General features: G+C 69.0%; 51 protein-coding genes and 1 pseudogene (1 of these 52 only partly in view). 25 read left to right on the top strand and 27 right to left on the bottom strand.

Features of this window, described 5'->3' with window-relative positions; translation table 11 throughout:
- On the top strand, positions 1-219 hold the final stretch of the coding sequence (locus NCO8_RS17515; RefSeq protein ID WP_067640972.1) for a hypothetical protein. Its footprint begins 357 nt before the window's first position; only the last 219 of its 576 coding nucleotides appear in the window; the start codon falls outside the window, past its left edge; it ends in the stop codon at positions 217-219.
- A 73-nt stretch (positions 220-292) separates the two neighbouring features.
- Here the strand turns inward: NCO8_RS17515 and NCO8_RS17510 are convergent, their stop codons facing one another.
- A complete protein-coding gene (locus tag NCO8_RS17510; protein ID WP_067492449.1) occupies positions 293-946 on the bottom strand; it encodes a DUF8020 domain-containing protein in 654 nt (217 codons plus the stop codon).
- A 238-nt stretch (positions 947-1,184) separates the two neighbouring features.
- Between NCO8_RS17510 and NCO8_RS17505 the strand changes: the two genes are divergently transcribed.
- Entirely contained in the window at positions 1,185-2,345 is a 1,161-nt protein-coding gene (locus tag NCO8_RS17505; RefSeq protein ID WP_067640970.1) for a YhgE/Pip domain-containing protein, read from the top strand.
- Positions 2,346-2,412: 67 nt separating this feature from the next.
- Here NCO8_RS17505 and NCO8_RS17500 read toward each other — a convergent pair whose 3' ends face one another.
- Entirely contained in the window at positions 2,413-3,036 is a 624-nt protein-coding gene (locus tag NCO8_RS17500) for a DUF8020 domain-containing protein (protein ID WP_067640969.1), read from the bottom strand.
- Between the two features lie 204 nt (positions 3,037-3,240).
- Here NCO8_RS17500 and NCO8_RS17495 point away from each other — a divergent pair, with 204 nt between their 5' ends.
- Entirely contained in the window at positions 3,241-3,813 is a 573-nt protein-coding gene (locus NCO8_RS17495; protein ID WP_067640967.1) for a hypothetical protein, read from the top strand.
- Between the two features lie 54 nt (positions 3,814-3,867).
- Here NCO8_RS17495 and NCO8_RS17490 read toward each other — a convergent pair whose 3' ends face one another.
- The 4 genes from NCO8_RS17490 to pdxH all read right to left on the bottom strand — a co-directional run bounded on the left by NCO8_RS17490 (position 3,868) and on the right by pdxH (position 7,985).
- A complete protein-coding gene (locus NCO8_RS17490) occupies positions 3,868-4,227 on the bottom strand; it encodes an FKBP-type peptidyl-prolyl cis-trans isomerase (protein ID WP_067492438.1) in 360 nt (119 codons plus the stop codon).
- Positions 4,228-4,267: 40 nt separating this feature from the next.
- Positions 4,268-5,581 carry a citrate synthase gene (locus NCO8_RS17485; RefSeq protein ID WP_084457266.1) on the bottom strand — a complete coding sequence of 438 codons (1,314 nt, stop codon included), beginning with the start codon at positions 5,579-5,581 and terminating at the stop codon, positions 4,268-4,270.
- 294 nt (positions 5,582-5,875) lie between these two features.
- On the bottom strand, positions 5,876-7,159 hold the full coding sequence (locus NCO8_RS17480; protein ID WP_174550340.1) for an MFS transporter: 1,284 nt from the start codon (positions 7,157-7,159) through the stop codon (positions 5,876-5,878).
- Between the two features lie 64 nt (positions 7,160-7,223).
- Entirely contained in the window at positions 7,224-7,985 is a 762-nt protein-coding gene (gene pdxH / locus NCO8_RS17475; RefSeq protein ID WP_067640965.1) for a pyridoxamine 5'-phosphate oxidase, read from the bottom strand.
- Between the two features lie 76 nt (positions 7,986-8,061).
- Here pdxH and NCO8_RS17470 point away from each other — a divergent pair, with 76 nt between their 5' ends.
- Positions 8,062-9,183 carry a citrate synthase 2 gene (locus NCO8_RS17470; RefSeq protein WP_067640963.1) on the top strand — a complete coding sequence of 374 codons (1,122 nt, stop codon included), beginning with the start codon at positions 8,062-8,064 and terminating at the stop codon, positions 9,181-9,183.
- 428 nt (positions 9,184-9,611) lie between these two features.
- Here NCO8_RS17470 and NCO8_RS17465 read toward each other — a convergent pair whose 3' ends face one another.
- Together NCO8_RS17465 and NCO8_RS17460 are read right to left on the bottom strand one after the other, a co-directional pair.
- Positions 9,612-9,824, bottom strand: coding sequence for a hypothetical protein (locus NCO8_RS17465; RefSeq protein ID WP_157104955.1), 213 nt, complete (start codon positions 9,822-9,824; stop codon positions 9,612-9,614).
- 177 nt (positions 9,825-10,001) lie between these two features.
- Complete coding sequence (locus NCO8_RS17460; protein WP_067640959.1) at positions 10,002-10,637, bottom strand: hypothetical protein; 636 nt, start codon at positions 10,635-10,637, stop codon at positions 10,002-10,004.
- A 292-nt stretch (positions 10,638-10,929) separates the two neighbouring features.
- Here NCO8_RS17460 and serC point away from each other — a divergent pair, with 292 nt between their 5' ends.
- From serC to NCO8_RS17445, 3 genes are all read left to right on the top strand, one after another.
- Positions 10,930-12,051, top strand: coding sequence for a phosphoserine transaminase (serC, locus tag NCO8_RS17455; protein ID WP_067492426.1), 1,122 nt, complete (start codon positions 10,930-10,932; stop codon positions 12,049-12,051).
- 407 nt (positions 12,052-12,458) lie between these two features.
- Positions 12,459-13,532 (top strand): septation protein SepH, encoded by a 1,074-nt coding sequence (sepH, locus tag NCO8_RS17450; protein WP_067640957.1) that lies wholly within the window; start codon positions 12,459-12,461, stop codon positions 13,530-13,532.
- A 128-nt stretch (positions 13,533-13,660) separates the two neighbouring features.
- A complete protein-coding gene (locus tag NCO8_RS17445) occupies positions 13,661-14,377 on the top strand; it encodes a DUF6928 family protein (protein ID WP_067640954.1) in 717 nt (238 codons plus the stop codon).
- Here NCO8_RS17445 and NCO8_RS17440 read toward each other — a convergent pair.
- Together NCO8_RS17440 and NCO8_RS17435 are read right to left on the bottom strand one after the other, a co-directional pair.
- The gene (locus NCO8_RS17440; RefSeq protein ID WP_067640952.1) at positions 14,351-14,647 is read right to left on the bottom strand and encodes a DUF2537 domain-containing protein; all 297 of its coding nucleotides are present in this window, start codon (positions 14,645-14,647) and stop codon (positions 14,351-14,353) included. The two genes, NCO8_RS17445 and NCO8_RS17440, sit on opposite strands and share 27 nt — an antisense overlap.
- Positions 14,644-15,474, bottom strand: coding sequence for a TrmH family RNA methyltransferase (locus NCO8_RS17435; RefSeq protein ID WP_067640951.1), 831 nt, complete (start codon positions 15,472-15,474; stop codon positions 14,644-14,646). Before NCO8_RS17435 ends, NCO8_RS17440 begins: the two co-directional genes overlap by 4 nt.
- Here NCO8_RS17435 and NCO8_RS17430 point away from each other — a divergent pair.
- Complete coding sequence (locus NCO8_RS17430) at positions 15,473-15,859, top strand: YccF domain-containing protein (protein WP_067492416.1); 387 nt, start codon at positions 15,473-15,475, stop codon at positions 15,857-15,859. The genes NCO8_RS17435 and NCO8_RS17430 overlap by 2 nt on opposite strands.
- Here NCO8_RS17430 and NCO8_RS17425 read toward each other — a convergent pair whose 3' ends face one another.
- Entirely contained in the window at positions 15,860-16,291 is a 432-nt protein-coding gene (locus NCO8_RS17425; RefSeq protein WP_067492414.1) for a MarR family winged helix-turn-helix transcriptional regulator, read from the bottom strand.
- Between the two features lie 68 nt (positions 16,292-16,359).
- On the opposite strand from NCO8_RS17425, the gene NCO8_RS17420 reads away from it, so the two are divergent.
- Positions 16,360-16,620 carry a DUF2530 domain-containing protein gene (locus NCO8_RS17420; RefSeq protein ID WP_067640949.1) on the top strand — a complete coding sequence of 87 codons (261 nt, stop codon included), beginning with the start codon at positions 16,360-16,362 and terminating at the stop codon, positions 16,618-16,620.
- Here the strand turns inward: NCO8_RS17420 and NCO8_RS17415 are convergent.
- Positions 16,617-18,650 carry a neutral/alkaline non-lysosomal ceramidase N-terminal domain-containing protein gene (locus tag NCO8_RS17415; protein WP_067640947.1) on the bottom strand — a complete coding sequence of 678 codons (2,034 nt, stop codon included), beginning with the start codon at positions 18,648-18,650 and terminating at the stop codon, positions 16,617-16,619. The genes NCO8_RS17420 and NCO8_RS17415 overlap by 4 nt on opposite strands.
- Positions 18,651-18,769: 119 nt before the next feature.
- Between NCO8_RS17415 and NCO8_RS17410 the strand changes: the two genes are divergently transcribed.
- Positions 18,770-19,396 carry a TetR/AcrR family transcriptional regulator gene (locus NCO8_RS17410; protein ID WP_084457265.1) on the top strand — a complete coding sequence of 209 codons (627 nt, stop codon included), beginning with the start codon at positions 18,770-18,772 and terminating at the stop codon, positions 19,394-19,396.
- On the opposite strand, the gene NCO8_RS17405 is transcribed toward NCO8_RS17410, so the two are convergent.
- Together NCO8_RS17405 and NCO8_RS32180 are read right to left on the bottom strand one after the other, a co-directional pair.
- Entirely contained in the window at positions 19,393-22,494 is a 3,102-nt protein-coding gene (locus NCO8_RS17405) for a sacsin N-terminal ATP-binding-like domain-containing protein (protein WP_067640945.1), read from the bottom strand. The two genes, NCO8_RS17410 and NCO8_RS17405, sit on opposite strands and share 4 nt — an antisense overlap.
- Before the next feature lie 944 nt (positions 22,495-23,438).
- Positions 23,439-24,287 (bottom strand): annotated as a pseudogene (locus tag NCO8_RS32180) (DUF3027 domain-containing protein); the annotation flags it as partial.
- 8 nt (positions 24,288-24,295) lie between these two features.
- Between NCO8_RS32180 and NCO8_RS17395 the strand changes: the two are divergent.
- From NCO8_RS17395 to NCO8_RS17385, 3 genes are all read left to right on the top strand, one after another.
- Positions 24,296-25,072, top strand: coding sequence for a glutaminyl-peptide cyclotransferase (locus NCO8_RS17395; RefSeq protein ID WP_067640943.1), 777 nt, complete (start codon positions 24,296-24,298; stop codon positions 25,070-25,072).
- A gap of 67 nt (positions 25,073-25,139) precedes the next feature.
- Positions 25,140-26,960: an MFS transporter gene (locus tag NCO8_RS17390; protein ID WP_067640941.1), complete on the top strand. Its 1,821-nt coding sequence runs from the start codon at positions 25,140-25,142 to the stop codon at positions 26,958-26,960.
- Positions 26,957-27,475 (top strand): DUF2771 family protein, encoded by a 519-nt coding sequence (locus NCO8_RS17385; RefSeq protein WP_067640939.1) that lies wholly within the window; start codon positions 26,957-26,959, stop codon positions 27,473-27,475. Before NCO8_RS17390 ends, NCO8_RS17385 begins: the two co-directional genes overlap by 4 nt.
- A 34-nt stretch (positions 27,476-27,509) precedes the next feature.
- On the opposite strand, the gene NCO8_RS17380 is transcribed toward NCO8_RS17385, so the two are convergent.
- On the bottom strand, positions 27,510-27,932 hold the full coding sequence (locus NCO8_RS17380; protein WP_174550347.1) for a cold-shock protein: 423 nt from the start codon (positions 27,930-27,932) through the stop codon (positions 27,510-27,512).
- Positions 27,933-28,094: 162 nt separating this feature from the next.
- Here NCO8_RS17380 and NCO8_RS17375 point away from each other — a divergent pair, with 162 nt between their 5' ends.
- On the top strand, positions 28,095-28,322 hold the full coding sequence (locus NCO8_RS17375) for a hypothetical protein (protein ID WP_067640937.1): 228 nt from the start codon (positions 28,095-28,097) through the stop codon (positions 28,320-28,322).
- A gap of 368 nt (positions 28,323-28,690) precedes the next feature.
- Complete coding sequence (locus NCO8_RS17370; RefSeq protein ID WP_067492397.1) at positions 28,691-29,299, top strand: transglycosylase family protein; 609 nt, start codon at positions 28,691-28,693, stop codon at positions 29,297-29,299.
- 64 nt (positions 29,300-29,363) lie between these two features.
- On the opposite strand, the gene NCO8_RS17365 is transcribed toward NCO8_RS17370, so the two are convergent.
- Positions 29,364-29,555 (bottom strand): hypothetical protein, encoded by a 192-nt coding sequence (locus NCO8_RS17365; protein ID WP_067492396.1) that lies wholly within the window; start codon positions 29,553-29,555, stop codon positions 29,364-29,366.
- Positions 29,556-29,594: 39 nt separating this feature from the next.
- Between NCO8_RS17365 and NCO8_RS17360 the strand changes: the two genes are divergently transcribed.
- The gene (locus tag NCO8_RS17360) at positions 29,595-31,895 is read left to right on the top strand and encodes a helicase-associated domain-containing protein (protein WP_067640935.1); all 2,301 of its coding nucleotides are present in this window, start codon (positions 29,595-29,597) and stop codon (positions 31,893-31,895) included.
- A 4-nt stretch (positions 31,896-31,899) separates the two neighbouring features.
- Here the strand turns inward: NCO8_RS17360 and NCO8_RS17355 are convergent, their stop codons facing one another.
- Positions 31,900-32,406: an LppU/SCO3897 family protein gene (locus NCO8_RS17355; RefSeq protein WP_133733952.1), complete on the bottom strand. Its 507-nt coding sequence runs from the start codon at positions 32,404-32,406 to the stop codon at positions 31,900-31,902.
- A gap of 99 nt (positions 32,407-32,505) precedes the next feature.
- Here NCO8_RS17355 and NCO8_RS17350 point away from each other — a divergent pair, with 99 nt between their 5' ends.
- Positions 32,506-33,357 carry a hypothetical protein gene (locus NCO8_RS17350; protein WP_067640933.1) on the top strand — a complete coding sequence of 284 codons (852 nt, stop codon included), beginning with the start codon at positions 32,506-32,508 and terminating at the stop codon, positions 33,355-33,357.
- 2 nt (positions 33,358-33,359) lie between these two features.
- On the opposite strand, the gene NCO8_RS17345 is transcribed toward NCO8_RS17350, so the two are convergent.
- From NCO8_RS17345 to NCO8_RS17335, 3 genes are all read right to left on the bottom strand, one after another.
- Positions 33,360-34,751, bottom strand: coding sequence for a M1 family metallopeptidase (locus NCO8_RS17345; protein ID WP_067640931.1), 1,392 nt, complete (start codon positions 34,749-34,751; stop codon positions 33,360-33,362).
- A gap of 58 nt (positions 34,752-34,809) precedes the next feature.
- Positions 34,810-35,475, bottom strand: a complete 666-nt coding sequence (locus tag NCO8_RS17340; RefSeq protein ID WP_067492389.1) for a DUF3239 domain-containing protein — start codon at positions 35,473-35,475, stop codon at positions 34,810-34,812.
- A gap of 96 nt (positions 35,476-35,571) precedes the next feature.
- Positions 35,572-37,242 carry a DNA repair helicase XPB gene (locus NCO8_RS17335; RefSeq protein ID WP_067640929.1) on the bottom strand — a complete coding sequence of 557 codons (1,671 nt, stop codon included), beginning with the start codon at positions 37,240-37,242 and terminating at the stop codon, positions 35,572-35,574.
- A 408-nt stretch (positions 37,243-37,650) separates the two neighbouring features.
- On the opposite strand from NCO8_RS17335, the gene NCO8_RS17330 reads away from it, so the two are divergent.
- Both NCO8_RS17330 and NCO8_RS17325 read left to right on the top strand, forming a co-directional pair.
- A complete protein-coding gene (locus NCO8_RS17330; protein ID WP_067640927.1) occupies positions 37,651-38,295 on the top strand; it encodes a LysE family translocator in 645 nt (214 codons plus the stop codon).
- 129 nt (positions 38,296-38,424) lie between these two features.
- Positions 38,425-39,084 carry a trimeric intracellular cation channel family protein gene (locus NCO8_RS17325; RefSeq protein WP_067492568.1) on the top strand — a complete coding sequence of 220 codons (660 nt, stop codon included), beginning with the start codon at positions 38,425-38,427 and terminating at the stop codon, positions 39,082-39,084.
- A 16-nt stretch (positions 39,085-39,100) separates the two neighbouring features.
- Here NCO8_RS17325 and NCO8_RS17320 read toward each other — a convergent pair whose 3' ends face one another.
- A complete protein-coding gene (locus tag NCO8_RS17320; protein WP_067641569.1) occupies positions 39,101-40,279 on the bottom strand; it encodes a pyridoxal phosphate-dependent aminotransferase in 1,179 nt (392 codons plus the stop codon).
- Between the two features lie 173 nt (positions 40,280-40,452).
- On the opposite strand from NCO8_RS17320, the gene NCO8_RS17315 reads away from it, so the two are divergent.
- Positions 40,453-40,668, top strand: coding sequence for a hypothetical protein (locus NCO8_RS17315; protein WP_067492380.1), 216 nt, complete (start codon positions 40,453-40,455; stop codon positions 40,666-40,668).
- Between the two features lie 40 nt (positions 40,669-40,708).
- Here NCO8_RS17315 and NCO8_RS17310 read toward each other — a convergent pair whose 3' ends face one another.
- Entirely contained in the window at positions 40,709-41,605 is an 897-nt protein-coding gene (locus NCO8_RS17310; protein WP_067640925.1) for a sigma-70 family RNA polymerase sigma factor, read from the bottom strand.
- A gap of 112 nt (positions 41,606-41,717) precedes the next feature.
- Between NCO8_RS17310 and NCO8_RS17305 the strand changes: the two genes are divergently transcribed.
- Together NCO8_RS17305 and NCO8_RS17300 are read left to right on the top strand one after the other, a co-directional pair.
- A complete protein-coding gene (locus tag NCO8_RS17305) occupies positions 41,718-42,302 on the top strand; it encodes a GNAT family N-acetyltransferase (RefSeq protein WP_067641567.1) in 585 nt (194 codons plus the stop codon).
- A 48-nt stretch (positions 42,303-42,350) separates the two neighbouring features.
- Entirely contained in the window at positions 42,351-42,893 is a 543-nt protein-coding gene (locus tag NCO8_RS17300) for a class I SAM-dependent methyltransferase (RefSeq protein ID WP_084457262.1), read from the top strand.
- A 473-nt stretch (positions 42,894-43,366) separates the two neighbouring features.
- Here NCO8_RS17300 and NCO8_RS17295 read toward each other — a convergent pair whose 3' ends face one another.
- Complete coding sequence (locus NCO8_RS17295; protein ID WP_067641565.1) at positions 43,367-46,330, bottom strand: ATP-dependent RNA helicase; 2,964 nt, start codon at positions 46,328-46,330, stop codon at positions 43,367-43,369.
- 87 nt (positions 46,331-46,417) lie between these two features.
- Here NCO8_RS17295 and NCO8_RS17290 point away from each other — a divergent pair, with 87 nt between their 5' ends.
- Positions 46,418-47,035 (top strand): LysE family translocator, encoded by a 618-nt coding sequence (locus NCO8_RS17290; RefSeq protein ID WP_067492373.1) that lies wholly within the window; start codon positions 46,418-46,420, stop codon positions 47,033-47,035.
- Between the two features lie 47 nt (positions 47,036-47,082).
- Here NCO8_RS17290 and NCO8_RS17285 read toward each other — a convergent pair whose 3' ends face one another.
- Positions 47,083-48,171 (bottom strand): 3-deoxy-7-phosphoheptulonate synthase, encoded by a 1,089-nt coding sequence (locus NCO8_RS17285; RefSeq protein WP_067640921.1) that lies wholly within the window; start codon positions 48,169-48,171, stop codon positions 47,083-47,085.
- A 297-nt stretch (positions 48,172-48,468) separates the two neighbouring features.
- Between NCO8_RS17285 and NCO8_RS17280 the strand changes: the two genes are divergently transcribed.
- Entirely contained in the window at positions 48,469-49,272 is an 804-nt protein-coding gene (locus NCO8_RS17280; RefSeq protein ID WP_067640919.1) for an NmrA family NAD(P)-binding protein, read from the top strand.
- 12 nt (positions 49,273-49,284) lie between these two features.
- Here NCO8_RS17280 and NCO8_RS17275 read toward each other — a convergent pair whose 3' ends face one another.
- The 3 genes from NCO8_RS17275 to NCO8_RS17265 form a co-directional block, all read right to left on the bottom strand.
- Positions 49,285-49,755 carry a carboxymuconolactone decarboxylase family protein gene (locus NCO8_RS17275; RefSeq protein ID WP_067492565.1) on the bottom strand — a complete coding sequence of 157 codons (471 nt, stop codon included), beginning with the start codon at positions 49,753-49,755 and terminating at the stop codon, positions 49,285-49,287.
- Positions 49,756-49,834: 79 nt separating this feature from the next.
- On the bottom strand, positions 49,835-50,698 hold the full coding sequence (locus NCO8_RS17270) for an oxidoreductase (protein WP_067640917.1): 864 nt from the start codon (positions 50,696-50,698) through the stop codon (positions 49,835-49,837).
- A 54-nt stretch (positions 50,699-50,752) separates the two neighbouring features.
- Positions 50,753-54,469 (bottom strand): non-ribosomal peptide synthetase, encoded by a 3,717-nt coding sequence (locus NCO8_RS17265; RefSeq protein WP_067640915.1) that lies wholly within the window; start codon positions 54,467-54,469, stop codon positions 50,753-50,755.
- Between the two features lie 151 nt (positions 54,470-54,620).
- Here NCO8_RS17265 and NCO8_RS17260 point away from each other — a divergent pair, with 151 nt between their 5' ends.
- Entirely contained in the window at positions 54,621-56,228 is a 1,608-nt protein-coding gene (locus NCO8_RS17260) for a (2,3-dihydroxybenzoyl)adenylate synthase (RefSeq protein ID WP_067640913.1), read from the top strand.
- Positions 56,229-56,319 lie beyond the last annotated feature (91 nt).

Raw genomic sequence — 56,319 nt, 5'->3', positions numbered from 1 at the left:
GGGGTCCGATCGGCCACCGCCCGGCTCTCGGGCACAAAGCTGGCACCCGATCTGCATCTGCTGGTCGAGACCGACCCCGACGCCGATCTGACCGCATTGCGCAAACGGATACTCGGTCACGCCGTTCCCCGGTTGCGAACGGCCTTGGAGCTCAGTGCGATTCCGGTGAGCGTCGAGTTCCGGATCGCCGATCGCGGCAGAACCAAGCGCGCCAGGTAGCCGAAAGCCCCGCACGGCGAGTGCGGGGCTTTCGTGTGCCGAGCCGAGGGCTACCGCCCGCGGGTGCGGATCATCAGGGCAGGACCTGGGGGACGGCTTCCGGGATGACCAGGCCGATGACGGCGCCGATCACCGCGCCGGTGATGGCGGTGGAGATCACGCCGGGGATGGCGCAGAAGACGTAGCCGATGATGAACGCGGCCAGGGCCGGGACGCACAGGATGGCGGCGGCGATCGCACCGATCGTCGCGCCCGCGGCGGCACCGTTCTGGACCGGGTCGTGGTTGGCGGCGGCCGGGTCGGTGGCGATGTTCTTCAGCTCGGTGCTGGTGTCGGCCGACAGCGCGGGGGCCATCGACACGCTCTTGCCGTCGGCCGAGACCACGGAGGCGACCGCGATGGCGTTGCCGTCGACGGTGTTCAGCTTCAGCGGCACCTCACCGACGGTGACGCCCTCGGCGGAGACCACGGTCAGCGCGTCGGGGGTGAGCACGAAGCGGCCGTTCTCGACGGTCGCGGAGATGGTGCGCAGGTCGGGCGAGACGGCGCTGCGGAAGTCGACACCACCCTCGGACACGACGCTGGACAGGCCCGTGGCGATCTGCGCCTGACGCTCGGTCACGTCGGCGGCAGCGGTGCCCGCGGTGACCAGCGAGGTGGCGACGGCCAGCGGCAGCGCGGCGACGAACGCGCGGCGACCCGCACGGGTGATGGTGTGGCGGAACATGAAAATGTCTCCCTCCCGATGCCTCCGGCGACCCCCGAACCCCCGGACGAATCGAAAAAATCTCGATGTCGATTGACTCGAGAGTTGTACCGAACAGAACAGCTGCGAAACCGGAACTGTGACACAGCACATAGCATTCGGGGGTTAACAGTCTCGATGAGTGGGAAATGGTGTTCCTCAACGAACTCTCAGACAACCCCCACGACCCGCACCGAACTGTCCCGATACCGTCGCGGCTGTGATCCACACACGCGCCCGCCTGCTCTGCCTGCTCACCGCCGTCCTGTTCACCGGTGCCACCGTCGCCGCTTGCGCCACAACGGATTCCGCGCCTACCGGGATCGCGCTTGTCAACGCCGACACCGGACCGACCGGTGAACGGGTCGCCAAGGCGGTGCAGGACGCGGGCGGCTACGAGTGGACGCTCGCGAAGCCCGGTGAGGTCGACCCCGGCGACTACGCCGCGGTGATCACGCTGCCCGCCGATCTCACCTCGGCCATGGCCACCCTCGCGACGCCGACACCGCAGCGCGCCAAGGTCACCGTCACCACTCACGAAGGCGCCGACCAGCGCACGGTCAACGGCGCGGTCGACGTGGTGACTCATCGGATCGGCGCGTCCGGCGTGGATGCGGCGTTGGCGGCGGTGTCGCAGGCGCGCAATCAGATGACCTCGGTGCAGTTCACCGCCCAGCTTCTGAGCGCGGGCGTGAACGCGGCCGCCGATGGGGCCGACCAGTTCAGCGGTGGGGCGGAGCAGTTGCTCGGCTTCCTCGACTTCGCCAAACAAGGGGCGGGACAGCTCACTTCGGCGATCGAGTTGCTGAACCAGACCGTCGACGGCGCGGCACTGCAGGCCACCCAGCTCGCCGATGCCCTCAGCTCCACCGGCGTGACCATCGCGGGCGTGCAGAACAGCGCGGCCGCCCTCGGCTCCGGTCTCGACCAGATCCTGCCGCCACTGAAGGCACTCCCCTTCGCCGCCGACCCCCAGCTGGCCGGCATCATCACCAAACTCGAAGCGCTCCAGGCGGTCTCGAACCAGGCGGGCACCCAGTTGGCCGGTCTGAGCGAATTGACGGGCGCCGCAGTAGATCCCGATACCGACCTCGGCACGCTCCTGCGCACGGTCGTCGCCCGCCTCAACAGCGCCCGCGACCAGCTCACCCAGGGTGCCGCCCTCGCCAAAGACCTCCCCACCCTCGCCGAACAGGGTGGCGCCCAACTGGTCTCGGCCATCGAACAACTCACCGGCGGCGTAGGCGCCCTGCAGAACATCGTCGGCAACCTCAACACCCAAACCAGCAAGGCACTCGAAGCCCTCCCCCCACGTGGTCAATCCCAGCAATCCGCCTTGGCCCTCGCCCTCACCGACCCTGTCGAGGTCGTCCACGAGTAGCCCGCGGTATCTGCGCTGGAAATGCCTGCGGCCCGGTCGAAGTAGACCGGGCCGCAGGGTTTCGGGGTCAGGGCAGGATCTGAGGGATGACGTCCGGGGCGGCTACGCCGACGATGGCGCCGATCAGGGCGCCTACCAGGGCGTTGGGGAGGCCGACGAGGCCGACGCAGGGCAGGTAGAGGATCATCGTGGTGATCATCGGGATGCAGACGACGGCGGCGGCGATCAGGCCGATGCCCGCGCCGATGGCTGCGGCGTTCTGGACCGGGTCGGGGAACTGGGCGGCGGGGTTGGTGGCGATGGTGCGCAGTTCGGCCGTCGCGGCGGGGGTGGGCTGCGGAGTCACCGTGAGGCTGTGGCCGTCGGCGGCGATCTCGGTGGCGAGGGAGATGAGGTTTCCGCCCGCCGTGGTGAACGAGGTGGGGATCTGCCCGGTCTGCTCGCCCGCGGCCGATTCGACGACCACACCCTGCGGGCCGAGCACGAAACGACCTTCGGACAGCGAGGCCGACACGGTGCGCAGATCCGGGGCGACAGTCGTGCTGAACCCTTCGCCGGTGCTGGCCAGCCCCTGCGCGAAGCGCACCTGATCGGATTCAGCCGAAGCCGTCCCGGCACCGACCACGCTCACCGCGACGGCGACGGGCAGCACGGCGGCCAGCGCGTGACGGACAACCTTGTGGTGGAACATGATCGAGAATCTCCCTCCCGAATCACCCGAGCAGCCGGGCCTCGGGCGAATCGAACAAGTCACTGTCATGGACAACGCATTGGAAACGAGACACACGGGGAGCTATGGCTCCGGTCACACTCGCCGCACATTACCCCGATGCCCGACCGCGCCGCGCCACGGGGCGCCGCAGCCCGTAAGCTGACGCGCGGGAAGGGGGGCAGGATGATCGAAACCGGCTCTGGTACACACAATGTCGCACCCACCGGACCGGTGCGCCCGCCGGGCGGCTCGCCCGGTGTCGGCTGGATCGTCGTCGGCCTCCTGGTGCTCGTCGCGGCCCTGATCGGCGGCTCGGCAGGCGCGGTGGCCGTGTTTCGCGAACCCGCCGCTCCCGTGGCGCTGCCGGGCGAGCCCACCGTGCTGCCCCAGGAGGCGGCCCGACTCGCGGCCTGCGCGTTCGCGCGGTTGATGGTGACTTATCACCACAGCGACTTGGACGGCTACTTCGAGCAGATGCGGGCCGGTTCCACCGGCGAATTCCACGACCAGTTCGTGGAGGGCGCCGCCGGGCTGCGGGCGGCGATGGAGACCGCTCAGGTGTCCTCGACGGTCGAGGGCGAGCCGGAGTGTCTGTCCAGGTCCGGCGCGGGCACCGAGTACGTCGTCGTCGCCATCGTCGGTCAGCGGCTGACCAACGGCACCGCACCCGACGGTCGGTCGCAGCGCACCACCTTCGCACTGACCATGCGCAAGGTCGACGACCGTTGGCTGGCCGCCGCGATCGACAAGGTGTGAAACGCCGGCGGCCCGTGTCTCCCTGAGGGAAACACGGGCCGCCGGTAGCTCAGCTCAGTTGGCGTCGAGCAGGTCGATCACGAAGACCAGGGTCTTGCCCGACAGGTGGTGACCCGCACCGACCGGACCGTAGGCCAGCTCCGGCGGGATGGTCAGCTGGCGACGGCCGCCGACCTTCATCCCCGGGATACCGTCCTGCCAGCCCTGGATCAGGCCGCGCAGCGGGAAGGTGATGGATTCACCACGGTCCCAGGAGGAATCGAACTGCTCGCCGGTCTCGAACTCGACGCCGACGTAGTGGACCTCCACGGTGCCGCCGGGCACAGCTTCGGCGCCTTCGCCTTCGATGATGTCCTTGATGACGAGCTGAGAGGGCGGCGGGCCCTCCTGGAATTCGATTTCCGGCTTGGTCATTGCGGGCTATCCCCTTCGATAGTGTGCGTTGTCCAGATGACTAGCGGTTGTCGATAGCGCGGTAGTCACGCTCACCGTAGCCGGTGTAGATCTGGCGCGGGCGGCCGATCTTGAGCGGCTCGGAGTGCATTTCGCGCCAGTGCGCGATCCAGCCGGGCAGACGGCCCATCGCGAACAGCACGGTGAACATGCGGGTCGGGAAGCCCATCGCGCGGTAGATGACGCCGGTGTAGAAGTCGACGTTCGGGTACAGGCGACGCGAGACGAAGTAGTCGTCGGTGAGGGCGGCCTCTTCGAGCTGCTTGGCGATGTCGAGCAGCTGGTCGTCGCCGCCGATCTTCGACAGGATCTTGTCGGCGGCCTGCTTGACCAGGGTGGCGCGCGGGTCGTAGTTGCGGTAGACGCGGTGCCCGAAGCCCATGAGCTTCACGCCGTCTTCCTTGTTCTTGACCTTGCGGATGAATTCCTTGACGTCGCCGCCGTTGGCCTTGATCTCGTCGAGCATCTCGAGCACGGCCTGGTTGGCGCCGCCGTGCAGCGGGCCCCAGAGCGCGTTGATGCCGCCGGACACCGAGGTGAACAGGTTGGCATCCGACGAGCCGACCAGGCGCACGGTCGAAGTGGAGCAGTTCTGCTCGTGGTCGGCGTGCAGGATCAGCAGCATGTCGAGCGCGGCGGCGACCTCGGGGTCGACCTCGTAGGGCTCGGCCGGGAAGCCGAAGGTCATCCGCAGGAAGTTCTCGACCAGCGACAGCGAGTTGTCGGGGTAGAGGAACGGCTGACCGACCGACTTCTTGTACGAGTACGCCGCGATGGTCGGCAGCTTCGCCAGCAGGCGGATGGTCGACAGCTCGACCTGCTCGGGATCGCGCGGGTCGAGGGAGTCCTGGTAGTACGCCGACAGCGCGTTCACCGCGGACGACAGCACCGGCATGGGGTGCGCGTTGCGCGGGAAGCCGTCGAAGAACCGCTTCAGGTCCTCGTGCAGCAGGGTGTGGCGGCGGATGCGATCGGTGAAGTCGTCGAGCTGGGCCTGGGTCGGCAGCTCGCCGTAGATGAGCAGGTAGCTGACCTCGATGAAGGTCGAGCGGCCGGCGAGCTGGTCGATCGGGTAGCCGCGGTAGCGCAGGATGCCCGCTTCGCCGTCGATGTAGGTGATGGCCGACTTGGTCGACGCGGTGTTCATGAAACCGGGGTCGTAGGTGACGTAACCGGTGCTGGCCAGCAGCTTGCCCAAGTCGAGTCCGTCGTTGCCCTCTGCGGCCCTGGTGACCGAGATCGGGAACTCGCCACCGGGGTACTGCAGTACCGCCTTGGCGTCATCGGCGACGTTGGTGATGTTCTCAGCGGGCACGGAAGGATCCCTCTCAGGCTAGTTGAGATTCTCGCCGAGCCCTGAAACCCGGCGCCGAACCGTGCGCCGTTTGCGGTCGGCAGACGGCGCGCTTGGTGTAACGCTAACTCTTGTCGGCCGTGGATGAGCAATCAGGGTTGGCCTGGGCTGTGCTCACACCGGGGCGAATCCGTGGTGAGGTGCTCCACCTGCGCGGATCCGGGTTCGCACGGCGCGCGGCGGGGCCGGAACCGGTGGTCACGGCCCGAACCTGCCCACCACCCGCGTCGACCATGTATTTCCTTGTCTCCCAACTTATTCGGCGACAACCTCGGCGTGCGCGCGAGCCACGCGGTAGCGAACGAAAGCGGGGAAGGCCAATGCGGCGAGAAGCACCCCGATCACCACGAGGACGCCACCACCCGCGGCGGCAACAGCAGTACCCAGGCTCGCGGCGGCAAAACCGTGGGCAACATCACCGACCCGTGGTCCACCGGCGACAACCACGATGAACACCCCCTGCAGCCGACCGCGCATCTCGTCGGTCGACACGTTGAGCAACATCGCCGTCCGGAACGCCGCCGACACCATGTCGACCGCACCGCCGAGCGCCAGGAACGCCAGCGCGATCCACAACCACACCCCCAGCCCGAACAGGTGACCGGCCAGGCCGACCGCGAGGCCGAAACCGACCATCGCCACACCCCAGATCGCGATGCACACGATCACCGCCAACCCCTGCCTGCGCACCCTTGGCACCCAGCCGGAGAACACTCCGCCCAGCACCGCGCCCGCCGAGATCGCCGCGAACAACAGACCGAGCGCCACACCGCCCTCGGCCGGATCGTGGAACGTCTCGTGCGCGATCTGCGGGAACAGCGCGCGCGGCATGCCGAACACCATGGCGATGATGTCGACGACGAAGGAGGCGAGCAGGATCCGCTGGCCGGTGAGATAGCGGAAGCCGTCGATCACGGCACGCAGACCGGCCCGGCGCTGCTCACCGCTCGGCGGGAAGGCGGGCAGGCGGCACACCGCCCACAGGGTGGCGAGCAGCGCGATCGCGTCGAGCAGGTACAGCGTCGGCAGACCGAGCACGGGGATCAGCACACCGGCGAGGACCGGTCCGGCGATCATGCCGACGTTCTGCACCGTCATGCTCAGCGAACTGGCGGCGGCGATCTGCTCGGGCGGCAGCAACCGGGCGATCAGGGCGCTGCGGGTCGGCTGGTTGACCGCGAAGAACGCCTGCTGGGTGGCGAACAACCCGAGCACGAGCCACACGTTGTTCAGGCCGAGCGCGGCCTGCACCCAGAACGCGACCGCCGTCGCCCCGGTGCCCGCGGTGGTGATGACGAGCAGGGTGCGCCGGTCCATCACGTCGGCCAGCGCGCCGCCCCACAGCCCGAACACCACCAGCGGAATCAGGCCGAACAGTCCGGCCAGGCCCACGTACCCGGAGCTGCCGGTGATCTGAAAGATCTGCTGCGGCACCGCGACTACCGACAGCTGCGCGCCGATGACGGTGACGATGTTGGTCGTCCACAGCCTGCGATAGTCGCGATTTCGCAGGGGCCGGGTATCGGCGAGCAGTTTCACGCGCCGGAGATTAGCCAGTTGCGCTGAAACGTCCCATGTTCGCGCTCGGTGAGATATCCCACCGTCAGGGTTGCAGGCGCAGAACCGTCGTCTGTTCGCCGTCGATGCGGACGACGATCCGGTTGTGCAACCGTCCGTGCCTGCCCTGCCAGAACTCCACCTCGTCGGGTCGCAGCAGGTAACCACCCCAGTGCGGTGGGACCGGGATGTCGTCGACATCGGCGAACCGGGCGGTGGTCTCGGCCAGGGCGCGATCGAGGTCGGCGCGGGTGGCCGCGGGCCGCGACTGCTGCGAGGCCCAGGCGCCGAGCCGGGATTCGCGCGGCCGGGTCTGCCAGTACGCCTCGGTGACCTCGGGTGCGACACGTTCGGTCACGCCGCGCACGTGCACCTGTCTGGCCAGCGACGGCCAGACGAAGGTGGCGGCCGCGTACGGGTCGGCGGCGAGCTGATTGCCCTTGGCCGAGTCGTAGTTCGTATAGAAGACGACACCCTCGGGCGAGAGGCCTTTACACAGCACCGTGCGCGCTACCGGCCGTGGCGCCGGTCCGGCGAGCGAGACGGTGGCCAGCACCATCGCGTTCGGTTCGGCCACCCCGAGGGTGCCCGCCTGTTCGATCCAGCGGCGCAGCAGCGGCTCCCAGCCACCGGCCACCCACGACTCGTCCAGATCGGGTTCGGTGGTGCGCACCGCCCGCGGATCGCCGTAGTCGACGCGCATCGTGCTCAGGTCGACAGCGCCGGAAATCGCGGCGTCGGACAGGGTTACGGAAGGCTGCGCGGCGGGCTCGGTCGCGGCCGCCGAGGACGGGTCGAGTTCACGCATAGGGGCGACGTTACTCCGCAGTACCAGCGGGTCTATCGTTGCGAAAGATCGGCCTGCCCCTGCAAGGAGAGTCACCATGACCGCGAGCTCGGTACCACAGGATTTCGTCAGCGGATTGGAAGGCGTGGTGGCCTTCACCACCGACATCGCCGAGCCCGACAAGGACGGTGGCGCCCTACGGTATCGCGGCGTCGACATCGAGGATCTGGTCGCCAACCGGGTGACTTTCGGTGACGTGTGGGCGCTGCTCGTCGACGGTCAGTTCGGCCGCGGCCTGCCGCCCGCCGAACCGTTCCCGCTGCCCGTGCACACCGGCGACGTGCGCGTCGACGTGCAGGCAGGCCTGGCCATGCTCGCCCCCATCTGGGGTTACGAGCCGCTGCTCGACATCGACGACGAGACCGCCCGCGAGAACCTCGCGCGCGCCTCGGTGATGGCGCTGTCGTATGTGGCGCAGTCCGCGCGCGGCATCTACCAGCCCGCGGTACCGCAGAAGAAGATCGACGAGTGCACCACCGTCACCGAGCGGTTCATGACCCGCTGGAAGGGTGACCCGGACCCACGCCACACCGAGGCCATCGACGCCTACTGGGTGTCGGCCGCCGAGCACGGCATGAACGCCTCAACCTTCACCGCCCGCGTGATCGCCTCCACCGGCGCCGACGTGGCGGCGTCGCTGTCGGGTGCGATCGGCGCCATGTCGGGCCCGCTGCACGGCGGCGCGCCCGCCCGCGTGCTCCCGATGATCGAGGAAGTCGAAAAGACCGGCGACGCACGGGCTCTGGTGAAGGGCATCCTCGACCGCAAAGAGAAGCTGATGGGCTTCGGCCACCGCGTCTACCGCGCCGAGGACCCCCGCGCCCGCGTCCTGCGCGCCACCGCGAAGCGCCTGGCCGCCCCCCGCTACGAAGTAGCCGCCGCCCTCGAACAGGCCGCCCTCGCCGAACTGCGCGAACGCCGCCCAGACCGCGCCATCGAAACCAACGTCGAATTCTGGGCCGCGGTCATCCTCGACTTCGCCGAGGTCCCCGCCCACATGATGCCCGCCATGTTCACCTGCGGCCGCACCGCAGGCTGGTGCGCCCACATCCTCGAGCAGAAGCAGCTCGGCAAGCTCGTCCGCCCCGCCGCCATCTACACCGGACCGGGCCCCCGCAAGCCGGAAGAAGTCGCCGGCTGGTCCGCCATCGCAGACTGACACCCACTCCCCCGACCGGGCACCGACTCATCGGTGCCCGGTTTTTTGTTCGCTCAACCGTCGAGTCCGGTCGGCAGGTCTACCTTCGAGCCTGCAGGCTCACCTGCGGTGAACAGTCTTCAGCCCAGGTCAGGAGAGTAGCGATGCTGTCGCGAGTCCTGCCAGGAAGCACGGGATGCCGAGGGCGAGGCACGCGAAGGCGGCCAGGAAGCCCACGCCTGTACGGCGGGCATGTGGGCGCCACGCTGTAGGGAACGATCCGATCACTGTGAGGGTGATTCCCAGGATCACGGGGGCGCAAATCAGCCATATCGCATCCCGTAAGTCGGCCACCAGATAAGGCAGGGAGAGGCACACCGTCGCCGCCACGACGGCCAGACAACTCTCTGGGCCGAACCATTCTTCGCGTCGATACGTAAATTCGTTCTTCACAGGGATAGCGCCCAGAAGAGCGCGGAAAACAGCAGAATCACCGACAGGCCGAGCGCTGCGCCCAGCGAACGTGGACTTCTTTTCCACGCGAGTAAGCAGATCACCGACGCCGCTGTCACCGTCAGCAAGCCGAACAGGCTGCCGGCCGGGACGTCTACCGCTGGATATGCGGCATCGGCAAGCTTTGCCGCAACCCCGAAAATGAACATCGCGGCAGCCGCAGAGATAGGTACCCCTAGGGTCGCGGCCTCCCAGAATGTCGGCATCGCTGACAGCTCCCGGAGGCCGGTCTTCGCTGCGCGTCGCACTATCACGTCACCACAGTAGTTCTTCGTACCGAGGGCTCGATTGCCATGTGCGCGAATACAAAAGCAGAGGTTGTCGGGTCAGCTCAGGGAGGTGAAGTCGAGGGCTACGGACTTTCCTCGGTCGACGGTGAAGAAGGCGGCTTCCAGGCGGGTGCCCAGTTCTATTTGGCCGACGGCGGTCAAGGGGACGGGTTGGATCAGGCGGACTCGCCAGGGGGTTGGTTCGTCCCAGGCTCGGAGTTCCAGGTCGAGGCGTAGGACCGGGTCTTCGCGGGCGGTGTAGTCGGTGGCTATGGGGGCTACGGCGAGGACGGTGGCTTCGGCGCGGCGGCCGTTGGCGAGGATCTTGGCGGTGGAGCCGGGGGTGGATTTCGTTTGTTCGGGGAGGTACAGGACGACGCGGTCGGGGTCGCCGGGGTCGACGCGACAGCCGATGGTGTCGCCGGGGCGCATCCATTCCGGGTCCTGGCTACGGATCCGTTGCCGTACGCGCACGTCGTAGGGCAGCTCGTCGGGCAATTGGACCCGCACGCTGAACCGGTAGCCACCCTCGCCCCGGCGCGACCACACCGACAGCACGGTGGCACTCGCCGGCAGCCCCCTGAGCAGCAGTTCCCGGCGTGCCCCCTCCGACAGCAAGCCCGGCCGCCGCCCGAAAACCCACAGCCACCGGTCGAGCAGGTTCCGTCCCGAATCGACCGCGAGCAGAGTCATAGCGGAAGAGTACTGCCAACTACGTTGGCGCCAGGGCAAATTCCCCGCACAAGGCACCGGCCGCGCATCCGGCATCAACGCCAAGCGGCACCGCCTCGGCTCGGGGCGTCACCGAGACCCACGGTCCGCGCACACAGCGGGCAAGGCACGGCGCGGATCGCGCCCGGTCGATCAGCGGCGAAGCGCGGGCCGCAACCGCCGCAGGTGCGGGATCGCCGGTCCGACGTGGGGCGGCTCACAGACCCGCACCCACCGCGACCACCGTCATCCGCCCACCACTAAACTCCCCCGCATGACCAGTGCGTTCCCGACAATTCCCGCCGACCTCAAGCCCGCCGACGGACGGTTCGGCTGTGGCCCGTCCAAGGTCCGCCCGGAGCAGCTGCAGTCGCTGGTGACTGTCGGCGCCTCGGTCTTCGGCACCTCGCATCGCCAGAAGCCGGTCAAGGACGTGGTGGCGCGGGTGCGCAACGGCCTGCGCGAGCTGTTCTCGCTGCCCGAGGGCTACGAGGTGGTGCTCGGCAACGGTGGCACCACCGCGTTCTGGGACGCGGCCGCCTTCGGCCTGATCCGTGAGCGTTCGCTGCACCTGACCAACGGCGAGTTCTCCTCGAAGTTCGCCTCGGTCGCCAAGGGCAACCCCTTCATCGGTGACCCGATCGTCGTGTCGTCGGAGCCGGGCAGCGCGCCCGAGCCCGTGTCGGACCCGAGCGTCGACCTCATCGGCTGGGCCCACAACGAGACCTCGACCGGTGTGTCCATCCCGGTGTCGCGTCCGGCCGGTTCGGAGAACGCGCTGATCGCCATCGACGCCACCTCCGGCGCGGGCGGTCTGCCGGTGAACATCGCCGACTCCGACGTGTACTACTTCGCCCCGCAGAAGTGCTTCGCCGCCGACGGTGGCCTGTGGGTCGCGATCATGAGCCCGGCCGCGCTGGCCCGCGTGGAGGAGATCAAGGCCTCGGGTCGCTGGACCCCGGAGTTCCTCTCGCTGCCCGTCGCCATCGACAACAGCACCAAGGACCAGACCTACAACACCCCGGCCATCGCCACCCTGCTGCTGTTCGCCGACCAGATCGAGTGGATGAACACCAACGGCGGCCTGGACTGGACCGTGAAGCGCACCCTCGACTCGTCCTCGCGCCTCTACACCTGGGCCGAGCAGAGCTCCTTCGCCACCCCGTACGTCACCGATCCGGCGCACCGTTCGCAGGTCGTCGGCACCATCGACTTCGACGATTCGGTCGACGCCGCCCAGGTGGCGAAGATCCTGCGGGCCAACGGCATCGTCGACACCGAGCCGTACCGCAAGCTTGGCCGCAACCAGCTGCGTGTGGGCATGTTCCCGGCGATCGACCCGGAAGATGTCTCCCAGCTGACCCGTTCCATCGACTGGGTCGTGGGTCAGCTGTAATTTTTTGCGGCGCCTGCGGCGCCGCGGGGGTTTGCGCCCTGTAAGACCGGGAGTTGCGGGCACGATTTTTGTTCCTTCGTCGCAAAAATCGCACCCGCAACTCCCGGTCGGCGCAAACCCATTCAGTATTCTCCGGCGCTGACACACGTCGTTCGTCAGCGTTGACACGCTTCGCAAAGTTCGCATTCTTCGCGACATTCCATCCGGCACCGAGCCGTTGATCTATCACCAAAACGCCTGTACACGACCAGGATTCGCGCGCGGAGCTGATCAGATTAGCCGTCCGGGGTGCCCGCGTGCGCGATTTGGGCGTGCGTGTCTGCTGCCGCGGCCAAGTAATGTGCACTACTGTCTAGGAAAGTGGGCGGTGTCCTAACAGACGGAGCCGACGCGATAGGGAGGTAACGGTGCGTGAACTTCGAGTGATCGGGGTGACGCCCGACTCCACGCACATCGTGTGCAGCGACCTCGAGTCCGGCACCAAGTTCCGGCTGCCCGCCGACGACAAGCTCCGCGCGGCGGCGCGCGGCGACCTCGCACGATTCGGCCAGATCGAGATCGAAATGGAAGCGTCTATGCGTCCTAGAGATATCCAGGCCCGTATTCGCGCCGGCGCGTCCGTCGAGCAGGTCACGGCGGAGTCCGGCATGCCGGCGAGCAAAGTCGAGCGGTTCGCCTATCCGGTGCTGCTCGAGCGTGCTCGCGCCGCCGAACTGGCGCAGAAAGCCCATCCGGTGCGGCCGGACGGCCCGGCGCTGGAAACGCTGCACGAGATCGTCACCGCGGCCTTCGCCGAGCGCGGGCACACCATCGAACACGCCGAATGGGATGCCTGGAAAGACGAAAAGGGGTTCTGGGTCGCGCAATTGCAGTGGCGGCACGGGCACTCCGAGATCGCCGCGCACTGGCGCTACCAGCCCGACGCGCACGGCGGTTCGGTCTCCCCGCTCGACGACCCGGCCAACGACCTGATCGATCCGGATTTCGGTCGCGCCCTGCGTGGTCTGGCCACCATGCCAGCACCGTCGGCCCCGGTGGTCGAGGCGCCGGTTCCGGTGGAGCCGCGCCCGCGCGAGCCGATGACGCCTGCGCCGCGCCCGCAGAGCCGTCCGCAGCCCGCGCTGGACGAGTACTACGAGCAGCGTCAGGTCGCGGCAGGCGGTGGGACGGCGGCGATTCCGGCCAAGCCGGCGCCGACGGCCATGCCCGCCACTCCGATGCCTGCCTCGCCGATGCCTACCGCACCGATGCCGACCGCACCGATCCCGGCGGCACCCAAGCCCGCCGCGCCGATTCCGGCGGCGACGGCACCCGCTGCGCCCAGCGAGCCCGCCACACCGACGCCGCCCGCCGCGCAGCAGGACAAGCCCGCCGCCAAGCCGGAGCCGGAAAAGCCGAAGCCCGCACGCAACAAGCGCGGTAAGGCACCGATGCCGTCCTGGGAAGACGTCCTCCTGGGCGTTCGCAGCTCCGGCAACTGACTGTGCACCGGCGGCCCCGAGTTCTCCCGAGAACTCGGGGCCGTGCTGGTCGACAGCGGGGTCGAGCGCACGCCCGGCGCGGCGGCAGCCACCGCACCACGGGTTCCGATAACTGTCGGAGGTGACACGTGAAGTCGGCTTCCACGCTCTGGTATGTCGATACCGCTGATCCCGCCGCCGTCCTGCGCGAACGGCCCGCGTCCGATCCCGTTGCCGCGCAGGCACTGGCGGGTGAGCTGTACGCCGACAACGATGTGCGCCCGATCGTGGTCGGAACACTCGACGGCTGCGCTGGTCCGGATCGCGACGAGGTCTATATCGGGTGTTATCCCGGAGTGACGGTCGTGTGCACCGCCGAGGCCGCGCTGATCGAGCCGACCAGATTGCCCGATCTGCTCGTGCGCCCGCTCGCTTCCGAACACACCTACCTGATCTCGTTCGACACCACCGTGCACTGGGGTGCGTTCGCCCACTGGGAACGTGGGGGATTCCGGCGCTCGTTCAGCTCGACCAGGGTCGACATCCTGGAGAACGAGGGACTGCCCATGGTGTGGGAGCGCGAGTTCTGGGCCGGAGACCATCCGGTGCCGTGGGATCGGGACGACCGGCCGGGCCCGCAATCGCTGCCCTTCGATCCACCCGATTTCGCCGACGCGGCCAATGCTCATTGGCTCGGCTTCCGCTATCTCGAGGCACCCGGGCTAGGCGACCTGCCCGTCTGCGGATTCACGCTGTACCCGAAAGGCCGGGCGCCCGAACCTGTGTCGACCGCGCCTCCCAGGCGCGGTCTGTCCCGCTGGCTGCGCAGGCCCGGTCGGCTAGCCGACGACCAGGTAGACCAGTAGCGCGATCCAGCCCAGCGCCACGCCGACCACCGCCCCCGCGAGCACCCAGCGCACGACCGGCGTGCACCGCCAACGCCACACCGTCGGCGCGACCCCGACCACCGCGATCACGTTCACCCCGATCGCGAGCAGCGGATGCACATCGGCCAGCGCGACACCGAACGCGTACACCGCCACCGCGCCGAGCGCCGCGACGAGCGCGATCACCGTGCCGCCCAACGCCCACGGCACCGAACCCGACCCCGCCCGATAGGGCCCGTCCGGGCTCATGACGTGCGGACTCGTTCGTAGAACGCCATCGCGGCAGCCGTGGCGACATTGAGCGAATCGGTGCCGGGCGACATGGGAATACGTGCGCGAATGTCGGTGGCGCGCATGGCCTCCTCGGTCAGGCCGGGGCCCTCGGCGCCGAGCAGCAGGGCTACCCGCTCGCCCGTCATCGCGGTCGCCAGGTTCACCGCCGCCGGATTCGGGGTGAGCGCGATGACCTGAAAACCGCGCTCCCGCAACAACTCCAGCCCACCCGGCCACTGCGGAATCCGGGCGAACGGAACCCGCAGCACGTGCCCCATCGAGACGCGGACCGAACGCCGGTAGAGCGGGTCGGAGCAGCGGTCGCCGAACAGCACCGCGTCGGCGCCCAGCCCGGCCGCGTTGCGGAACATCGACCCCAGGTTCTCGTGATCGTTGACGCCCTCCAGCACGGCCACCGTGCGCGCACCGTCGAGCGCCTCGTCGACCGTCAACTCGGCCGGGCGCGGCGCGACCGCGAGCACACCGCGATTGAGGTGGAAGCCGACCACCTGGGCCATCACCTCGGCCGTCGCCTGGTAGTAGGGCACATCGAGACCCGCGAGGTCGTCGGCGAGGGCCTCGTAGCGCTTGGCGACACCGAGCAGCGCACTCGGGGTGAAACGCGAGTCGAGCATGCGCTGCACCACCACGACCCCCTCGGCGATCACCAGTCCCTTGCGGCCGGGCAGGTCGGGCCTGCGATCGGCGGAGGACAGGTCGCGAAAGTCGTCGACACGCGGGTCGGCGGGATCGTCGAGGGGAATTACTTCGGCCACCGGATCATCCTGGCATGCTGGAAGCATGAAGCTGGTTCAGTTGATCTTGAACATTCTGTGGGTGGTGCTCTGCGGGTTCTGGATGGCAGTCGGCTACCTGTTCGCGGCGCTGATCTGCTTCGTCCTGATCGTCACGATCCCGTTCGGCATCGCGTCGTTGCGGCTGGCCGGTTACGTGCTGTGGCCGTTCGGGCGCACGGTCGTCGACAAACCGAGTGCCGGGGCGGGATCGCTGCTCGGCAACATCATCTGGTTCGTCTTCGCCGGCTGGTGGCTGGCGCTCGGCCACGTGTTCACCAGTGTGGCGCTGGCGGTGACGATCATCGGGCTGCCGTTCGCCTGGGCCAATCTCAAACTGGTTCCGCTGTCGCTGTTCCCGCTCGGCCACGAGGTGGTACCGCAGCAGGGCTGACTACTCCGAACCCGCGATGATCTGGTTCATGATCGCCACGGCCTGATCGAGCACCGCGAGCTGTTCCGGGCTGAGGTTGGACAGCTGCTCGGTCATCCAGGCCTCGCGCGCGTGCGTCTCGTCGGCGACCAGCGCCCGGCCGGCCGGTGACAGCGACACGATGATCTGGCGTCCGTCGGTGGGATGCGGTCTGCGCTGGACCAACTCGAGGTCGGCGAGGGAGGCGATCACGCGGGTCATCGACGGCGGCTGCACGCGCTCCTTGCCCGCGAGATTGCCGGGCGTCATCGCGCCGTCGCGTGCGAGGGTGGCCAGGGCCGACAGCTGGGTGAGCGAGATCTGCGCTTCGGCACGGCGGCCGCGCAGGTGTCTCGTGAGCCGCACAACCGCCAGCGAGAGATCACCGGCGAGGGCACGGACGTCGGATGGCACTGTCACAGTGCAGAACTCTACGGTACGGCTGTGCCCCCTGATGGGTTTCAGGGCGCTACTGTTTGGGTATGGATGCCGGACCCGTCAGCCGCGAGATGCCGCACCTGCCGCGAAGCCTGGTCGATCCGCGCCCGGTGGTGCTGATCGGTTTCGCCGCCTGGGCGGTGGCGACCGTGCTGGCTTTCGTGGTCCCTGCCTGGGCCGATGCCCGGCCGGTGTGCCTGATGGGCCTGTTCGTCGGCGTGCTCGGCTCGTCGATCTGGCTGGCGCAGCGGCGGTCGGCCCTGCGCGGCGACAAGGGCGCCCAGGTGGGTCTCACCGAGGACTAGACGACCTCGAACTCGTCGCTGGTCCCGGTGAACGGGCGCAGCACGCCGTCGGCGCCGAGCGCGTCGGCGAAGTGCACGAACCGGTGCGTTCCGGGTTCCGCGTCGGCCGGGATGTCCCAGACGAAACGGGCGATCGAGACCGCCGCGTCCTGTTTCCGCCAGTGGAATCGCACATCCCACTCCCCCTCGTTGGCCACCCGGAGCCAGCCGTTCCCGGTTCGGCGCTGCACCTCGAGGAAGGTGCCGCCGCGACGCGGATTGTGTTTCGGATGGGCCGAGACGAATTCGGCCTCCACCCGGCTGCCGCGAGCGGTGCGCCCGGGCTGACGCACGACATCACCGAAATTTCGGCCGGACGGTGTCGCGTCCGGGCCAGGCGCGGCGGCGAGATTCGGCTGCAAGGCGGAGACGTCGCGCGGTGCGGGGCCGCGCCCCGGGACCGCGCCCGCCGCGAAAGCCTCTGCCAGCCTGGTGAATTCCTGCACATACGCGCACAACGTGTAGCGACCGAACAGTGTCGACGCGCCTTCGTACTGTTGCGCGTCGTACTCCTCCGGTGTGGTGACGTATTGGTGGTAGGCATTCGAATAGCCCTGCAACAGCACCTGTTCCACGCCGACGCCGAGCGCCTGCGCGACCGCTCGCCGCACCCGCAAGCCGGCGACGATGGTGAACTCGGCTCCGGCGGCGGCCACGTAGAGGTCGCCGAGCCGGATCAGCTGAAGCGGAACCACATTCGGTACCCACGGCACCGGCGGCATCAACCCGAGTGGAGCGAAGATCGCCTTGGGCGCCTGCGCGTCGGCAAGCCACGCCGGGTGGGGATGGTCGATTCCGCCGAGAAAGTCCACCAGCGGGTTACGTACACCCTCGGGAATGGGTCCGCCGGGCAGGCCGGGGCCGTCCTCCACGCTGCCCGCCGCCAGCGAGAGGCCCGCGGCGGCCGGTGCGGTGCGGTGTGGTGCGCCGTCGGGGGTGAAGCGGCCCTCGACCGTCACGGCCGCGAGATCGACGTAGCACAGCAGCGCATCGATCGCGCTCGTCATCGGTGCCGCCTGGTCGGCGGCGACTCGCGAGGCGGCGTACTGGCGTTCGCCGATGATCCGGGTGTTGTCGAACTCGTCGTCGGTCGGGCCGACGCCCGGTGCGAGCGCGAGGTTCGGGGACATGTCACCGGCGTTGGTCTGCACGAACGCGGCCAGATACGACGGATCGCCGTCGAGATGGCGCACGCCGTGCTCCAGGTGCTCGGCGGCGTAGCTGGCGTAGCCCTTGTTGTCGGAGCTGATGAGCCGGTTCTTGTTGGTCATCGATGTGTTGTGGGTGGCGAACCAGGTGAGCGCGCCGACCTCCTTCGCGCCACGACGGAAGACGAGGGTGGTGACCGCCGGATCGATCGCGTCCGGGAAAGCCGCGCGGTCTTCCACCGGATTGCGGTCGAAGGCCACCCGCGAACGATTCACGCTCGCGTCGCGCAATTCGGCGCGGCCGAGCGCCACCGTGCCCGGCGCGAGGTCGGCGTCGGCGGCGGCGATCGCCTCGACGATGCCGTCGACTTCGGTGTCGTAGACCTGTTGCTGAAATCCGAGCGTCGCGAGCGTATAGGCGTAATCGTGCGCGGAACCGCCACAACTGGAATGCGTGTGAGTCGAAGTGAGGACGACATTTCGTTCGGTATACCGATCACCGAATCGGCGCGCCAGCGCGAGCAGTACACCCCGGTGCACGGACTGGAACAACGCACCGTTCTCCACCGCGACGAACGCGACCCGATTTCCACCCGATTCGATCACGAACGCGCGCGCTCGCGGCCGCAGATGAATTCCCGCGGTCGTCTGTTCGAGTTGTGAGTAGCCCATCATGCCGCATTCCGCGGCGGGGCCCGTGAGATCGGCGATACCGAGCCCGAATTCGAATCCACCGCGCGCGGATTCGGCGTGCGCCTGCGACGCTCCGTGAGCTCCCATGGCCGCGACGAGGGGTACCCCCAGCGTCGAGGCGGCCAGCACGGTACGACGGTTCACAGGCATCCGAACAGCTCCTTCACGGGTGATGTGACGCAGACAACCATACAACTGGTCGCCTGTCCAGGAATTCGGCGCGGTTCGGCGAATTGACTGTTCGCGACGTGAGCGCTTAACTCGCACAGGTGTCCTCCCGATTGAGCGTCGAAGAACGACGAGCCCACCTGATAGAGGCAGCGATCGGTCTCGCCGAGAAAAAGGGCGTGGCGGGCGTGACCACACGCGATGTCGCCCAAGCGGCGGGCGTCTCGCTCGGTGTGGTGCATTACTGTTTCGAAAACAAGGACGCGCTGATGACCGAGCTGGTCAAAGCGCTCTCGATGGAATTACGCGATTCCGTCGATGCGGATGAAACTGTCTGGGCCGATACCGGAACAGGAAAAGAAGCGCTTCACAAATTGGTTCGCCAGGGGCTGGAACTGATGTGGCGCAACATCGAGGCCACGCCGGAACGTCAGCTGCTCACCTACGAGACCACCACCTACGCGCTGCGCGAGGGTGAGTCGACGCCGGCCAAACTCGCCATCGCCCGCGAGCAGTACAAGTTCAACGACAGCACCGTCGCCGACGTGATGGACCACTGCCGCGACGCCACCGGCTGCGACTGGAACATCCCGCTGCCCCAGCTGAGCCGCTTCATCCTCAGCGTCATCGACGGCATCGTGCTGCGCTGGCTCGTCGACGACGACAGCGACGCGGTGCAGGCCCAGCTCGACCTGCTCGCCGAGATGGTCACCGCGCACGCGAACTAACCGCGCGGCACCTGCACGTGCACGGTGCCGTCGGCGTCCCACCACGGCACGCGGACCGTGCCCGAGAACTCGCCGCGCAGAAATACCTCGAGGACTTCGTGCAGCACGAGCGCGCCGGTGGTGTGCGGCGGTGACCACAGCTGCCGCAGCACCACGCCGAGCGGTTCCGTGGCCCAGGTGCTCTGCCTGCCCGCACCGAGCACCTCGGCGCTCACCTGGTCGGACACCAGCGGCAGGTCGAGCAGGGTGGCGAGGGCCTCGGCATGTTCCGGGTCGCCTACCACCAGGCGCTCGGCCGGGATGACGAGGCCGAAGCAGGGCCGGTCGAGGACCATGGCGGTCTCGGCGTCGACCACTGTTCCCGCCAGCGTCCTGACCTGCTCGGGGAGGTCGAGTTCGCGTGGCTCGAGCGCGCCGGACGCGACGGCGGCCGCCAGCCGGGCATGAGTGCGCGAAACCGTTTCGGGAGTCGGGGTTTTCGACGGGTCGGCGAGGGCGTCGAGGAGTTCCTCAGCCAGCTCGGGGGTCATCACGTCGGGACGGACGAGGACCTGACGTAGGGCGTCGGGGTCGGCTGCTGTGAAAGGTGGGAGCAGACCGGCGAATTCGGTGTCGTCCGGGTGGCGGTAGCGGCCGAGGGGGATGCCGTCGATGTGGGCGTGGCGGTGCAGCCACCAGGTGGTGTAACCGTCGCGGTCAGCGAGGAGGGCGCGGGTGCGTGGTTCCGCGAGCAGGGTGCGCAGGGCCTGCGGCCAGCGGGTGTCGTCGACCAGGTCGAGGTCGCGGACGGCCACGAGTTCGCGTGGGTCTTCGGGAAGGCTGTTCCACCAGGCTGATTCGTCGTCCAGGTCATGGTCGGGGCCGAGCGGGTCGGGGTCGGTGAGGACGGCGAAATCCCAACCCACACCGATCGCGCGCAAGGCCTGTTCGCCGAACTCGGCGACCGTCGATTCGGCGACCGTACCGAAGGGTGAGTCGTCGACCAGCACCTCGGCCAGCGGTGCGCCGGGGAGGAGGAGTTCGTCGGCCGGACGCAGTTCTCCTGTGTCGTCGGGCAATTCGAGCAGGCCGAGCCAGTCGGGGAGTTCGTCGGCGCTCACGAACTGGGCCAGATGCAGGACCGCGGTGACCGTGTCCGGGTCGGCCGGGTCGTGTTCGAGGAGGTCACGCAAGCCGGGATCGGTGAGCAGGTCGGTGGCCGAGGCGCTGCGGGCGCCGAGGCGGGCCAGCAGCGGGTGGGTGGCGTCCGGGTGTACCAGACGGGCCCAGTGGACCGGGACGGCGACGGTGAGCTGATCGTCGAGGACGACGGTGCGCGGACCGGTGACGAGGCGGCCGTCGGCCAGGGGGACGGCCAGGGCACCGAACTCCTCGGCTGTCCTCGAATCGGTGACGAAGGGTTCCAGCGTGGAGTAGAAGGTGCGCCACCAGTGCGGGTCTCGTTCGAGGCCGGTGGTGAGGTCGGCCAGGGCTGCCGATGACAGGCGGTGGACGTCGAGGACTGTCAGCTTTTCCTGAGCGGAGCGGGTCGAGAGTTCCGGGATGACCAGGGGGCCGGTGAGGTCGGCGAGGATTGCGGCCAGTTCCGGCGTCAAGTCAGGGAATACGGAGGCGCGAGTGGGGATTTCGACACTTGCCGAGCGGGTGGGTTCGGCCCGCTCGAAGGTGCCGGGGTGCTGCACGGTGCCGACGGACGAGTTGTCGAGGGCGGATACCTCGGCGGTGACCATGTCCTTGCCGAAGGCGTCCTGGTCGACTCCGACGGTTGAGTCGTGGCGATCAGTGGACTCGAAATTCGTTCCGGTGAGGGGATGGAATTCCGCTTGGTTCCGATCGAATTCGTGGTCTGAGCGGTCGCGGGTCGGGCAGACCGGGAGCCACGGGTTCGTGCGGAGTTCGGTGATGATCGCTTCGCGGAGGAGGGCGTCGGCCTCGCTGCGGGCGAACGCGGGGGTGGGGACGAGGACGAGGCGGTCCTTCGGCGGTAAGGCGAGGGCAAAATCGGCATACCCCGAGGCGATTTCGTGCAGGCGAGCGCCGGGAAGGAGCCTGCGGCGGTCGGGTTGCATGGCGATGTCGGCTACGAGGATCGCCGGGAGGGACAGTTCCTCGTCCGAACGAGTTGGCGCCCGCAGGACATCCGGTGCGGCGGGGACCGGGCGACCGTTGACCAGCGGGAGCAGCCAGCGCGCACGGGCGGTGCGGTACTGCCGCCAGTGTTGGGTGCCGTCGGGGCCGGTGATGGTCAGCTTGGTGAGGGCGCCCACCGGCGGGCCCACATGGGTCTTCGTGTCGAGTCCAGGAGCATGGGCAATGTCCGCGCCCCCTTCGGACGTCGGCGCGGCAATCGAGATCTCGCTGCCCGGCTCCGTGTGAGGGCGTGGGGCCGTATCGACGTGGGCAGCCTCGCCCCGTGTGGCGTTCGCGCTGCCGTGTGGCGGGGCGGGGCGGTCGAGGAGGGTTGTGACGCTGGTGAATTCGCTGTCGGCTATGCGGATTCGGTGGAGGGCGGGCAGTTCGAGGAGGAGGTCGGGGGCCTCGGCGCGCATCGAGGCGAGGAGGGCGGTGGGGTCGATGTCGTCGCGGAGGTGGATGACGACTTCGGTGTCGGCGCCCGAGGGTGGGGTGGTGGGGATGGGCCAGGCCAGGCGGAGGGCCGGTGGGGTGAGGTCTTCGGGGTGGGTGATGCCGTTGTCGTGCAGGGCGTTCAAGGTGGCGGTGAGGGAGAAACGGATGGAACCCGTGGTAGAGCGGATCTCCACTTCGTCGCCCACGGAACGCACCGCGGTGAAGCCGACACCGAAACGGCCGACCTGTGCGCCGTCGTCCTTGCCCGAGGCACGCAGCGCCGTGAGCGCGTGCACACCCGAAACACTGAGCGGTGCACCGGTATTGGCGACGTGCAACCGCCGGTCTACGATCCGCACCGTCAGCTCACCGGGCACACCACCCTGCACCGCCGCATCGGCCGCGTTCTGCGCCAGCTCGGTGAGCACCCGGTCCCGATAGCCCGCGGCGACCAAATCGGCCTCACCGGCACTGTCCTCGCGCAACCGCGTCGGCGAATCCCGCCACGCGGCAAGAACTCCGGCCCGCAGCCCCGCGGTACCGAACGGGTCCGCCCCAGCGTTCAGCGCCCCACCGACGATCCGCGCTCCCCGGCGCCCACGACGTGCGTCACACCGGAATCACCCTCGGCAGAAGCAGCATCGGCGACCGAATCCGCCGCGCCCGCGTCGGCACCTCCCGACGAATCAACCCCGGCGTCATCAGTCTCCACACCCGAATCCGCCGCCGCGGCCGACTCGGGTCGGTGCGCAGCTCCGGCAGCCGAAGACTCCTGCGCCGCACCGCTATCCGATTCGACATTCGCCGCAGCGGCGTCGGCCGAAGCATCTACACCGGCGTCGGCACCATTCGAGGAATCCGCCTCGATATTCTCGGTGGTCGCTTCGACAACAGCATCAGTCGAAACACCTTCGGCCGCAGCGGAATCGGTTACGGGAGCATCCTGGGGCTGGGCGACGTCCTCGTTGCGAGTATCAGCGACAACGGCCTCGGTGACCGGTTCCGTCGGCGCAGCAGCATCGCCGGCCCGGTCGGCGGTACCGGTCGCCGCAGCGGAATCGGTTACGGGGGCATCCGCAGGCTGGGCGTCCTGGTTGCGAGTATCAGCGACATCGGCCTGAGTGACTGGCTCCGTTGGCAAAGCAGCATCGCCAGGCTGGGCGGCAACACCGGCCTCGGCGACCGGCTCGGTTGGCGCAGCATCGCCGGCCCGGTCAGCGGCATCGGCCTCGGTGACGACGTCAGCGGCGCTCGACACTCCCGCGTCGGCGGTATCGGTCACCTCAGCGGCGGCGGCAATCGAGGTCGACTCGGTCGCCTCCGTGGTGGGTTCGGCTGCCACAGGGGAAACCGCTGTGTCCGCGACGGATTCAGGGTTGCTCGGTGCCTCGGCCGGGTCGGCGGTCGCCGGTGCCGACGCGAGGCCGACGAGCGGGGCGAAAGCGGCGAGGTCGGTGTTGGCTTCGGCGGCGATGACCTCTTCCGGGGATTCCGGGAGCTCGCCTTCGGCGCGGGCCTTGCGGGCGGCGGCCGCCGCGTCGACCGCTTCGGCTTCGGCCGTTTCCTGCGGAGTGATGTCGATGTAGTCGACGGCGTGGTCGTCGAAGGCCTCGTAGCGGGGGGAGCCGTTGCCGGAGGGGGCGACGACGTCGGAGTGGGCGCCGCAGCCGTATTCGACGTGCACGACGTGGCCGTCGGCACCCATCGCGTTGGCGCACACGCCGAAGGTTTCGCGCAGGGCGCCTGCCAGGGGCAGGAAGAAGCCGCACAGGCCGCAGGTGGAGGGGGCGGCCTTGGCCATCTCGGTGTCGGGGCCGTATTCGCTGTACCAGCGCTGGGCGGCTTCGAGGCGGCCCTCGAGGCTGAGCACCTGGGTGCGGCCGAGGCCCACCTCGCGGGCCACCTCGTCGATCGCCGGGTCGCCGGTGGCGACGTAACCGGGGACCAGGCGCGGATCGTCGGCGGGCGGGGCGAGCAGGTCGCCGGGGCCGAGATCGCCGGGGCGCACGCGCTGCTCCCACGGGACGAACTCGGGGGCGATCAGGGCGTCGGGGCCGGGCAGCAGGGCCGACTCGCTGACGGTCGCGTGGTCGGCACCAGGCGGCGCGGCGACCACGACGGCCCACTGCCAACCCCGGTAGCCGGGCAGGGTCGCCTCGAACCGGTGGGTGGCCGACGAGTCGTCCTCGGCGGTCACCCCCAGATGGGCTCCGACCCCGTCGGGTTCCAGCTCGACGAGCGCACGAAGTGCGACCTCGGCCGCCTGGGCCAGAACGGGACGCACGCCGGACTCCGAAACAGATACTGCGCTCACGGCATACATTTTGCCGTATGAAGTGCAATCGGAGTTCGTTGGCCGTCGCAGTGCTGGTCAGCGTGCTCGGCGTGAGCTCCTGCGGGGGCCAGGATGAGTCCGGTCCGCCGCGCTGGCGGGTGGAGGTGATCGGCTCGTCACCGCACGATCCGTCGGCGTTCACCCAGGGGCTCGAGGTGGTCGACGGATTGCGCTACGAAGGCACCGGCATGTGGGGCGTGTCGAACGTCCGCGTCAGCGACCAGGTCTCGGGTGTGGAGCGGGCGCGCGTCGACCTGCCCGGCCGGATGTTCGGCGAGGGACTCACCCGGGCGGGCGACATCGTCTGGCAACTGACCTGGCGCGACGGCGTCGCCTTCGCCCGCGACCCGCACACCCTCGCCGAAACCGGCCGCGCCACCTACGAGGGCGAGGGCTGGGGGCTGTGCGCTCAACCGGGCCGCCTCGTCATGAGCGACGGCACCCCGAAACTCACCTTCCGCGACCCACTGACCTTCGCCGAAACCGGGTCGGTGACCCTGCATGGCCTCGACGACCCGAAACCGAACGAACTCGACTGTGCACCCGACGGCACCGTCTACGCCAACAACTTCCCCACCGACGACATCCTGCGCATCGACCCGGAGACAGGCCACATCACCGCGATCATCGACGCGAGCGGCCTGCTCACCCCCACCGAACGGCAGCGCACCGACGTCCTCAACGGCATCGCCCACCTGCCCGGCACCGACCGCTTCCTACTCACCGGCAAGTACTGGCCGCGACTATTCGAGGTACGGTTCGTGCCCCGCTGAGGGAGTGTGGCCGACACTGCTCGCCCGCGAGTGAACGCCGAAAGCCCGAGTACGACAGAATTGGGCTGTGACTACTCCCCGCGATCCATCCGGTCCTGACCGTGGTCGCCGGGACGGCAGTGCCTCGGGTGCACCACCCGGTCGGCACCCCGGCTTCGGGCATTACCCGCCCCCATCCCCGCCGCGCAAGGTCTTCCCACACATCGAGCCACCGACCGCGCCGGTTCGTTCGCGCGGCCGGTTCGGGCGTGATCCCGACCCTGGCGCCACCACGCCGTTGGCGAGCCCGAAACGCAACGGCGCCGGTCGCCCGCGCCCCGACACACCGGCAGGCGGCCGTCCGCACCCGGACCACGACGGACCGGCAGGCAGCCACCCACACCCCGATCCGCTCGACGGACCGGCAGGAACCCGCCCGCTCCCCCGCGCCGATGAACCCGCCGACGATCCGCCCAAGCAGCGGGTGCCGCGCAAACTGACGGTCACCCGCGTGGCCGCGATGCGCAGTCGCGAACTCACCGAACGCGGTATCGCCACCTTCCAGCGCGCGGCCAAGGCAGACGGCGCCGACCAGTCCGGGCTCACCGCCCTCACCTACGCCACGATGGCCAACTTCGCGCTCGACGCCGCGATCGCCGTCGCCCTGGCCAACACGTTGTTCTTCGCGAGTGCGACCGCTGAGTCGAAAACCAAGGTCGCGCTGTATCTGCTCATCACCATCGCGCCGTTCGCGGTGATCGCGCCGCTGATCGGGCCGCTGCTCGACCGGCTGCAACGCGGTCGCAGGCTGGCGCTGGCCACGACCTTCGGGTTGCGGGCGCTGTTCGCGGTGCTGCTGATCTTCAATATCGACACGTGGGGGCTGTATCCGCTCGCCCTGTGCATGATGGTCGGCTCGAAATCGTTCGCGGTACTCAAGAGCGCGGTGACGCCGCGCGTGCTGCCACCGGACATCGACCTGGTCCGTACGAATTCGCGGCTCACGGTGTTCGGCCTGGTCGGTGGCACGATCGGGGCGGGCGCGCTGGCCGCGCTGGCCGCGCTTGCCGCCGGCTCCACGGGTGCACTGGTGTTCGCCACGGGCATCGCGATCGCGGGCGCCTACCTGAGCCTGCGGATCCCGTCGTGGGTGGAGGTCACCGAGGGTGAGGTGCCCGCCACGCTGACCTATCACGGCGCCGACGCGCGTACCGAGGTGCTCGAGCCGGGCAAGGAATCGGCCGTGCCCGCCAGGAAACGCAGGCAACCGCTTGGCCGCGCGGTGGTCACCGGACTGTGGGGCAACAGTTCCATCCGCGTGCTCACCGGGTTCCTGACCTTCTACATCGCCTTCGTCGCCAAGGGTTCCGGCGGCAGTCCGACCGAGCAGGCGGCCATGCTCGGTCTCGTCGGCGTAGCGGCCGGTTTCGGCAATTTCGGCGGCAACGCCACCGGCGCGCGATTGCAGCTCGGCAGGCCCGCGCTGGTGGTGCTCGGGTGCACCGCGGCGTGTGTGGCGGTCGCGCTGTTCGCGGTGTTCACCGGCAACCTGTTCGGCGCCGCGGTGGCCGCGCTCGTCGCGTCGGCGGCCAGTGCGCTGGCCAAGGTGTCGCTCGATGCGGCCATCCAGGACGACCTGCCACCGGAGTCGATCGCCTCCGGTTTCGGCCGGTCGGAGACCGTTCTGCAGCTGAGCTGGGTGATCGGCGGGGCGGCCGGTGTGCTGCTGCCGACCGAGTTCTGGAAGGGTTTCGCGGTGATCAGCGTGATCCTGGTTGCCGGGCTCGCGCAGACCTTCGTCAGCTATACCGGGCACACCCTGCTGCCGGGCTTCGGCGGCAACCGCCCGCAGCACGCCGAGCAGGAAGTGCCGACCCATCCCCGCGAAACAGGAGACCCGCACTGGTGAGCAAGCCCAACGTCCGCACGAACTTCGCGCTGGTCGCGGTGGGCCTATTGGCCCTGGCCGCGGTGACCGCAGGCGTGGTGGCCTACGCCGTATCCAAGGCGCCCAAGCACTATCCCGAACTCACCGTGTTCGCCAACGGCGAGTCCGTCGTCGTCGAGCCGTACGGGTACTGCGAGCTGTCGAACGGGGAGTGCGTCAACGACGAGTCGACGTACTACATCCCGGCCACCTCGGGTAAGCCGGTGCAGGTGTCGTTGCCGACCAGCGTCGCCGAGGCGCCGTGGATCGTCGTCACCGTGTACGAGCGCCCCAACGGCGAGCAGTTCGAACGCATCCTGAGCTTCATCGACTACCCGGCCGAGACGCGTTTCCTGAGCCTGGACACCCAGCCCGAACCCGAGCTGCGCCTGGCAGGTTTCGAGGTGCGGCTGCCGATCGTCTACACCGACCCGGCCACCGGCCAGGAGATGTACGACGTGCACGGCCTCTGGCGCGTCGGCACACCGCAGCCCTGAGAGAATCGGCGCCTGGCTTCACCAGGCGCCGATCTCAGTGATCCAGTTCGCGGGCTACCGCGCGGACCACTTCGGAGATGCGCTGGGACATCTTGCGGTCCGGGTACTTGCCGCGGCGCAGGTCGGGCTGGACCTTGGTCTCGAGCAGGGTGATCATGTCCTCGACCAGGCCGTGCAGCTCGTCGGGCGACTTGCGCGGGCCCGCGTCCTTGCGGGCGGGCTGCGCGCCACGCTCACCGCGGGCGACGGTCGGGGGCGCCTCGAGCAGCTTGAGGCTCAGCGCCTGCGGACCGCGACGACCGGCGGCCATCCCGAATTCGACCCGCTGGCCCGGCTTGAGGCCCTCGACTCCTTCGGGCAGCGCGGAAGAACGGACGTAGACGTCCTCGCCCTCGTCTTGGGAAAGGAAGCCGAAGCCCTTTTCGACGTCGTACCACTTCACCCGGCCGGTCGGCACTGCGCTCACCCGTTCATCATTCGATACCCGAACCCTTGTGGCCCGGGTTACTACCTGCTGCTTGTCGCGAAAAGAACGCGCCCCACAACAAGGCAGGACGCGATGTGGTCAGAGTCTACCCCGGTGGCTATACCGCGAGCACATCAGTTTTACGGTGCACCCGTGACCAACTCACCTCAACCGCCCGCGCGACGTTCCAGTGATCGGCTGCTGCAAGTGGCGGTGGCGCTGTTCGGCATCGGGATTCTCGCCGTCGTCGCCATCTTCGTGACGCCGATCATCTCCGACACGGAACCGGGCCTGTGGCTGTATCTGCTCGCGATGCTCGCGCCGGTGGGCTTCCTGCTCGCGATCGTGTTCGCCCTGTGGTCGGGTCGACGGGCACGGTGAACCGGTTATCCCGATGGTTCGATACCCAATCTCTTGTGTGATCCTCGTCACATAACAGCTGGGTAACGAACTGTGCGTGCAACGGTCACGCACACCCGGCGCCGCGACTACCTGCGCGGACGCCTCCGGGACAACCCTGAGACCACCCTGATACCCACCCGCACACGCCGGTTACCAAATAGTGACTTTCCCCGCTGACCGTCGTACCGTTTCTCTCAGCCGGGGCAGGCCCCCGGAACCACCGGCCCGCCGCACCGAACCTCACCCCGCGGGTACCGGACCCCGATTGGAATCAAGGGGTGAGGGCGGACCGGGAGACCTCTCAGTCCGGACCACATGCAGGTGCGAACGAGAGGAAGAAACCCGATATGAGTGGACGCCACCGCAAGCCGACTTCCACCGGGCGCACTGCTGCCAAGGTCGCCGTCACCGGCGCGATCTTCGGCACCGCAACCGCTGCCCTCGCCGGAAACGCCAGCGCGGCCCCCGACTCCGACTGGGATCGCCTCGCACAGTGTGAAGCCGGCGGCAACTGGGGTATCAACACCGGCAACGGCTACCAGGGTGGGCTGCAGTTCTCGCCCTCCACCTGGGCCGCACACGGCGGTGGGGAGTACGCCGCCACCGCAAACCAGGCCACCCGCGAACAGCAGATCGCGGTCGCCGAAAAGGTTCTCGCTTCCCAGGGTTGGGGCGCTTGGCCCTCCTGCTCGGCCAAGCTGGGCCTGAGCAGCGGTCCGACCGAGCGCGCCGTGCCCTCGACCCCGAGCTGGGTCCCCGAGGTCAGCGTGCCGCAGGTGCAGGATCCGAGCCAGGAAGTCTTCTCGGCCGTCGATCGCGCCCTCACCGTCGCCCAGCAGCAGGGCGTCGCCGTGCCGCAGGCGGCCATCGACTTCGTCAACAACGCCAAGGGCACCCAGCTGGACCCGGCGGTCATCGACTTCTTCGAGGCGAACAAGGGCCTGCTGCCCTCCTGATCCGCCTTACAACAAGAGCCCGCATCCTCGTCCAGGATGCGGGCTCTTGTCTTTCCCGTTCGAATTACACCCGATTGATGACAGTGTGCGGGTGCACATACGGCAGCGTCGCGGCCGGAACGGGAAACTCGGTGTCCTCACCGAAAGGCGAGAGATTACCGGCGCGGGTCGCCGACAGTTCGGTGACGGCGTGCTCGCCGTCGGCCACCTCGGGCCAGCCGTTGTCGACGTAGGGTTTCTTCGATTTGTTGACCACGGGGTCATTCTGGCATACCGGGCACGTACTCTGAATCCGATGATCGCGACCGACTCCCTCGCCGATTGGCTAGGTGCGCGCACCGACGCCCAGCTGGTGAAACTGCTGCAGTTGCGGCCCGATCTGGCGGTGCCGCTGCCCGCGTCGATGTCGGTGCTCGCGGTGCGGGCTCAGCAGCGGGCCTCGGTGCTGCGTGCCGCCGACGACCTGGACACCCTCGACTTCGCGATCATCGAGGCGCTGGCGGCCCATGAGGACGCACGCACGATCGGCACCGCGCACACCCCGCTCACCCGGACCGCGCTGCACGCGCAGCTGAAGGACCGGGTCACCAAGACGGCGTTCACCGCCGCGCTCGCCCGGTTGCTCGACCGCGCGCTCGTGTGGGAGACCGGTGACGGCCTGCACCTGGCGCCGAGTGCCGTGGAGGCCCTCCCGTGGCCGCTCGGGGCGACGACGGCGCTACCGGACGCGCTCACCGAGCCGGAAGTACGCACGGCGCTGAACGCGGCCGGCCCCGCCGAGCGGGCGCTGCTGGACAAACTGGCGACGACCGGTCCGCGTGGGCGCACGCGGGACGCAGCGCCCGACGCGCCCGCCGACCGCCCGGTGCAGCGGCTGCTCGCGGCGCGGTTGCTGCGCTGGATCGATGACGAGACCGTCGAACTGCCGGTCACCGTCGGACAGGTGTTGCGTGGCGAACCCGTCACCGATCCGCATGCCCTCGCCCCGCCCAAGCCCGCACTCACCAAGCACGCGCCCGCCGAGGTGAACGCCGTCGGCGCGGGTGAGGTGGGCGAGCTGCTGCGCGACTGCGCCGACCTGCTCGACGCGCTCGGCACACTTCCCGCCCCCGCGCTGCGCGCCGGTGGACTCGGGGTGCGCGAGCTGCGCAGGCTGGCCAAGCAGACCGGCGTGGACGAGCAGCGCACCGGCCTGCTTCTCGAACTGCTCGCCGCCGCGAAGCTGGTCGAGAAGGGTCTACCCGAACCGCCGCCCGACCTGGATTCCACCGACGACTTCTGGGCGCCGACACCCGCCGCCGACGCCTGGCTCGACGCGCCACCCGCCACACGCTGGGTGACGCTCGCCCAGGCGTGGCTCGAGCTGGACCGGATGCCGTGGATGATCGGGTTGCGCGACGCCGCCGACAAGCCGATCGCGGCGCTGTCGGCCGAGCTGCGGATCCCGCACGCGGTGCGCGACCGGCACGCGATCCTGGGCCTGCTCGCCGAATACCCCAGCGGCACCCAGGTGTCGCCCGCCGATCTCGGGAAACTGCTCGCGTGGCGAATGCCGAGGCGGCGCAGGCACTTCCGGCTCGACGTGGTGACAGCGACTCTCGCCGAGGCGGCGACCGTCGGTCTGCTCGGACGTGGGGCCCTCGATTCGGCCGCCCGTGCCCTGCTGCACGGCAGCCCGACGAGCGTGGCCGATGCCGAGGCCGAGATGGCCGCCGCCCTACCGGAACCCGTCGATCATGTCCTCGTGCAGGCCGACCTCACGGTGATCGCACCCGGTCCGCTCGTGCCCGAATTGCGCAGCCGGATCGCGCTGGTCGCCGATGTGGAATCCGCGGGTGCGGCGACGGTGTATCGCGTGGGGGACGCCTCGGTGCGTCGCGCGCTCGATGCCGGACTCACCGCCGCCGAGTTGCACGCCTTGTTCGCCAACCACTCCCGCACCCCGGTGCCCCAGTCGCTGACCTATCTCATCGACGACGTGGCCCGCCGGCACGGGCAGCTGCGCGCGGGGATGGCGCAATCGTTCCTGCGCAGCGACGACCCGGCGCTGCTCGCCCAGGTGCTGTCGGCCCCCGTGGCCGAGACATTGGCGCTGCGCGCGATCGCCCCCACGGTCGCGATCGCGCAGGCGCCGCTCGGCGAACTGCTCGAGCGGTTGCGGGCGGCGGGCTTCACGCCCGCGGGCGAGGATTCCGGCGGCGCCATCGTCGACCTGCGGCCGCGTGGAGCACGCATCGCCGTTCGCCCCCTGGCTCGCAGGCCCTACCGGCCCAGCCCGCCGTCGGACGATCAGCTCGCTCAGCTGGTCACCGAACTGCGCGCGGGCGAGCGGGCGGCGGGTGCCCGCACGTCCCAGTCGGTCCGTGCCGACGGCACCCGCACGGGCACCCAGGCCACCCTCGCGCTACTCCAGCTGGCCGCCCGGGTGGGCCGCCCGGTGAACATCGGTTACGTCGACGCCCAGGGCGTGGCGAGTCAGCGGGTGGTCGAACCGGTCCGGGTCGGCAACGGACAACTGGACGCCGTCGACCCGGTGACCGGAGCCACCCGCCACTTCACCCTCCACCGCATCGCGTCGGTGGCTCTCCTGGACTGACCCGTCAGGGCTTGGCCATGCAGAACGTCGTCTTGGGGTCCGGGACCGTGCGGTACAGCGTCGCGTCCATGCCGCACAACATCTCGTCGGTCTCGCCGTCGATGCGCTTGACCACCTTGAACGTGGCTTCGGGCGCGGTGCAGTCCACCGCCTCGACCGGGCGGGTGCCCGCGTCGGCGTAGCAGGCGCCTTCGGCGAAGTTGGGCGACAGGCACAGACCGGTCTTGGTGTCGCCCACCGTGCCGTTGAAGGTGGCGTTCTGGGCCGTACAGTTCAGCGGCGCGGCGCCGACCTGCGCGATCCGGTAGTTCGACTTCGCCGACGAGCAGTCGCCGACGGTGGCCTTCATCGCGTCGACCGCGTTGTCGGTGACCTCGACGCACGAGCCGACGGCAGGCGCCGACGACGCCTCGCTGTCACCCGAGCACGCCGCTACCGCCCCGACCAGCGCGACTGCCGCCACTGGCGCGAACACGAGCCGGACAAGCAGCCGCTTTCCTGGGAAAAACACTCCAAAACCTCACTCACCGAACGGTTCAGCCGATATGACCGCCGGTGACGATACCCAAACGCCCACCTCCGCCGCTCCCCCCATGGATACGATCGGAGGATGACCATCGACGATGTCGCGGGCGAGCTGTACGGTCTCGACCCGGCCGACTTCGTCGCGACACGCACCGAACGTGCGGCCCAGGCCCGTGACGACGGCGATCGCGAGCTGGCCAAGGCCATCGGTGCCCTGCGCAAGCCGACGGTCGCGGCGTGGACGGTGAATCTGCTGGCCCGGCACGCGCCGAAGGAGATCGCGGCGCTGCTGGATCTGGGTGACGCGCTGCGGTCGGCACAGCGTCAGCTCTCCGGTGACAAGTTGCGCGCGCTCGGTGCGCAACGTCAGCAGGTGGTGAACGCCATGACCAAGCGGGCGGGTGAGCTGGCCGCCGAGCACGACCGCCCCGCGAGCGAGCAGGTGTTGCGGGAGGTCGGTCAGACGCTCACGGCCGCGCTGGCCGACCCGGATGTCGCCGACCAGGTCCGAGCCGGGGTGCTGCCCGCCACGGTCACCTATGACGGTTTCGGTCCGGCCGGGCTGGTCGCGATCACGGGCGGCAAGGGCAAGGCTCCGGCGAAGAAGGCTCGTCCAAAGAAGTCGACCGAGGACGCCGAGGCGGCCCGGCGCGCCGAGGCGAAGCAGGAACTCGACGACGCGGAGTCCGGGCTGGCGGAGGCCGAGGCCGCCCGCAATGAAGCGGAAGAGGCTGCGGCGCAGGCCAAGTCCGAACTCGACGAAGTCGAGCAGCGGATCGAGCAGTTGCGCGCCGACCTCGAGCACGCCGAGCAGCAACGGCATTTCCTGCGGACCGCCGAGCACCGCGCGCGTGGTGAATTGACCTCGGCCAAGACGCAATTCGAGCGGATGCAGCGGTGGGTCGAGCGGGCACGCTCCCGCCTCGAGGAGAACTGACCCTATCGGCGCAATGTTCCCGGGAACAGGAATGTTTCGCGCGGCGGGGTCGTACCGTCCAGCCATTCGGACAGGAAATCGCCGAGTGGCATCGAGGTCCGGCTCTGGACGAACGCGCGGAATTCCGGCATCGAGGCATGGCCGTCGCGGTGGGCGTTCACGAAATCCTTGACGGCCGTGAAGAACACGTCGTCACCGATCAGTTTGCGCAGGGCGTGCAGGAAAAGGGGGCCACGCCAATAGACGGAGGTGAACTCGCTACCGGCGCCGGGGTCGGCCAGCGGGTACGTCCAGAAGTCTTGCTCCCACCGGTATTTCGCGATGTCCTCACGGTACTTCGCATCCACATCGACACCGTCGACGCGCTCGATCCACAGGTAGTCGGCGGTATAGCTGGCGAAGCACTCGTTGAGGCAGATATCGGACCACTGCCGTACCGACATGGTGTCGCCCCACCACTGATGTGCCAGCTCGTGCACCACGGTATTGAGATCGGCCCACGGCGCGTAGGTGGGCCGGGTCTGGGTTTCGAGCGAGAACGGGACTTCGGCGTCCACATAGATGCCGCCGGCTACCTCGAAGGGGTAAGGACCGTAGAGGTTTTCGAGGAAGTCGAGGATCTCGGGGAGGCGTTGTTCGTCGGCGCGATTGTCGTCGGAATCGGGGGCGAACGCGCTCAGCACCGGTGTGCCGTCGGCACGGCGCTGTTCGAGAAAGGTGAAGTGGTCCACGGCGATGGTGGTGAGGTAGCCGAGCACGGGGCTGCGGGTTTCCCAGCTGGTGTGCAGCTTGCCGTCGCGCGCCTCGTGGCGGGTGCGCGCACCGGTCGACATCACCTCCCATTCGGCGGGCACCGTGGCGTGCAACGTGAAAGTCGCCTTGTCCAAGGGTGTGTCGTTGAGCGGGTACCAGCTGCTCGCGCTGTGCGGCTGGCCGATGGCGAAGGCGCCACCGCTCGGCGCGTACGTCCACCCCTCGCCCTCGGTGTCGGCCGCCTCGCCCGCGTAGTCGATGACAATGCGCATCGGCAGTCCGGGCAGCAGCGGCAGCAGCGGGGAGACGACGAGTTCGTGGTCGCCCTCACGCGCGAACCCGGCAGGCTGGCCGTTGACGGTCACCATGAGCACATCGGGACCGCGATAGTCCAGATTGAATTGCGCCAGCGGCTGATTCACCCGCGCATCGATGCGCGCGGTGCCGCGCAACTGATGGGTCGGTGGGTCGTAGTCGACGGTGATGTCGTAATGGCTCACGTCGTAGCCGCCGTTGCCGTCGAGCGGGTAGTACGGATCGCCGAGCCCCGGCGCACCGACCAGGCCCGGATCCGCTGCTACCGGCGGGATTCCCAGTGCGAGGAGCGCCAGCACCACCACCGAACCTGCCGACCATCGCATGCCGCGGACCCCCATTCTCGCCGACTCGGATCCGAGTATCGTCGCAGGCGAGCGCCGTTCAGGCCAGTTCCGGCGGCAGGTGTTGCGGGTCGAGCATCAGCCGCTTGGTCGCGGTGCGGCGCACCCGCGCGGCGAGGGCGAGATTGTCGGCGAGCAGGCGCCATTCGAGGTCGGAGATGGTGTCGCGGGCCCGCTCGATCACCGTGCGGTCGCGGGTGCCCCAGGCGATCGGCATGGCCGTCACCAGCTGCCAGCGTTCGCCGACCTGACGGGGTGCGCCGTCGGTGCGCACCGCAACCGACGGCACCCGCTCCCCCAGTGTCGGTTCGTGGCCGGGCAGCGCGCGCACCTTGCGGGTGACCAGGGCCCAGCCCCGCGCGGACGCGGTGGCTTCGGCGGTGTCGACGAGGGCGAGCAGGATGATCCCGTTCGGTTCCGCCGCACAGACGACGGCGGGCACGAGAACCCCGTCGCGGTAGAGCTTTTCGATATCGGAGCGGTGCGGTGTCCACAGCGCGACCCACAGGGCGATGACCGCGGCGAGGGCACACACGAAGGCGAGCAGATACCCCCAGGCCTGCCCGCTCCACAGGAACGCGGCGGTGGCCGCGACGGCCAGCCCGGCGGCGAGCAGGGCGAGCACCCGCATCCTGCGTAATCCGGTGAAGGTCTCGTTGACCGCATGAGCATGCTCACGGTCGACCTCGAATTCGAAGCGGCGCACGTTTCCTTCCTAGCACAAGTTGCGGAGGTGTTGCCTCCACTTATCTGCCGGGGGTTCCGACCCGCACGCTACCGGCACCTGAGCGGGGAAACGGCGCTACACGCCGCTGTCCCCGATGGCCGGCCCGAGCAGATCGTCGGCATCGGTGATGCGGTAGGCATACCCCTGTTCGGCGAGGAAACGCTGACGGTGCGCGGCATATTCGGCGTCGAGGGTGTCGCGGGCGACCACCGAATAGAAATGTGCCTGTCCCCCATCCTGTTTCGGCCGCAACAGTCTACCGAGACGCTGGGCCTCCTCCTGCCGTGAACCGAAGGTGCCCGAAACCTGCACCGCCACCGAGGCTTCCGGCAGGTCGATGGAGAAGTTCGCCACCTTGCTCACCACGAGCACAGGGATCTCACCGGAGCGGAAGGCGTCGAAGAGTGCCTCGCGTTCGCGGTTCTTCGTCGCCCCGGTGATGACGGGAGCGTTCAGGTCGATACCGAGTTCCTCGAGCTGGTCGAGGTAGGCACCGATCACTAGGGTGGGTGCGCCCTCGTGCCTGGCCAGGATCGACTCGACGACCGGGATCTTGGTGCGCGCGGTGGAGCACAGTTTGTAGCGCTCCTCCGGTTCGGCCGTGGCGTAGGCCATGCGTTCGGCGTCGGTGAGCGTGACTCGCACCTCGATGCACTCGGCGGGGGCGATCCAGCCCTGCGCCTCGATGTCCTTCCACGGCGCGTCGTAGCGTTTCGGGCCGATCAGTGAGAACACGTCGCCCTCGCGGCCGTCCTCGCGCACCAGCGTGGCGGTGAGCCCGAGCCTGCGGCGCGACTGCAGATCGGCAGTCATCCGGAAGACGGGCGCGGGCAGCAGGTGCACCTCGTCGTAGATCACCAGACCCCAGTCGCGGCTGTCGAACAGCTCGAGATGCTTGTACTCACCCTTCGATTTACGGGTGATGACCTGGTAGGTCGCGATGGTGACCGGACGGATCTCCTTGCGCTCACCGGAGTACTCGCCGATCTCGTCCTCGGTGAGGGTGGTGCGCGCCAGCAGCTCACGCCGCCACTGCCTGCCCGCGACGGTATTGGTCACCAGGATCAGCGTGGTCGCCTTCGCCTTGGCCATCGCGGCGGCACCGACCATCGTCTTGCCCGCGCCACACGGCAGCACGACCACACCCGAACCGCCCGCCCAGAACGAGTCGGCGGCCATCTCCTGGTAGTCGCGCAGGTGCCATTTGCCCTCGGTGTAGTCGAGGCCGATGTCGTGCGCCTCACCGTCGACATACCCGGCCAGGTCCTCGGCGGGCCAGCCGATCTTCAGCAGCATCTGCTTGATGTGACCGCGCTCGGACGGGTGCACGATCACCGTGTCGTCGTCGATGCGGGCACCGAGCATGGGCGCGATCTTCTTGTGCCGCAGCACCTCCTCGAGCACCGCGCGGTCCAGGCTCACCAGGCACAGGCCGTGCGCGGGGTGCTTGACCAGCTGCAACCGGCCGTAGCGGCCCATGGTGTCGACGATGTCGACCAGCAGCGGCTGCGGCACGGCGTAGCGCGAGAAGTTCACCAGCGCGTCGACCACCTGCTCGGCGTCGTGACCGGCCGCGCGGGCATTCCACAGCGCCAGCGGGGTGATGCGGTAGGTGTGCACGTGCTCGGGGGCACGCTCGAGCTCCGCGAACGGCGCGATGGCCTGACGCGCGGTGCCTGCCAGCTCGTGGTCGACCTCGAGCAGCAGGGTCTTGTCGCTCTGCACGATCAAAGGACCGTCTGTCACAGCACTCCGTATCTTTGCGGCCGGGGCCGCGGGTTCGGGGCCTGTAACCCTTCGATTCAGCGCTCGAGACTCGCGCTGCGCGCATGCGCTTCGAGCGCTGAATCGAAGGGGCGGCCCCGAACGGCTCGTAAGACTCGCCTGTGCGGGGTTGCGTTCGGCCGGGATTGTCGGGATTGGTGAGCCGTTCCGGGGAGGTTCGGCAGCTCGATCGATTGTACGGACCTGCGGTGACAGGGTTCGGCGTCGCGATGGCGGGCTGTTGAGCGCCCGGCCGCGAACCACTGCTCTGTGGCTCGTGACCGAGGCGGTGTGGATCTCGGACCGAGGCCGGTGACGGCACGACGACAGCGGTCCAGCGATCGTCGACTGGACCGCGACATGCCTCGCTGACCAGGTCAGACTCGTCTCATGCTTCAGACGGCGGCGGTTTTCGGTGTGGGGGCGGCGGCGCTCGGGATGGTGCTCACGCCGGGGCCCAACATGATGTACCTGGTCTCGCGGACGGTCGCGCAGGGGCGCCGGGCGGGCATGATCTCGCTCACGGGTGTGGCGGCCGGGTTCGGGGTGTATCTGCTGGCCGCGACGGCGGGGATCACGGCGTTGTTCGCGGTGGTTCCCGGGCTGTATCTCGCGCTCAAGCTGGCCGGTGCCGCCTACCTACTGTGGTTGGCGTGGCAGGCGATCCGGCCCGGTGGAGTCTCGGTGTTCGCGCCCGCCGCGCTGCCCGCCGATCCGGCTCGGCGCCTGTTCACGATGGGTTTTCTCACCAACCTGCTCAACCCGAAGATCGCGATCATGTACATGGCCCTGATCCCGCAGTTCATCGACCCGGCCCTCGGTTCGCTGTGGTTGCAGAGCCTGTCGCTCGGCGCGATCCAGATCACGGTGGCCCTCACGGTCAACGCGCTGATCGTCCTCGGTGCCGCGGGCCTGGCCGCCTTCCTCACCGCCCGCCCGCTGTGGTTGCGCATCCAGCGCTATCTGATGGGCACCGCCCTGGGCAGCATCGCGATCCTCCTCGCGACCGACCGAACCCGCCCCGCTCCGGTGTAAGGCGCGCGCCGACCTGCCCCGGCGCGCTGGAGGGCGTGCGCTGCGACACATGGGCGGGTGTGCGGTCGCCGGGGGTCGCCGTGCCACCCTGCTTGCAGCGGAAAGGAGCGGGTGGTGAGTGGTGTGGTGATGGCGGGCGCGCTGGCGGCGCAGCTCGACGAGGCGGTCACCGTGGTGCATCGCAGCGGCGAGCTGCTCGGGGTGATCTCGTTCGCCGCGTCGGGTGCGCTGGTCGCGGTGCGCAAGCGGCTCGACCTGTTCGGGATGGTCGTGCTCGGCTGCGCGACGGCGCTCGGCGGCGGCATCGTGCGCGACCTGCTCATCGGACGCACCCCGCCCGCCGCGTTCACCGACCTGACCTTCCTGACCGCGTCGATCGTGACCGCGCTGATCCTGTACTTCATCGCGCCCTCGCCACGGCTCACCAAGGGCCCACTCGAAGTGGCCGACGCGATCGGGCTCGGACTGTTCTGTGTCACCGGCACCGTGATCGCCGACTCGGTCGGCCTCGGCGCGCCGACCGCCGCCCTGCTCGGCATGACGACAGCCATCGGCGGCGGCGTGCTGCGCGACGTGCTCAGCGGCGAGGTACCCCTGGTGCTGCGACCCGACCAGGATCTCTACGCGATCCCCGCCCTGTTCGGCGCCGCGACCACCGCCGTCCTGCTGCACCTGGACATCTACCAGACCTGGACAGGATTGCTCGCCGCCGCGGGCGCCGTCGGATTCCGTTTGCTCGCACGGCATTACGGCTGGCACGCACCCACCGCCCGCCACGCCCGGGACTGACCGGCAGTCTCGCCGATCAGCGAGTCGCGACTCCCGCGCGCAACCGGCGGGCGCCCTCGTCGATGGTTTCGTCCCGCTTGCTGAAGGTGAAGCGCACCAGGTGTTTCCACTCGTCGGGATGGTCGACGAACGCGCTCACCGGCACGGCGGCCACGCCGAGCCGAGCAGGCATCTCCCGGCACAACGTCAACCCGTCGTCGATGCCGAGCGGTCGCACATCAGCACACACGAAGTAGCCGCCCGCGGTGGACGACACGGCGAAGCCGGTGTCACGCAATGCATCCGAGAGCCGGAGACGTTTGTCGGCGAGACCGTCACGCATGCCGTGCACCCACTCCAGCTCGGTGTCGATCGCCTGGGCGACGGCGGGCTGGAACGGCCCGCCACCGACGAAGGTCATGAACTGTTTCGCCGTGAGCACAGCGTTCAGCAGTGGCGCGGGCGCGCACGCCCAGCCGATCTTCCAGCCGGTGACATTGAAAGTCTTCGCCGCGCTGGACACCACGATGGTTCGCTCGCGCATCCCCGGCAGCGTCGAGATGCTGACGTGCTCCACGCCGTCGTACACGAGGTGCTCGTACACCTCGTCGGCCAGCACCAGCAGATCGTGTTCGCGCGCCAGCTCGGCGATCGCGGCGAGTTCGTCGCGCGAGAGCACCGAGCCGGTGGGGTTGTGCGGTGAATTGATCACCAGCATGCGGGTTTTCGGGGTGATCGCGGAACGCAGGCTGTCCAGGTCGAGAACGAAGCGGTCGCCGTCGGGAACCAGGCGCGCGGTCCGTCGCTGCGCACCCGCCAGGGCGACCGCGGCGGCATAGGAGTCGTAGTAGGGCTCGATGAGCACCACCTCCGCGCCCGGTTCCACCAGGCCGAGCAGTGTCGCGCTGATCGCTTCCGTGGCGCCGACGGTGACCAGGACCTCGGTGTCGGGGTCGTAGCGGGTGCCGTAGCGGCGGGCGCGATCGTCGGCGACGGCGCGGCGCAGGGCGGGCACTCCTCGACCCGGCGGGTACTGGTTGTGGCCCTCGGCGATGGCGGTGCGGGCGACCTCGAGCATGCTCGCCGGACCGTCGGTGTCGGGGAATCCCTGTCCGAGATTCACCGCGTCGTGGCGCACGGCCAGTTCGGTCATCTCTGCGAAAATGGTCGAGCCGAAGGGGCGCAAGCGGGCGACGGTGGGCGGCACAGACGACATCTTCGCAGCGTATCCCACCTTTCCCAGCCGTTGCCGCACGATAGCGAACACCTATGTTTCACAAACGTTTTTGGCCTTTGACCTGCGGTATTGTGCGATCACTCAACCTCAGCTAGCCTCGCCGTGTTCTACCTCACACACCACAGCGTGGTGGCATATCGAAAGGGGCTCGCATGGCCTCACCTCTGCTCGACTTCATCCTGCAACCGGCCGCGTCGGAGGTCGCCGGTTCGGCACTTCGCTTCATCCAGGAACAGCTGGAAGCCAGCCCGATCGTCGATTTCTTCACCGGGTCGGCCACGCCCGACAACAACATGGGCTCCTCCACCGGGGACCACAACCTCGGCTCGTCCACCGGTGATCACCAGTGGGGGTCCACCTACCCGTAGACACCGCAGCGCCGGATCGGATCGCGCGGGTCCGGTCCGGCTAGGTGCGCAGCCGAGCGCCCGACAGCTTCGCCACATTGGCGAAATCGTAAGCGGCACAGACCAGCCCATCGCGCACCGAGAACGCGAGCACCCGAACCGCCCGGCCGAACGGCGAGTTCGGATCGGTGAGTACCAGACCCGATTGCCCGTTCACCGCGGCGAAACCGATCTCCAGCGCCGGCTCTTCGAGCTGCTTGCGCCACAGGCCGACCGCCAGCCGCGCCACCTTCTCCGCACCCTCGACGACATTGAGCGCCGTGCGTGCCGTGCCGCCCGCGTCGGCGATGAAATTCACGTCCGGATGCAGGGTGGCGGCCACCGCGGCGATATCGCCGGTGGCCAGGGCGGCCAGGAAACGCTGCACCGCCTCGTCGTGCACGTCGTCGGTCACCGGTGGTGGGGTGCGCGCGACGGTCTTGCGGGCGCGCACCGCCAATTGTCGTGCGGCATCGGGTGATACGCCGAGAATGTCGGCGATCTCGTCGAACGGGACGGCGAGGCTGTCGTGCAGCACCAGCGCCACCCGCTGCTGCGGGGTGAGCGCGTCGAGCACCACCATCGCCGCCATCCGGTTGTCCTGATTGCGGACGACCACCTCGAGCGGGTCGTCGGTACGGGCCTGCCCTGTGACGATCGGCTCCGGCAGCCACTGGCCCACGTAGGTTTCCCGGCGCACCGCCGCGCTGCGCAGATGGTCGAGGCAGATCCGGCTCACCACCGTGGTGAGCCAGGCACGTAGGTCCTCGATCTCGGACTGGTGGGCGCCCGCCATCCGCAGCCAGCTCTCCTGCACCGCGTCCTCGGCGTCGCCGACGCTTCCGGTGAGCCGGTAGGCCACCGAAATGAGATGTGCTCGATGCGATTCGAACAGGTCGGCGAGAAGCGGGGAAACCATCGCCGCTGATCCTACGGAGTGGGTTCACGCTGGTTGCACGGGTGTACCGGTTTTGCCGTCGCGCGCGGAAAATGCCGTGAGAACTATGCGCCCGTCCTGCCAGGATGAGGTGATGTACCAGCACACGCTCACCGACGGCACCGTGTGGCTCATCCGGCCGACCGCCGCCGACATCGACCGCATCGTCGAGTGTTGTCAAGACCCCGCCGTAGGGCGCTGGACCACCATCCCCGTGCCCTACGGCCGCACCGACGCCGAGGAATTCCTCGACCGGAACGTGGCGGGAGGATGGCTCAACAACGAGCCGATCTGGTCCATCCGTACCGCACCCGACGGCCGCGTCGAGGGGATGGTCGGCCTGCACGCCCGAGGTCCCGGCGCGTGCGAGATCGGCTTCTGGCTCAGCCCCGAACACCGAGGTCGGGGCCTGATGTCACGCACCATCACCCTGGTCTGTGATTTCGCCTTCGCTCCCGAAGGGCTTGGTCTGCAACGCATCACGTGGCGCGCGATGGTCGGCAATCACGCTTCGGCCGCCGCCGTTCGTCGCAACGGATTCCACTATGAGGGGAAGGCCCGGTTGGGTGGCGTGCAGCGTGGGGTTCGGGTCGACGAGTGGTATGCGGCGCGGTTGGCCGACGATTCGCCCGGGCCGGTGGATGGATGGCCTGCGGAAACCTTTCCGCCGGAAGGATGATCGTGGCTGAGTGCTGGTGGTTCTCGGAGCGCGGAAGGGACGCGGCAGGTGCCTGATGATGCGCGGTTCGAGTGGTTCGCCGACGTCATGGGAGTGCGGGCCGGTGAGCGGGTCCTCGAAATTGGGCCCGGTAACGGCGCGTCGTTGGCACGGATGGCGGAGCGGCTCGGCGACGGGCGGATCGTCGGCGTGGAGCGTTCGGCGACCGCGCTGGCGCGAGCCGGGCAGCGGTGTGCCGACGAGATCGCGGCAGGGCGAATCCGGTTGGTGGAGGGCGAGATCGGAAAGATCGTACCGGCCCGCCTGCTCGCCGAACTCGATCCCGGCGAACAGTTCGACCTGATCTACGCGGTCAACGTCAACCTCTTCTGGACCTCTCCCGCCCCCCAGGCCTGGGCAACGCTCCGCACCTGCCTGTCCCCCACCGGCCGCCTCTGGCTCTGCTACGGCTACGGCACCCCCACCGACACCCCCACCTCCCCGAAACCCAGCCCCACTCGCCTCACCGACCGCTGCGCCGCCGCCGGCTTCACCTGCGAACCCACCACCTCAGGCGACCTCCTCGCCGTCCACCTCACCCCCACCCACTGATCCAAGATCACCACGCTCTGGTGGTGTTCGCTTCTCGGCCGAAGCCGCCACCAGACAGCGGTGATCGGGTGCCCAGTTCGTTGAACTCAGCTGATCGGGGCGATGCCGCCATCCACGCGGCGGTGTCTGGGCGGCCCCACACGGACGGTCAGCGTCGATCGGCCGTCACACGCCAGGCGCGGACCGCCACTGAACCAAGATCACCACGCTCTGGTGGCGTTCGCTTCTCGGCCGAAGCCGCCATCAGAGCGTGGTGATCACATGTCCAGCTCGATGGGTGGCCGCTGGCCTGGAGCGACCGGCGAGGGGCAGGCGGGACGAGGTAGGTGTAGGCCAACCGAGGAAGCTGGGTTTCGTTCACGACTTCCTCGGCGAGCCGCACTCAACGTTTCCGGGCGGGCGGCTGGTGGAATTCGAGGCGGCGACAAGCCCGATGCGGACATCAGGCGGGACAGGCCCGGTCTCGGGGGTGGTCAGGTGGGGCGGAGGCGGCGGGCGGTGCCTCGGTGGGCGGGAACCTGGGTGGGGTCTTCGGGCCAGGCGTGTTTGGGGTAGCGGCCGCGGAGGTCGGCGCGGACCTGGGGCCAGCCGGTTTGCCAGAAGGACGGGAGGTCGGCGGTGACGGCTACGGGGCGCTGGGCGGGGGAGAGCAGGTGCAGGAGGAGGGTGGCGCGGCCGTCGGCGAGGGTGGGTGGGGTGGTCCAGCCGAAGATTTCCTGGACCTTCACCGCGAGGACCGGCTGGTCGGCGCTGTAGTCGACGCGGACGCGGCTGCCCGAGGGGACCTCGAGGCGCTCGGGGGCGAGGTCGTCGAGGCGGGCGGCTTCGGGCCAGGGCAGGAGGCGGCGCAGGGCGGTACCCGCGTCGATGCGGGCGAGGTCGGCGCGGCGACGGGCGGTGGCGAGTTCGGGGCCGAGCCAGGAGTCGAGGTCGGCGAGGAGGGCGTCGTCGTCGACATCGGGCCATGGTGTGCCGAGCGTGCGGTGCAGGAAGGCGAGGCGATCACGCAGGTTGCGCGCGTCGTCGGACCAGCGAAGCAGACCGATCCCCTCCGCGCGCAGTCCCTCCCGCAACGCCGCGCCCACCAACGCCGAATCGGGTTCACGCAGCGGCTTTTCGGACAGCACGATCGCACCCAACCGCTCGACCCACCGCGCGATCACATCCCCGCCGTCCCAGCGCACCTCCTCCCCAACACTGACCAAACCAGGCGCAGCCGCCCGCGCCAGATCCTCAGAAGCGATTGCCGCCAGCCGAATTCGGCCCTCCGCCCGCCCCGGATCCCGATCCGCCACGGCAACAGCCAACCACTCCGCAGCCACCAGCCCGGACCCCGCAGGCAACGAAACCGCCGTCCCACCCGCCATCAAATACGACCCCGACCCACTCCCCCGCCGCCGCGCCAACCGCTCCGGCTGCGCCAACGCGATCATCAACGCCACCCCCTCTTCGAGCACTCCCACACCCGACCCGGCCGAGTCATGCCTCCCCAAACCCGACCCGACCAAGTCACGCCTCCCCCCACCCGACCCGACCGAGTCACGCCTCCCCAAACCCGACCCGGCCGAGTCACGCCTCCCCCCACCCGACCCGACCGAGTCACGCCTCCCCCCACCCGAGCCGCCACTGCCACGCCTCGCGTCCGCCTGCCGATCACCATGGCTTCCCGCAGGCGAACTACCCTCGGCGCGACCATCACCTGGCGATCCCGCCTTGGCTCGGACATCGAACGATGTCGCCGCAGAACGGCTTACCTCGCCGGTCAGCACCGCACCGCCGGTCTCCGCGCCCGATGCGATTGCGCCATAAGCACTCTCGCCGGACACGGCCGAGCCATCGGATTCGCCGACGAGGCGGGTGAGGCGGGTGACTTCTCGGGTCCAGCGGGGTGGGCGGTCGGTGCGGAGGGTGCGCAGGGCCGCGGTGGCGTCTGTGCCGGGGGCGAGGGTGTCGTCGTCCATCAGGGCAACCATTTCGGCGGCGAGTTTCGGGCCGAGGTGGGCGGCGCCGTCGAGGAGGGCGCGGGCCAGGCGGGGGTGCAGGCCGAGGGTGGCCATGGCGCGGCCGCGGGCGGTGATGTGGTCGTTGCCGTCGAGGGCGCCGAGGGCGTGCAGGACGGTGCGGGCGGCGGTGAGCGCGCCTTCGGGTGGGGCGTCCCACCAGGCGAGGGCGGAACCGTCGGGGGTGCCCCAGCACGCCAATTCGAGTGCGAGGCGGGTCAATTCGGCGGTGCGGATCTCCGGGTCGGGGTAGGCGGGCAGGGTGTGGTGTTCGTATTCGGGCCAGCAACGCCAGGCACGACCGGGCGCCTCACGACCGGCACGTCCGGCACGCTGTTCGGCGACGGCGGCCGAAACACGCACTGTCGCAAGGCCGGACAGCCCCCGCCGATGATCAACCCGTGACACCCGCGACAACCCGGAGTCGACAACGGCACGCACACCGGGCACCGTGAGGCTGGATTCCGCTACGGCAGTGGACAACACGACCCGGCGCCGCTGGCCGGGTCGAAGGGCCGCGTCCTGGGCGGCGCCGGTGAGCCTGCCGTGCAGCGGAAGCACATCGACGTCGAGGTCGCGCAACAACCCCGCGGTGCGGTTGATCTCACCGACTCCGGGCAGGAAGACGAGGATGTCACCGTCGGTTTCGGCGAGCGCGGTGCGCGTGGCCCGGGCGACGTGACCTTCGACCCGTTCACGCGGTAGTGCGGGCAGGTACCCGATGTCGACGGGGTGGGTTCGTCCGCGCACCTCGAGCACTGGGGCGGCGGCACCGTCACCGCCGAGCAGCTCGGCGAGGCGATCCGCGGCGACGGTCGCGGAGGTGGCGAGCACCTTCAGGTCCGGTCGCAGACCCGACCGCGCGTCGAGCAGCAGGGCAAGCAACAGATCGGCGTCGAGGTGCCGCTCGTGGCACTCGTCGAGGATCACCGTGCCGACCCCCGCGAGCTCCGGGTCCTGCTGCAACCGCCGGACCAACAGACCGGAGGTCACCACCTCGATCCGCGTGCGCGGCCCCACCTTGCGATCCCCACGGACCGCATACCCGACGGTCTCCCCGACCCGTTCCCCGAGCAACCCGGCCATGCGCGCGGCCGCCGCCCGCGCCGCCAACCGCCGCGGTTCGGCCACCACAACCCGCCCACCGGCCTCCACCGAAACCCACGGCGCCGTCTTCCCCGACCCGACGAACTCGTCCGTAGCCGAAGCCGACGACACCTCCCGCCCCGACCCCACACACTCGCCCGCAGCCGAAGCCGACGACACCGCCCTCCCTGACCCCACGTACTCGCCCGCAGCCAAGGCCAACGGCACCAGCGTCGTCTTCCCGGTCCCTGGTGGCGCGACCAACACCGCGACGCCCCGATCGGCCAGAGTGCGCGTGATCTCCCCCAGCGCGGGCCGCACCGGAAGATCGGGAAGTTCGGGAAGTCTCATCAGCGAACAGTCTGCCGACCCACCCGCATCGTGCACCACCGAGACTGCCTATTCCGAACACGGCCGGAACTGGCTAGCCTGCGGGAGATGAGCATCGAGTTCGCGTTGACCACGCTCGTCATCGTCGCCACGCCGGGCACCGGGGTGCTGTTCACGCTCGCGGCGGGCCTGGCGCGCGGCGTCCGGGCCAGCGTGATCGCGTCCTTCGGCTGCACACTCGGCATCATCCCGCACATGATCGCCGCCATCACCGGGCTGGCCGCGGTCCTCAACGCCAGCGCGGTGGCGTTCCAGACCTTGAAGTACCTCGGGGTGGCGTATCTGCTGTACATGGCGTGGAACACCTTCCGCGACAAGGGCGCGCTCTCGCTCCCGGAGGCGGAGTCCGGTGCCGCGCCGTCGGCGCGCAAGATGATCACCTCGGCGATCCTGCTCAATATCCTCAACCCGAAGCTGACCATCTTCTTCTTCGCGTTCCTGCCGCAGTTCGTGCCGACGGGTACCCCGAACGCCTTGGCGCGCATGCTCGAACTGAGCGGGGTGTTCATGCTGGCGACATTCGTCGTGTTCGCGCTGTACGGCGCTGCCGCGGCGGCGGTGCGGTCCCACATCCTGTCGCGCCCGGCGGTGGTGACATGGATGCGGCGCGTGTTCGGCGCGTCGTTCGTGGCCCTCGCGGGCAGACTCGCCTTGCAGAACCAGTAAAAGCACTGTGGCCCCGGGGTTTCCGGGGCCACGAGTGTGCAGCGAATTCAGCCGCGCCGGGTTTCGACAGCCTGCGCCAGGCGGTCGAGCTGCGTGGCGGTGGTCTCCCAGTCGATGCAGGCATCGGTGATGGACTGGCCGTAGGTGAGGTCGGCGGCCTTGCCGAGGGTGAGGTCCTGGCGGCCCGCGACGAGGAACGACTCGAGCATCACACCGACCACGCCCTGCTCACCGGCGGCGAGCCGGGTCGCGATGTCGGTGACGACGTCGACCTGACGGTTGTGGTCCTTGTTGCTGTTGCCGTGGCTGGCGTCGACCACCACGCGCTGGGGCAGCGACGACTTCTCGAGGCGCAGCTTGGCCTCGGCGACGGAGGCGGCGTCGTAGTTGGTGCCGTTGCTGCCACCGCGCAGGATGACGTGGCAGTCCGGGTTGCCCGAGGTGCGGATCAGCGCCGACCGGCCGTCGAGATCGGTGCCGGGGAAGACGTGGCTGGCGGCGGCGGCGCGCACACCGTCGACCGCGACCTGCACGTCACCGTCGGTGCCGTTCTTGATCCCCACCGGCATCGACAGCGCCGAGGACAGCTGACGGTGCACCTGGCTGGCGGCGGTGCGCGCACCGATCGCGCCGTAGGAGACCAGGTCCGCGATGTACTGCGGGGTGATCGGGTCGAGGAACTCACACGCCACCGGCAGGCCGAGGGCGGTGATGTCGACGAGCACCTTGCGGCCGATACCGAGGCCGGTGTTCACGTCGAACGAACCGTCCAGGTGCGGGTCGTTGATCAGGCCCTTCCAGCCCAGCGTGGTGCGCGGCTTCTCGAAGTACACGCGCATGACGATGTGCAGCCGGTCGCCGAGTTCCTCGGCCTTGGCGGCGAGCTTGCGGGCGTAGTCGAGGGCGGCGACGGGGTCGTGCACCGAGCACGGGCCGACGATCACCATCAGGCGGTCGTCGTCGCCGTTGAGCACGTCGACGGTGGCTTTGCGACCCGAGCGCACGGTGTCGGCCAGCTCGTCGGTGATGGGGTGCACGAGGCGGACCTCGGCGGGTGAGCGAAGGGGGCTCACGCTGAGGGTGCGCTGATCGTCGAGATCGGAGTGCCGCGCGTCTACGTCAACTGCGGTGGTCATGAGAATGTGGGTCCTTTTCGGTTGAAGGCCGACCCACGGAAATTTCGCTACCCGTCGAGCCGGTCAGGTATCCGGCTCGGGGTGGAGGAAGTCAGCGCGCAGGGTCGCAGACCGGCCCACCCAGGGCCGGCTCGCTAAACCAGAAATATGCGCGCTGCATGCCGTGGACTGTACCACCGGTGAAACGTCGCGGACCCGCGCGTGGTTGCCCGAAGTGCGCACGATCACACCACTGCGCCAGTTGACCTCAACCTCTGTTGAGTTCCTAGCGTGGGTGCCGAGGAAAGGAAATCGACTGTGACAACACTGGTTACGGGCGCGACCGGCAATACCGGGCGCCAGGTGGTTCGTGAACTCGTCGAGCGCGGCGAGAAGGTCAAGGCACTCACCCGCGATACCGAAAGGGCACGCGCACTCCTCGGTCCCGAGGTGGAACTAATCGGCGGAACGCACACCGAGCCGGGCACGCTCGACTGGAGCGGTGTCGACCGTTTGCACGTGACCGTGACGGCGGGTCTGGCCGAGGTGGGCCAGGAACTCGTCGACCGGGCGGTGGCGGCGGGCGTGCGGCGCATCACGGTGGTCTGGGGTGGCGGCGTCGGTCCCGTCGAGCAGGCGATCGAGCGGTCCGGCGTGGAATGGACGCGGCTGGAACCGCAGGAGTTCATGGCGAACACGCTCACCTGGGCCGATTCGATCCGGGCTGAGGGCGTGGTGCGCGAGCCGTACGCGCATCCGAGCGCGCTGGTGCACGAGGCCGATATCGGTGCGGTGGCCGCGGTCGCGTTGCTCGAGGACGGGCACGCCGGGCGCGCCTACAACCTCACCGGCCCGCAGGCGCTCACGCCGCAGGAACGGTTGGCCGTACTCGCCGAGGCCGCCGGAAGGGAGATCGCGTTCGTGACCATCAGCCATGAGCAGGCGATCGAGCGGCTGACGGCGACCGGGGTGTCGCGGGCGGATGCCGAGTACGTGATCGGCTGGTACGCCGAGTCGAGCCCGGAGTCCCGCACCGTCGACCCGACGGTAGAAAACGTGCTCGGCCGCCCAGCGCGCACCTTCGCGCAGTGGGCGGCCGAATACGGGCACCGATTCGCCTGAGCGCCCGGATTCTCAGCCGAACTGGCCTGCCACGTAGTCGCCCGCCGGGGTGTGGGCGATGGCGTTGAGCCGGTTCCAGGCGTTGATCGTCGCGATGGCGGCGATCAACGCGGCGATCTGGTCGTCGTCGTAGTGCTTGCGGACCTGGGCCCACGTGTCGTCGGTGACCTGGCCGCCGTCGGCGACGCGGGTCGCCTCCTCGGTGAGGGCGAGCGCGGCCCGCTCCGCCTCGGTGAACACGTTGGCCTCGCGCCACGCCGCGACCAGATTGATCCGCACCGAGGATTCGCCCATGTGCGCGGCGTCCTTGGTGTGCATGTCGACGCAGAAGCTGCACCCGTTGATCTGCGACGCGCGGATCTTCACCAGCTCGTGGGTGGCCTTCGGCAGCGGCGAGCCGTCGATCACCTTGGCCGCGGTCTGCAGCCGCTTCACGAAGCTGATGGCGACGGGGTTGTTGTAGAGGTCGAAACGCGCTTCCATGATCACTCCTTCGTCGGGTGGATTACACCTCTACGACGACGCACGGCGCCGGAGTGTGACATGGGTGATCGCGATCACCTCAGAGCAGACCGCACAGCTTCTCCGACAACTCCCAGAGTTCGGCGGCGACGGCGCGATCGTGCGCGGGCGCGGCCATCGCGCACGGCGCCGGGTGGCCCCACAGGCCGAACAGGCCGTCGGGACCGTAGAACCCGCCGGGCTCCACGTCGGCGGTGGCGGCGAACAGCGTGGGCAGGGCGCCCTGAGCGGGGCTCTGCGCGAACATCCGGTTGCCGAGCCACATGAAGACTTCCTGCACCGATTCGGTGTGCGACATGAGTTCGGTCGCGGCGTAGCCGGGGTGCGCGGCCACCGAGAGCACCGACGACCCCTCACCGGCCAGCCGGCGCTGCAGTTCGGTGGCGAACAGCAGATTGGCCAGCTTGGACTGGCCGTAGGCGCGCCAGCGGTCGTAGCGGCGCTGCTCCCAGTTGGGGTCGGCCAGGTCGATGCGGCCGATGCGGTGCGCGTTGCTCGACACGGTGACCACCCGGTCGGCGATCCGGTCGAGCAGCAGGTTGGTGAGCGCGAAGTGGCCGAGATGGTTTGTGCCGAACTGCATTTCGAAACCGTCGACGGTGCGGCGCAGCGGCAGCGCCATCACGCCCGCGTTGTTGATCAGCACGTCGACCCGCTCGATGGACTCGGCGAAAGCGCGCACCGAGTTCAGGTCGGCCAGATCGAGCTCACGCACCTGGGTCTCCCCGGGTAACTCGCTCGCCACCTGCTCGGCCTTGGCCGTATTGCGGCAGGCCAGGATCACCCGCGCGCCTTTCGCGGACAGCGCACGCGCGGTGGCGGCGCCGAGACCGCTGTTGGCGCCGGTCACGATGACAGTGCGGCCGGTCTGGTCGGATAGGTCAGCGGTAGTCCACTTGCTCACCGACCGAAGTGTAGTGCGAGCTGGGACAACCGCGAATCGAGAACCGCCCTCCGGTCAGGACTGTGCGAGGATCTCCTCGTCGGTCATCGCGGCCACCTCGAGATACATGGTCGCGACCGCCGCCAACCTCCCGGGCGTACCGGACTCGTTCTCCCGCTGCGTCATTCGCTTCGCGAGACCCTCGACGCTGCGGGCGGTGAACAGGTCGGCGACCACGGTGTCGGGTGCGTCGAGCCATTCCCGGATGCGGGCGACGGCAGTCGTGGCGAGCACCGAATCACCACCGAGAGCGAAGAAGTCGTCGGTGACACCGATGCGTTCGGCCGCGAGGACCTCGCCGATCACCGCCGCGAGCGCGCGTTCGAGATCGGTGCGCGGTGCAACGAATTCCTCAGCAGCCTCGCCCTTTTCGAGTACGGCACGAATGGCCTTGCGGTCGGGTTTGGCGTTCGGGGTGAGCGGAAGTTCGGGCAGCAGTTCCAGACGGGTAGGCACCATGTAGGTGGGGACCAGTTCGGCGGCAGCGGCCAGCACGGTGTCGGCATCGAGGACGGTGCCGGGCGTCGGCACCACCAGCGCGACCAGTTTCGGTGCGGCCTTGCCGACCACGGCGGCGACCGCGTGCCGCACGCCGGGCACAGCGCGCAGGGCGCTCTCCACCTCACCGAGTTCCACCCGGTAACCACGGATCTTCACCTGATGATCGGCGCGGCCCAGGAACTCCAGACCGCCGTCGGGCAGGTAGCGGGCCAGGTCACCGGTGCGGTACCAGCGCACACCCTCGTGGGTGACGAAGCGGTCGGCGGTGCGTTCGGGGTCCTTGCGGTACCCCGCGGCCACACCGTCCCCACCGATCCACAGTTCACCGCTCACCCAGTCGGGGCAGTCGTTGCCCGCCGGGCCGACCACGCGGCACCGCACATTGCGCAACGGGGTGCCGTAGGGAACGGCCGTCCATTCGGCAGGCACCTCGGCGCCGACGACCTCGCAGATGGTGGAGTGGATGGCGGTTTCGGTCGCCCCGCCGAGACCGGCGAAGCGGCAGTCCGGCGCCACGTCCGCCAGGCGGGCGGGCAGGGCGACATCCACCCAGTCGCCACCGAGGATCACCGTGCGCAGCGACGGCAGCGCCTGCCCGCCCGCCGCGGTGAGCAGCATGTCGAGCAGACTGGGAACACAGTTGACCAGCGAAACCTCGTGGCGGCGAATGATGTCCACCCAGCGGGCCGGGTCGCCGCGCTGTGCGTCGTCGACGGTGACCACGGCACCGCCCGCCGCGAGCAGGCCGAAGATGTCGTAGACCGAGAGGTCGAACTCGAGGGCCGACAGGGCGAGGGCACGGTCGTTCGCGCCGACGCCGAAGCGGTCGTTGAGGTCGTCGATGGTGTTCATGGCGGCACGGTGCGGCACCTCGACACCCTTCGGCTTGCCCGTGGAGCCGGAGGTGAACAGCACATAGGCGATGTTCTCCGGATCGCCGAAGACGGGGCGCGGCAAGGGTTCCGGGTGGTTGCGTGCCTCGGCCAGGTCGACGACCCGAGCCTCGGGGATCTGGGTGCCACCGACGGTGAGTACCGCGACGGCGTCGGCGGTGGAGAGAATTTCGGCGCGGCGGGCGGCTGGCTGGTCGAAGCCGATCGGCACGTACACCGCACCGGCGGCGAGCACGCCGAGGACAGCGACCACCTGATCGGGCCCCTTCGGCAACTGCACGGCCACCGAATCACCCGGCGTCACACCGGCTTCGCGCAGGGCACCTGCCACGGCGAGGGCGTCGGCGGCCAGCTCACCGTAGGTCAGCTGCCCGGCAGGCTCCCAGAGCACCGCGGGCGCGGACGGGTTCGTCGCGGCATTCGCGAAGAAGCCCGTGTGCAGCAGGTTGCCGCTCAGGGGCGCGGCCGTCGCATTCACCCGGGCGCGAGTCGCGGCCTGCTCCACGGGAATTCGCACGCCTGCCTCGGCCTGCCAGCCCGCGACGGTCGCCGAACTCTGGCCGCCCAGGCGTTCGATGGCCTCGATGTAGCGGGCGAACATGTCCTCGACCATGCCGGGCGGGAAGGCGGATTCGCGGATGTCCCAGTTGAGCAGGAGGCCGCCGCGGACCTCGGTGATCTGGGCGTCGAGCAGCACCTGCGGGCCCTGGGAGATGATCCAGACCGGGTCACCGAAGGTGTCGGTGACGGTGTCGGCGAACAGTTCGCCGAGGTTGAGGGCGCTGGTGTAGACGATGGGGGCCAGCACCGGTTCGCCGCGCTGACGGCCCAGGTCACGCAGGACCTCGAGGCCCGAGTAGGCCGAATGCGCGCCCGCCTCGTGCAGGCGCTGCTGCAGGGTGCGCGCGCGATCGGCGACGGTGGCGGGCTCGGTGACATCGACCTCGAGCAGCACCGAGGAGGTGAAGTCGCCGACCACGCCGTCGACCTGCGGGTGCACCGGCTCCCGGTGGAACAGCGGCAGATTCAGCAGGAAACGGCGCTGCGCCGACCAGCCGCCGATGGTCTCGGCGAACACCGAGGCCAGCGCCATCGCCGGGGTGATGCCTCGGGTGTGGGCGGCGTCGAACACCTGCGCCTTGGCCTCCGTAGACAGCCACCGGTGCAGGCGAACGGTGCGGTTCGGCTCCGAAACATGCTGCGCCTGCGGTAGTTCGGGTGCGCCGGGTAGTTCGGCGAGCCGGTCGCGCCACCAGTCGCGGTCGCGTTCGCGCTCCTCGTCGGTGGACGGCTGTTCGGCCAGGTACTGGCGGAATGTGTAGTCCTGAGGGGCGAGCTGTTCGCCGTGGTAGAGCTTGGCCAGGTCGGTGACGAGGATGCGGTAACTCATGGCGTCGGCGGCGAGCATGTCGACATCGAGGTGCAGGCGGGTGCGACCGTCGGCCAGGCGGGTGAGGGCGATATCGATCACCTGGCCGTCCTCCACGGCCATCCGCTGATGGGTGCGCTGGTCGCGCAGTTCCGCCAGCCTGCGCTGCGCCTCGTCCTCGGACATCGCACGCAGATCGGTGACCCCGAAGACGGCCCGTCCCGGGCGGTCGAGGGTCTGCTGGGTGCCGTCCGGCAGGAACCTCGTCCGCAACATCGGGTGGCGCACGAGCAATTGCTCCACGGCCCGCTCGAGGCGCTGCGGGTCCACGCCCTGCCCGTCGAACTCGACATACAGGTGCGCGGCTACCCCGCCCAACTCCTGCGCATCCGAACGTCCGATCCAGTACGCGTGCTGCATGGGCGCCAGCGGGAACGGAGTACCGTCGTCGGGGATGACATCCGCTGCGGCAGAGCCGTTTTCGCCAGGCGCCTGCGCGGCCTCGGTGGGTGTGATCGGTTGCGCACCTGCAGTCGTGCCGACACCTGCGGCCTGATTCGATCGGTGCGTGGCCGATGCGCTGGCAGTCGGTCCGGTCGGGCCGACCGTGGCCGACACGTCGTCGGCGATTGCGGTCGGAGCGGACGCGACAGCGCCCTCGACCGCGGTCGGCTCCGTGGCGACCCGCTCGTGACGGGTGGCGGCGGTCAAGGAATCCGGGTCGGCGCCGTTGAGTAAGGCATGCCAGGCATCGATGGTCGGGTGCGCGGCGAGGAGGGCGAAGTTCACCTTGATGCCGCGTTTGCGCCAGGCGCCCGCGAGCTTCATGGTGCGGATAGAGTCGAGGCCGAGCTGGATCAGGTCGTCGGCGTCGGCGACAGCGTCGGGGGTGATGTCGAGGTGACGGGCGATCGCGGCACGGATCTCGGCACGGTCGATTCCGCCGCCGTTCGCGGGTGCTGTCTCCATCTGCCGATCACTCCTTGCTCGCCGTCCGACCCCGGACGGATTCGATACTGCTCGCCGGCAGCCTACTCCACTGAGATAGGGTTGCCTAACCTATGGTCGAGCACCCCCGGTTCTCGGCCGCTTTGATCTGGATCGACCGGAGGGTTCGACTGTGACTACGTCGACAAGCCATCGCGAGGGCTACGTTCCGTTTCCCGAGGCGGCAGCGCAGGAGTACCGCACGGCGGGCTACTGGTCCGGGCGCACGCTCGGTGACCTGCTGCGCGACACCGCACGCACCAAGCCGTCGAGCCCCGCGATCCTCAGCGACGCCGCCGTGCAGTCCTACGCCGAACTCGACGCCGCCGCCGACGCCATGGCCCACGGACTGCTCGCCCTCGGCATCCGCCCCGGCGACCGCGTGATCGTGCAGCTGCCGAATATCCCCGAGTTCGCGACGGCCCTGTTCGGCCTCCTGCGGGCGGGCATCATCCCCGTACTCACCCTGCCCGCGCACCGCCGCGCCGAGATCGAGCACCTGGCGGCGCTGTCGGAGGCCGTTGCCTACCTGATCCCGGACCGGCTCGGCGATTTCGACTACCGCGAGCTGGCCGCCACGGTGCGCGCCGCCGTGCCGAGCCTGGCGCATGTGCTGGTCGCCGGTGATCCCGGCAAGTTCCGGGCCCTCGACACCGTTCCGGCGCAGGGCGATTCGCTGCCCGGGGTGGATCCCGCCGAGATCGCGGTGATGCTGGTTTCCGGTGGAACAACCGGTCTGCCCAAGCTCATCGCACGCACCCACGACGACTACGTCTACAACGCCACCGCGAGCGCGCAGGTGTGCGAGCTCACCGCCGATGACGTGTACCTCGCGACTTTGCCTGCCGCACACAACTTTCCGCTGGCCTGCCCCGGCATCTTCGGTACCGTCGCCACCGGCGGGGCCGTGGCCTTCACCCTCGACCCGAGCCCCGAGGCCGCGTTCGCCGCCATCGAGAAGCATCGCGTCACCGTGAGCGCCGTGGTGCCGCCGCTTGCCCAGTTGTGGAGTGCCGCGGTGGATTGGGAGGACGCCGATTTGAGCTCGCTGCGGCTGCTTCAGGTGGGTGGTGCGCGGTTGGCCGAGGTGAATGCTCGTGAAGTGGAACCGGCGTTGCAGTGCCGGTTGCAGCAGGTGTTCGGGATGGCCGAGGGGCTGTTGAACTTCACTCGCCTCGATGATGCCGATGAACTCGTCTACACCACTCAGGGCAAGCCGCTCTCGCCTGGTGACGAGATCCGTGTGGTCGATGGTCAGGGCAACGATGTGCCTGCCGGGGAGGAGGGGGAGCTGCTGACCCGGGGGCCCTATACGCTGCGTGGTTACTACCGTGCCCCCGAACACAATTCCCGCGCGTTTACGCCCGATGGGTTCTACCGCAGCGGCGATCTTGTCCGTCAGCTTGCCAGCGGGCACCTGGTTGTCAGTGGGCGGATCAAGGATGTCATCAATCGCGGTGGTGAGAACATTTCTTGCGATGAGTTGGAGGAACATCTGCTGGCTCATCCTGCTGTCCGCCATGCCGCGGCGGTGGGGGTGCCCGATCCGTCGCTCGGGGAGAAGGTGTGTGTGGTGCTGGTGGTGACCGGGTCGTTGCCGACGCTTCCTGAGTTGAAGACGTTTCTTACCGAGCGTGGGCTGGCTACTTACAAGCTGCCTGACTTGATACGCCAGGCGGATTCGCTGCCGGTTACGGCTGTTGGCAAGATTGATAAGAAGGCGCTGCGGGCTAGTTTGTAGGGGGCTTACGGCACTCGAGTTTCGGGCAGCTGCCGGGCTCGGGTGCCGTGCGGAAATGCCTTGGTGGTTTGTGCACCACGGAGGTATTGGG

This window comes from Nocardia coubleae NBRC 108252 (genome assembly GCF_001612805.1).
GTDB lineage: Bacteria > Actinomycetota > Actinomycetes > Mycobacteriales > Mycobacteriaceae > Nocardia > Nocardia coubleae.
This window is presented reverse-complemented; position numbering and strand designations above follow the sequence as displayed.

Coding starts and splice junctions, on each gene's coding strand:
- NCO8_RS17510 (WP_067492449.1), bottom strand. CDS start 946: ATGTTCCGCCACACCATCACCCGTGCGGGTCGCCGCGCGTTCGTCGCC.
- NCO8_RS17500 (WP_067640969.1), bottom strand. CDS start 3,036: ATGTTCCACCACAAGGTTGTCCGTCACGCGCTGGCCGCCGTGCTGCCC.
- NCO8_RS17495 (WP_067640967.1), top strand. CDS start 3,241: ATGATCGAAACCGGCTCTGGTACACACAATGTCGCACCCACCGGACCG.
- NCO8_RS17490 (WP_067492438.1), bottom strand. CDS start 4,227: ATGACCAAGCCGGAAATCGAATTCCAGGAGGGCCCGCCGCCCTCTCAG.
- pdxH (WP_067640965.1), bottom strand. CDS start 7,985: ATGCGTGAACTCGACCCGTCCTCGGCGGCCGCGACCGAGCCCGCCGCG.
- NCO8_RS17470 (WP_067640963.1), top strand. CDS start 8,062: ATGACCGCGAGCTCGGTACCACAGGATTTCGTCAGCGGATTGGAAGGC.
- NCO8_RS17465 (WP_157104955.1), bottom strand. CDS start 9,824: ATGTTCATTTTCGGGGTTGCGGCAAAGCTTGCCGATGCCGCATATCCA.
- NCO8_RS17460 (WP_067640959.1), bottom strand. CDS start 10,637: ATGACTCTGCTCGCGGTCGATTCGGGACGGAACCTGCTCGACCGGTGG.
- serC (WP_067492426.1), top strand. CDS start 10,930: ATGACCAGTGCGTTCCCGACAATTCCCGCCGACCTCAAGCCCGCCGAC.
- NCO8_RS17440 (WP_067640952.1), bottom strand. CDS start 14,647: ATGAGCCCGGACGGGCCCTATCGGGCGGGGTCGGGTTCGGTGCCGTGG.
- NCO8_RS17430 (WP_067492416.1), top strand. CDS start 15,473: ATGAAGCTGGTTCAGTTGATCTTGAACATTCTGTGGGTGGTGCTCTGC.
- NCO8_RS17435 (WP_067640951.1), bottom strand. CDS start 15,474: ATGCTTCCAGCATGCCAGGATGATCCGGTGGCCGAAGTAATTCCCCTC.
- NCO8_RS17420 (WP_067640949.1), top strand. CDS start 16,360: ATGGATGCCGGACCCGTCAGCCGCGAGATGCCGCACCTGCCGCGAAGC.
- NCO8_RS17415 (WP_067640947.1), bottom strand. CDS start 18,650: ATGCCTGTGAACCGTCGTACCGTGCTGGCCGCCTCGACGCTGGGGGTA.
- NCO8_RS17395 (WP_067640943.1), top strand. CDS start 24,296: ATGAAGTGCAATCGGAGTTCGTTGGCCGTCGCAGTGCTGGTCAGCGTG.
- NCO8_RS17370 (WP_067492397.1), top strand. CDS start 28,691: ATGAGTGGACGCCACCGCAAGCCGACTTCCACCGGGCGCACTGCTGCC.
- NCO8_RS17360 (WP_067640935.1), top strand. CDS start 29,595: ATGATCGCGACCGACTCCCTCGCCGATTGGCTAGGTGCGCGCACCGAC.
- NCO8_RS17350 (WP_067640933.1), top strand. CDS start 32,506: ATGACCATCGACGATGTCGCGGGCGAGCTGTACGGTCTCGACCCGGCC.
- NCO8_RS17345 (WP_067640931.1), bottom strand. CDS start 34,751: ATGCGATGGTCGGCAGGTTCGGTGGTGGTGCTGGCGCTCCTCGCACTG.
- NCO8_RS17330 (WP_067640927.1), top strand. CDS start 37,651: ATGCTTCAGACGGCGGCGGTTTTCGGTGTGGGGGCGGCGGCGCTCGGG.
- NCO8_RS17325 (WP_067492568.1), top strand. CDS start 38,425: ATGGCGGGCGCGCTGGCGGCGCAGCTCGACGAGGCGGTCACCGTGGTG.
- NCO8_RS17320 (WP_067641569.1), bottom strand. CDS start 40,279: ATGTCGTCTGTGCCGCCCACCGTCGCCCGCTTGCGCCCCTTCGGCTCG.
- NCO8_RS17315 (WP_067492380.1), top strand. CDS start 40,453: ATGGCCTCACCTCTGCTCGACTTCATCCTGCAACCGGCCGCGTCGGAG.
- NCO8_RS17310 (WP_067640925.1), bottom strand. CDS start 41,605: ATGGTTTCCCCGCTTCTCGCCGACCTGTTCGAATCGCATCGAGCACAT.
- NCO8_RS17305 (WP_067641567.1), top strand. CDS start 41,718: ATGTACCAGCACACGCTCACCGACGGCACCGTGTGGCTCATCCGGCCG.
- NCO8_RS17295 (WP_067641565.1), bottom strand. CDS start 46,330: ATGAGACTTCCCGAACTTCCCGATCTTCCGGTGCGGCCCGCGCTGGGG.
- NCO8_RS17290 (WP_067492373.1), top strand. CDS start 46,418: ATGAGCATCGAGTTCGCGTTGACCACGCTCGTCATCGTCGCCACGCCG.
- NCO8_RS17285 (WP_067640921.1), bottom strand. CDS start 48,171: ATGACCACCGCAGTTGACGTAGACGCGCGGCACTCCGATCTCGACGAT.
- NCO8_RS17275 (WP_067492565.1), bottom strand. CDS start 49,755: ATGGAAGCGCGTTTCGACCTCTACAACAACCCCGTCGCCATCAGCTTC.
- NCO8_RS17265 (WP_067640915.1), bottom strand. CDS start 54,469: ATGGAGACAGCACCCGCGAACGGCGGCGGAATCGACCGTGCCGAGATC.